This window comes from Streptococcus tangpeifui (assembly GCF_011038795.1).
Taxonomy (GTDB): Bacteria; Bacillota; Bacilli; order Lactobacillales; family Streptococcaceae; genus Streptococcus; species Streptococcus tangpeifui.
This window is the reverse complement of sequence record NZ_JAAKDU010000005.1, coordinates 57,672-113,942: the sequence shown is the minus strand read 5'-3', so window position 1 is coordinate 113,942 and position 56,271 is coordinate 57,672. Positions and strand designations below refer to the sequence as shown.

Genomic DNA, 56,271 nt, shown 5'->3' with positions numbered 1-56,271 from the left:
TTCATCATTCAATAAAAACACCGGCTCTTGCAATTTTAAAACTGACATTCCAAAATCCTTGACACCTTCCTCCGGCCGGGCATGTGGGAGAGCCACTCCCTGCCCTAAATTAATAAAAGGACCAAACTCTTTTACCTTATTGATCATTGCCTCAATGTAAACTTCGTCAATTTTACCTTGATCAAGCAGCGGCTGGGCAGACAAGCTTATTGCATCTTCCCAAGATATTTTTCTATCAGAAAAGCGTACACAATCCTGAGTTAAGAATCGCGATATCATACGAGCCTCCTTCCTTATTTCCTTGTTACCATCATTATAAGCAAGAAATGTAAGCGTTTCAATGTTTTTTGGGTACAACTTCTGTCACGGCCGCTAACAAAAAGTGCACTAAAAAAGCCGCTAAGTTGCCTAGCGACTTTATAACTTTTATTTGGCATAATCAATGGCACGCAGTTCACGGATAACTGTTACCTTGATATTGCCGGGGTAATCCAAATTATCTTCAATTTTTTTACGAACTTTGTGAGCCAAAATAGTTACCTGATCATCAGAAATTTTCTGAGGCTGAACCATAATACGAATCTCACGTCCTGCCTGCAGAGCAAAACTATTTTGAACCCCCTCGAATCCGGACGCAATATCTTCTAGATCGCGCAAACGCTTAATATAGTTCTCAATAGATTCATTCCGAGCTCCTGGACGCGCTGAACTGAGCGCGTCAGCTGCAGCAACCAGAACAGCAATGACGCTCTCTGGCTCTACATCACCATGGTGGCTGGCAATCGTATTAACCACCACAGGGTGCTCCCTGTATTTACGCGCAAATTCTGTTCCAATTTCGACGTGACTGCCTTCAATATCCCGATCAAGCGCCTTCCCCATATCATGGAGAAAACCTGCCCTACGAGCCAATGCAACATTTTCACCGACTTCACCAGCTAAAATACCAGCCAGCTTACCAACCTCGACCGAATGGCGCAGAACATTTTGTCCATAAGATGTTCGGTACTGTAAGCGTCCCATAATTTTAATCAAGTCAGGATGCAAATTAGGAGCACCAATCTCATAAGCAGCCGCTTCACCAGCCTCACGGATACGATTGTCAATCTCCTGCCGGTTCTTTTCAACCAATTCCTCTATACGAGCTGGATGAATGCGTCCATCCTGAATCAAGGCCTCCAGAGTCATACGAGCAATCTCGCGGCGGATAGGATCAAAACCAGAAAGAACAACAACTTCTGGGGTATCATCAATAATAATATCAATACCAGTTAGACTTTCCAGAGTCCGAATATTACGACCTTCGCGTCCAATAATCCGCCCTTTCATACTGTCATCTGGCAGATGAACTGTCGTAATGGTCTGCTCAGTGACATAATCACCAGCCAAGCGTTGCATGGCCTGAGCTAATAAGTTTTTAGCCCTTTTATCCACTGTCCGCTTGACCTCATCATCAGCATCTTTAATCCGACTGGCAATATCCTGACTCAGATCATTTTCAGTCTCCGTCAAAATGACATCACGCGCCTCAGCAATGGTCATATTGGCAACTCGTTGCAACTCAGCCTGCTTTTCTTCTTCTAATTGTGCGATCTTAGCTTCTCGCTCATCAATGTGTTTAGATTTATCAGAAAGACTTTGTTCTTTACTATCAAGTGTTTTTTCCTTGCTTGATAAATTTTCATCTTTACGATCAAGACTTGAAGCACGCTCAGTCAAACGAGTCTCCATTTGCTTCAACTCTTGTTTTTCAGACTTAAATTCTTTATCAACTTCTTCACGATATTTTCTGGCGTCTTCCTTAGCCTCAAGAAGTAGCTCCTTGCGTTCAGCCTTCATATCCAATTCTGCTGTTTTTTTAATATGAACAGCGTCATCTTGAGCTTTTTCACGGATCGTAACAGCTTCTTGCTCGGCATTTAAAAGCGCTAGTTCTGCAGCTTCACGGTCAGCTTTTGTCTTAGCAACCATGGCTCCATAACCAATACCTAAACCAATGAGGATAGCAACAATCGCTAAAATAATATCTAGCATGTTTCACCTCAAATCTAATACCTTTTTTACCAAAAGGCTAACTTTAAGTCTAGCATATTTTAAAGAATATCTCAATTATATTTCTTACATAACAAACTCCCAACACCAGTATTTTACAAACCTCGATGCCCATTTCCCGTTTATTTCCAACATTTATGGTATGATAAGTCTAGTAATGCTCAAAGGAAATCAGACTAGGCGATGAGTCGCAGACCAGAGGCCGGGGCAGACAAGCCCTTTGGGGATAGGATAAATCTAGCTTATGACACTGAGATGCGGCAAGGCACAGTCAACGATATATCGCTTTGATTTTCAAAGAGCATAAAAACTTTTAAAAGCGAGGTAAACTCATGCCAAAAGATGTTGTTGTAGAAAGTTTTGAACTGGATCATACTATAGTAAAAGCACCTTATGTTCGCTTAATCTCTGAAGAACAAGGGCCTACTGGAGACACGATCACCAACTTTGATCTTCGTTTAGTTCAGCCTAACGAAAATGCTATTGATACGGCAGGTTTGCATACTATTGAACACCTACTAGCCAAACTGATTCGCCAGCGCGTCGATGGTCTCATTGACTGCTCTCCTTTTGGTTGTCGTACAGGTTTTCACATGATTTTCTGGGGCAAGCAAAATCCGACAGAAATCGCTAAAGCCGTTAAATCCAGTCTGGAAGAAATCGCCACTAGCATTACCTGGGATGATGTCCCGGGAACAACTATTGAATCCTGTGGAAATTATAAAGATCACAGCCTGCATTCAGCTAAAGAATGGGCCAAGCTTATCCTTTCCCAAGGAATTTCCGATAATGCTTTTGAGCGCCACACCGTTTAAACAGTTGTAAAGTCTTGTTCTGAATACTTTCTAGTCCTAGCGAATAGCTTAAACCCAGCAGATTTTTTAGCTTTAATCGTATAAAAACAAGAGTCTGAGACAAAAAGAGTTCAGGTCAAAGAAAAAACAGAGATTCACTTTTGATGTGAGTCTCTGTTTTTGTTGTGAGCCATTTTCTTATTGTATTTGAGGAGGTTATTGACCATGAGAACCAATCCCATGTCAATTGTTACTTGGCATTTCCCTCTTGGGTTACAGCGTTTGTCCCCCAAACAAGCCTTTATCTGCCCACTACATCAACTTTGCCTTGTGCGGAGATGGGATGAAATGCTCCAGTGAACTTTGGCAGTCTGGAGATAGACTGCCAAACGCTCGCCACCTTAAAGAACAACAGAGGTTAAAGCCTAAATAAAAATGGAGAGCAAGGAAAATCAAAATCGTATTTATATCACGATTTACCGATTGAGTCCCACTCTCTTTTAAAAACTTAAAAATCAAGATTATCTGAATTGCCGGAAGCATTTCCAACAAAGTAACCCGTTTGAGCATTTATAGAAAAGAGATAGGTGCCGTCTGACTTATACATATTATAGTAACCATGACCATTGACAATATTAACCGGCTCCAAAATATAGTCATTACCTGAGAAATAACCACGTGACTGTGACGTTGAGACAACTTTTTCCAAGATACCATCACCAAAAATCCAAGCGGCATTATTGACATCCTTAACTGCATCTGCATTATAAGGAACTCGGCTCCGATCTCGTTGAAGAATGGAAGGGTCATAGCTGGTAATGCCAGACTGACGGATATTCCCACCAGAAGGAATAGAAGCATTATTGGATGAGCCAGTATTGGTATTTTGACCACCATTATCAGCAGGAGCAGAACCAGACTGACTAGATGAACTGGAAGCAGGAGTTTGACTAGCTTTTTGCTGCTCCTTCCCCTTTTTAATAGCTTCTTGAATCAATTTATCAAGTGTGCTATTACCAGTTTTAAGAGTATCATCAGTCAGGCTATCAAAATCCGCATCCTTCTTGGCCTTAGCATCGGCAGCCAACTTTCCATCAACAATCATATCTTTGTCAAAAAGTTTATTGACAGTTTTGATCGCTGTAATCTGCTTATTCAGACTGCTATAATCTGACTTGGCATCTTTATAATAAGTCGTACCATCAAGTTTTTTCAGAGTCTTATTGAGATTAACCAGCTGGCTGAACTGACTATTTTTCAACTGGGTCTGTTTATCATCAATAAAGAAGGACTTATAGGACTTTTGAAAAGCTTTGTAATCTGTTTTGCCAGCATCTTTACCTTTAGTACTAGCTCCAGAAGATACCGTTGTCGTTGACTGCTTATTCCAATAATTCAAGCCAAAACCAGTCCCGACAATGACCACTAAAATGGCCACTAGGCCAGCTACAATTCCTGCTTTTTTCTTTTTAGAGGGTTCTTCTTCTGGTAAGAAATCCTCATCCTCATCTGACTTTTCTTCTGGTTCAACCAGATAGTCTTCATCATTGATAGACTGGTCATCCTCAGCAGTCTTATCTGCTGATTTCACCCCTTCTTTGGCAGGGGCAAAGACACGGGTTTCATCTAGGAATTCTGGGTCCTTCTGGTCGGCAGCTATTGTTTCAGAAGCCTGATTTTGCGCTTGACTTTCCGGCTCTTCCTTAGATAATAAACCTTGATTGGCCAGTTCCTCTCTCTGCTTTTGAATAAAACTATCCAAAGATGACGTATCAATATTTTCAAAGTCAGACGTCTGTGCCTCATACTTTTCAGCAACCACTTGATCACGGTGCTGCTTAATATATTTATCGAGAACACCATCATCATCAGTGACGCCGGCTTCAATTTCTTTGTGTTTTTGAAGAGCTTCTTGAACTGTCATATCCTTGGCTTCTTCAAAATCCAGCTTCCCATTCTCATTTTCCTTAGCCATAAAAGTCCTCTCTACATTTCTGATCGCTTAACCCGCTGACCAAAATATTGATACAAATCAACCCGCAAGGTTCCGTTATAGAGCTTGCGTTTCTTATCAGCGGCTGTCCCATACTTTTGTTCAAAATTTTCATCACTGGTCAAAATAAACTTGCTCCAAGTCCTAAGTGAAGCAAAGGTCTGACCCATTTCATTATACAGAATGTCAACCGCTTTGTCATCAAGCAATCGCTCCCCATAAGGAGGATTAGAAATAATAACGCCGTTGATTTTATCTGTTTTCAAGTCTTGCAAGCGCATTTGTTTCAATTTGATAACATCTGCAAGTCCTGCTTCTAAGGCATTATTTTTAGCAACTTCAATCATGCGGGCATCAATATCTGTCCCCATAATATCCAACTCTATATCATAGTTGGCTTTGCCGTCTGCTTCATCACGGACAGCCTCAACTAGCTCTTTATCAACCCAGGGCCAAGCTTCAAAGGCAAAATCCCGATTAAAGCCTGGTGCAATGTTCATACCGATCATGGCCGCTTCAATACAGAAGGTCCCCGAACCGCAAGTCGGATCGATAAAAGGTTTATCAGGATACCAGTTGGACAGCATAATGATAGCAGCTGCCATATTTTCTTTGATAGGAGCTCCGCCCTTATCAGTTCGGTAGCCCCGTTTAAAAAGACTTTCTCCTGTTGTATCAATCATGACCATGGCCTGATCCTTATGAATCGATACCTCTATCCTAAATTCAGCCCCAATTTCTTGCAGGGGAACCCCTTCAGGACGATGGAAATAGCTCTGCAATTTTTTAACAATGGCTTTTTTAGTAATAGCCTGAACACTAGGCTCATTATGGAGCTTGGAACGGACACATTTGGCCTTAGCTACTGGAAACTTAGCTCCCAAAGGCAGGTAGTTTTCCCAATCCAAGGCAAAGACCCCTTGAAAAAGTTCTTCAAAGGTCCGAGCCGGAAATTCCCCCACGACAATCTTAATGCGGTCTGCTGCCCGCAGCCAGAGGTTCGTTTCCGCGATTGTACGGATATCTCCTTGAAAACGCACCCGGCCATTTTCAACCTGGCGCTCAATTCCCAAATCTTTAATTTCACGGCCAACTACTGCTTCGAGTCCTGCTGCCGCTGTTGCTATTAAATTAAATGTTTGCTTCATATTTGTCCTATTTTTATACAATAAAAGCTAGCCTGAGCTAGCTCCTAAACCTATTATGCAATTTTCTATAAGCCATGTTTTGTTCCAGAGACACTAGGTGCTGTCTCCTTCGATAATCATCTGTCTACCGCTTACGCAGTCAAGATGGTCCGTTCGGATTCCAGCCATCTCGTGCCCCGACCAAAATTTGGGTTGCTAGCTTGAGGGGTTTACCGCGTTCCACTCCTTAAGTTTCCTCAAGGACTCCGTCACTGTGGCACTTTCAGGACTGGGAACATATCCAAGAACTTAGCTCCGTCGTCCGCCGTCATGTCAAATAGACATGCCTAGGCTTATTGTTTCACCTAGCACAAACACTACTGGCATCACAGCCAGTGCTAGCATGGACTTTCCTCATATCAACTAAAAAGTGACATGCGATTATCCAAAAATTGCACACTGTCTTCTAGTCCATCAATTGTTTCCCGAAAACTTCCTTTTCAAGGCGGCTAACGCGCTTCAAAAGATCAATATTACTAGCTTGTGCCGAGGCCACACTAGCCGTGCGAAGACCATCACTGCCGTACGATGGGGTCACACTAGCAGGCTGAGCCGCAGCTTTTTTAGCATCAGCTTTTAACTTTTCATTTTCCTTGCGCAAAGCTGCAATTTGAGCCGCATAAGTCTCATAGTCCTTGATGACATCATCTAAAAATTCATCAACTTCATTCTTGTCATAGCCGCGCATACTGGTTTTAAAATCTTGTTCATAAATGTCCTTAGGACTAAAAATAATACTTGCCATTCTTTTCTCCATACCTATCTGTCATTTTTGTCAGAGCTAACAGCCCTAGCAAATAGTAATTATACAGACAAAACTATCAAAAATCAAGTCTTTACCACTCATCCTCTTCCAAAATTTCATTTAAATTTTCGAAAGTTAAGAAGTCTACAAAATAATGATTATTTGAGGTCATTTGCTTGATAAAATATTTCAAGTTCGTTTCAGCTTCAGAATCATAAAAAACATAGGCGCCATCAGTATTATCAATCAAAAATTGATTGTAAATTCTAAATTGGCTAGGATTTTGATAGCTCTCATAGGAATATTTCACAAAATCAGCCTGCTTAAAACGAGCCAGCTTTTCTTGATTGCTTTCCTTCCAATTTTGACCATGCGTTTGAAAAGGAAAAATCACTGCCGTTTGAAACTGATATTCTGACTTTAGCTCTTCAGCAACTTCAAAAGTCCAGAATTCAAAACCCAGATTTCCTGTAAAAATGAGCCAGTCCAAGCCTTGATCACAATAGTGTAAAATGGCCCGTTTGATAGCTTTTTTGATAATCCCAATTTTAGGGTCATCATCTTTAAAAATTCCCAGTTCAAAATTACGGTAACCCGTTACAAGAATTGAGGTCATAGACTGTATTCCTTCAAATTTTTATGGTATAATGGGAAGGCTTATGGAAATAAGTCTGTTTCAGTTAGGAGAATTATGGTTAACTATCCACATAACCTTGTTCGTAAGCCATTTCCAAAAGTAAGGCAGCAAAAGAAAAAAACTGATTTTGCCAATCGGGGAATGTCTTTCGAAGCAGCTATCAACCAGACCAATGAATACTATTTGGCCCATCAGATGGCTGTCATTCACAAGAAACCGACCCCTGTTCAGATTGTCAAGGTTGATTATCCCAGACGGAGTCGGGCAAAAATAGTAGAAGCCTACTTTCGTCAAGCCTCCACAACAGATTATTCTGGTGTTTATAAGGGGCATTATATTGACTTTGAGGCTAAGGAGACCCGCCAAAAAACAGCCATGCCCATGAAAAATTTTCATGCCCATCAGGTTGAACACATGGAACAGGTGCTCAAGCAGGATGGCATTTGCTTTGTCCTACTGCATTTTTCTAGCTTGAAAGAAACTTATCTCCTACCAGCGAGGGCTCTGATAGATTTTTATCAGATTGACAATGGCAGCAAGTCCATGCCCCTTCATTATATCAGAAAAAAGGGTATCATAATCAAGGAAAGTGCCTTTCCTCAGGTACCTTATTTAGACATTATCGACTACCATTTTTTGAACGGAAGTAAAGACTTATGAAAAATTTTAATTTTAAATTTCCAGATTTGAAGGGCATTGGGAATAATTTATCCGACCGAATCAAATCAATTGGAAAAAGTGAAGGCGAACATGGACGCAAATTAACACCTAAGCAGAAGTCTTGGAAATTCTTTAAGTACTTTCTAGGCATTATCGCCTCCCTAGCAATCGTTGGGATCATTGCAGGCGGCTTGCTTTTCGCTTATTATGCCAGCAGTGCGCCTAGTCTGTCCGAAAGACAGCTGGTTGCTACTAACTCAAGTATTCTCTACGACAAAAATGGCAGTGAAATCGCTGACTTAGGAGCAGAAAAGCGGATCAGTGCTAAAACCGATTCAATTCCTGTTAATCTGGTTAATGCTATTACAGCTATTGAGGACCATCGCTTCTATAAACACCGTGGGATTGATATCTATCGGATTATCGGTGCGGCCTGGCACAATATGACCCGTACCAGCACCCAAGGGGGATCTACGCTTGACCAGCAATTAATCAAACTGGCCTACTTCTCCACTAATAATTCCGATAAGACTCTTAAACGGAAGGCTCAAGAGGCCTGGCTGTCAATCCAGATGGAAAAGAAGTACAGCAAAGAAGAAATCATGACCTTCTACGTCAATAAAGTTTATATGGGGAATGGTTATTACGGAATGCAAACCGCAGCCAAAGGCTACTATGGCAAGAGTCTCACTGACTTATCCATTCCTCAGCTGGCTCTCCTTGCAGGGCTGCCAAATGCTCCAACTCTCTATGACCCTTACACCAATCCTGAACAGTCCAAGAAACGGCGGGATACTGTCCTTTCTGAAATGTATAAGGTGGGCAGCATCGATAAGAAGACTTACGATTCTGCTATCGCCACTGATGTTGGAGATGGGTTGATTCCACAGACCGAAAAATCAAGCTATGATGCCTACCTCGATAATTATATCAAGGAAGTTGTCAATCAAGTTTCGGCCAAGACCCATGCAGATGTCTACAGCGCAGGACTTAAAGTTTATACGAATGTTGACCCGACTGCTCAACAACGTCTTTACGATATTGTCAACTCCGATGATTATGTGGCTTACCCTGATGACCAAATGCAGATAGCGACAACCGTCATTGATGTGACTAATGGTAATGTTGTGGCTCAAATCGGTGCTCGGCACCAAGATGCAGCTGTTTCGATGGGGTCTAACCAAGCTGTCCTAACCGACCGTGACTGGGGTTCAACCATGAAACCAATCACGGATTATGCGCCAGCCATCGAAAATGGTGTGTACAACTCAACTGGTGCAAGTGTTTCCGATAGTCCTTACAATTTCCCTGGAACATCGACACCAGTTTACGACTGGGATAGAAAATATATGGGAACCATGTCTATCCAAACCGCTATCCAGCAATCTCGTAATATTCCGGCAGTTAAGTCTCTCTATTCAGTCGGTCTAGATAAAGCCCAAGCCTTCTTGAGCGGATTGGGGATTAATTATCCTGAATTGCAATACTCCAATGCTATCTCAAGTAATACTAGCAGCGCTGACCAAAAATATGGAGCCAGCTCTGAAAAAATGGCTGCTGCTTATGCTGCTTTTGCCAACGGTGGTACTTACTATGAACCTCTCTATATCAATAAAATTGAGTTTAGTAATGGTAAGGACCAAACCTTCTCATCGAACGGATCACAGGCTATGTCACCTGAAACAGCCTACATGATGGTCGATATGATGAAGACTGTTCTACAAGCTGGTACAGGTACCAAAGCTGCTGTGCCTGGTGCTATTAATGCCGGTAAAACCGGTACTTCCAACTACTCCGATGATGAGTTGGCACAAGTCGAAGCTAATACCGGCCTCTACAATGCTTCTGTGGGAACCATGGCTCCTGACGAATCCTTCGTTGGGATCACCCCAATGTACTCCATGGCTGTTTGGACTGGTTATAAGAGTCGCTTCACGCCTGTCTATGGTACAGGTCTTGATGTCGCAGCAGAAGTTTATCAAGCTATGAGTTCCTTCCTCTTCCAAACTTATGGCAGTGGTTCTACAGATTGGACGATGCCTGATGGGGTCTATCGTAGCGGTGGTTATGTTGCCAAGAGTGGTTACAGTAATAACTATAGTTACAGCACGTCATCATCATCCTATAGCTACAGCAGCAGTTCTGATACTCAGACGCAAAGTTCCAGCAGCAGTTCTGATGATAATAGTAGCTCATCAAGCAGTCAAACCAATCAAAATAATGACGACAGCGAAGATAACGATAGTGAATAGCTAAAAGGGTCTTGAGTTTACGCTCAAGGCTCTTTTAAACATCTGAAAAATCCTAGAAGCATTTTCTTCTAGGATTTATGTATATTTCTAAAAAGCTAAAATTTATCTGCTAGCCAAAGCTCCCATTGGATCCCAAGGTGCCAAAACTGTTGGTTCTGCTTGATAGGCTGCCAGTTCTTCTTGAGTTAGAAACTCTTTACGGACAACAATTTGGTAAGTATATTCGTCCATCCAGCTATCAGTTGCAACGAAATAACCATCCTTACCGACCTTTTCTCCCCAAGAATTTTCGACCTTCCATTTAAGGGGACGACCCTCGGTATCCAAATCAACACCAGTTAGAACCATGGCGTGAGTCATCAGGCTTTCGCTGTAATCCAAACGGCCAGCTTTATCTTGCTTAAAGTCAATATCAAGGGCTGTCGCAAAATCATACAGATTAGTGGCCATAACGCCAGATTGACGGTTGCTGGATTGACCCACATCTGAACCAAACCAAACCGTTTCACCAGCCTTCATTTGAGCAATAGCCAGTTCCTTAAAACGTTTCATATCTAGATTGAGGTAGCGAACTTGGCGACTGCCGACTACATTTCCTAAAAGCTCAACTGTATAAGACTTACCATAGGGCTTATCCGCTGTCGGAGCATTGATGATAGATACATAATCATCCAGCTTGAGACCTACATACTTTTGGTAAAATTCCTGCGGTGTGATATCACTATCCTTATGGTAATTGTCATCCTTATCGCGATAGGCAAAATCAAACCGACGCGGTGGCAGACCAAGATTAACAGCTAAGAAATTAAAGATTTCTTGCAAGAGCTCCTCCTTCTTAGCTTGGACAGAGCTGTCATCAGCACCAGCAGCAATTAATTCCCGCAAGATTTGAGCATCTTGACGGAGCAACTTATTAAGATATTGATTAAGTTCCCGACTATTGCTAGATGAAATAGATTCTGGATAAACTGATTTGGGTACAATTCCGTACTTTTCAAAGAGAGCCACGACCATGTCCCATTGCCCCCCATCTTGTTGTGGAACATCAAGCAAGAATTTAACCTTGCGGCTACCTAACTCTTGGTCAGCTGTCGCAATAATTTGCTCTAAGAACCAGTTAGATTTTTCATACTTATCCCAGAAGAAGGTATGAGCTTGAGAGAGCTCAAAATTCTCCAACTTAAAGTCTGCAATTAATTTATGACGGAAGGTATTGAGAGCCGCAAACATCCAGCAACGACCGGATTGTTTTTGATTGGCAACCTCATCCTTGGTTAAATCAATGGAGTAGGCAAAATCATTATTTTGACTAGCCTTGCGATTTTCTAAAGACTTAAGCAGTCCAGCATGAGTCACAGCATTTTCAACAGCTCTCAGCTTAGGGTTGGCCTGGTAGTCTGCATATAGTTTGTCAGTAAAACGTGTTTCAATTTTCGACATAGTGCACTTCCTTCTAATTTTTTTCATTTCCCATCTATTATAATACATGCCAAAGAATATGCAAACTCTTGCAAAGAATCAAAGGCAAAAAGTCTCATTAACCATCAATATCATCCCAGTCTTTTCTGCTAGCTCAGGTTATTTCAAAATTAAGCTTAAACATGATATAATGGCAAAGTAAAAATTTTAAGGAGAATTTAGAACAATGATGAATATGCAAAATATGATGAAGCAAGCGCAGAAACTACAAAAGCAGATGGAACAAAAACAAGGCGAGTTGGCTGCTCAAGAATTTATCGGCAAGTCCGCTCAGGATTTAGTTGTTGCAACTTTTACAGGCGATAAAAAATTAGTCTCTATTGACTTTCAGGAAGCTGTCGTTGATCCGGAGGATCTTGAAACCTTATCTGACATGACTGCTCAAGCTGTTAATGATGCCCTTGCTCAAATTGATGAAGCAACTAAAAAATCGATGGGAGCTTTTGCCGGTAAATTGCCGTTTTAATAAATGGAGGCTAGTAGCCTTATCTGCCACCAGCCTAGCTGGTGGTTTTCTTGTTTTTCTCTCTGAGAAAAACTGGCTGGAGCCATAATAAAAAATCGTTTGGAGTTTCCAAGCGATTTTTTTACTATATACGATTTTATTGAGTAATATAGGCCTCCATATTAAAAATCTTAGTGAGGATATAAAAAGCAAGCCCATTGAATAAGGCTAAAATTCCTACAATTATCAACATTAGTTCAAGGCCAATTAGCATCACACCTGTACTTTGTGAAATCATTAGAGTCACCAAGGGAAGTATCAATAACATGGAAACAGACTGGGCCGATTTACTCGTTTTGAGATATTGAGATGCCCCTAAGACCAAGAAGCTCGACAGCATAACAAGTAATGGAGAAACTAACAATCCACTGATCAACCAAGTTATATTGGGAAAGAGCAAGTGGTGAAATAGGGAATAGCCCATGACATCTACGATGACACCATAAACTACCATAGCCAGCCAAGTGACCAAAACAGCTGGAATCATAGAGGCTAACATTTTCCCAACCAGTAAACTTTGAGGACTAATCGGTGTACTAAGCAAACCTTCTAAGGTCTTATGCTCCTTTTCTCCGATAAAGCTAAAACTAGCTATTAAATTTGAGAAAATAATTGGTAACATCATAAAGAGGGGAAGCATAAAAAATATCAAAAGAGCATAAAGCGGAGCTAAGTCATTGTCAATACCCTTAGGAAGGATTGTAGCTGGCAGGTTATCCACAAAGCTATCCATCCCATTGATAGAATCAAACAGCAACTCATTGTTACCGAGCTTTATGAGTAAAACTGGTAAAATTAGACTAAAGAGCAAGGGAATAAAAATGAAAAGCCCTAGAATACTCTTGTCTGAGAAAAAATCCTGCAAATCCTTGCGGATAATCACTGCAATCTGCTTCTTATTCATCTTTTGAGTCTCCTATTACTTCTAAGTAAAGACTGGTTAAGCTAAGAGCCTCACGCTCTATATGGTAGATATCACAGTCCAGAGCCACTAAATTCGCCACTAACTGAGGAATGGTTTGACGCTGGATACCAGTTATCCTTAAGCTAGTATCTCCCAGATCAATCCTTCCATAATTTTGAGCAGTCTTTACAGCTAATGTTAAGGGAGCTACTTCCAAACATAGGGGCTGAGCATCATAACGACTGCTTAGCAACCTCTCCAAATCACCAGCTAATAAAATCTTTCCTTCTGACATAATAGCCACATCGTCCACAATTAGTTCTAAACCGTGTAGTTGATGCGTACACATCAGTACCGTCGTTCCACGACTGGCAACGAGTTCCTTTAAATAGCTGAGGAAACTCTCAACCATCTGTGGGTCTAAGCCTGTAGTTGGCTCATCTAAAATCAAGAGCTTTGGTTGATGTAAAATTGCTCTAGCTAGGGCCGCCTTTTGACGATTTCCTTTACTGAGTTTACCAACTGCTTCATTGAGATAAGCTACTAAATCTAAACGTTCCACCACTTCACTGATCGCTTGTTCTATATCAGAAGCATCAAGGCCATAAAGCTGACCCCAGATTCCTAGGTTTTCTTTGACAGATAGCTGCTCGTAGAGGTTGCCATCATTTTGAACCCCAATTTGCTTTAATAAATCAGCACGATTCCTTGTTGTCAGCGTTTCGCCAAACAGTTCAACCGTTCCACTATCTGCTTTTAGCAACCCTAAGATTGTCCGTATCAAGGTTGTCTTACCCGTCCCATTAGGACCTAAGAGGGCAAGAATGCGACCAGCCTCTATTTTCAGGTCAACACCCTTGAGTACCGACTTATGCTTGAAATTTTTGGTTACTTGTTGACAGCTTAAAATAGGTTCTACCATTAGTCTACCTCCTTAGCCAATTCTAAGCAAAATGATTTTTGCTGGCAATGAGGGCAAGTGAATTTTCGGGTTCTAGGTGTATGGGATGCTAGGATAAAAGCCTTTAGAGAAACATTAAAGATCTGATGGCAATTAGGACATAAATAAACAACACGTCGATGATACTGGTACATCATCCTTATTACAACAAGAAAAATGACCGGTAAAGCAAGTAAAATAGTCCATTCATAATCGGTAGCATCAATGAAACTCGCATAGATAAAGACAATTACTATCACCAGCACCAGACTGCCCCATAATTGCCATTGCAATTGACGCCACAGTTTTTGATTTTTCATGGTTAGCGAAATGCCTGAGAGAGCTTTAATTGACTGGTGATTTTGTTTTTTAAGTCTGTCAAGCAGGTTGACAGCAGTGTCAAGTTTGCCCTGCTTATCAGCAATTTCAGTTTTTAGGTCTGCAATCCGCTCTTTTAGCAGGAGTTGCAAAACCGACATTTCTCTGTCTTCTGATAAAACCGTCTTGATGTCTTCAATCGAAAAATCCATATCACGCAGAAAACAAATGAGTTTAAGCTGCTCAGCATCAGATGCTGTATAGATTCGTCGGCCACCCTCAGTCAACTGCGACGGGGTTAAAATCTCCCTCTGGTCGTAGTATTGCACCGTTCGTACTGACACACCAACGAGCTTGGCTAGCTCACCAGTTGAATACGTCTTAGTCACTTATTACCTCCCTACCAAGAACAAGGAAAACCATTGTTCACCCCCTGTTCTCCTATATCCTAGCAAATGACGCTGCGTTACATGCAAGCCAAAACATCACTTTTTTGACAATTTTTGCTATTAATCAAATAAATCCCCCAAAGCTGCAAACGGATTGTCACCATGCGCTTCTTCCTGCTGATTAAGGTAATCTTTGTTACTGTCCAGTTCTAAAAAGGCTTCGTAAACACGCGCCGTCATTCGAGCATCCTCTAAGCTATCATGCCCACGCCCCTTGATTCCTAAAAAGTCAGCTACACTTGTTAATTTAAGGTTGACGATACCGTTTAAATCAGTCGAACGGCGCTCATAAGCTTCATCAAAGATGTCTAGCTTATATTGTGTAGCTAAACCAAGACCATTTTCAGCTAAAATCGGGAGATCAGACTTGTGAGCATTGTAGCCAATAAGTGGTGTGTCCCCAATAAAGGACTTGAAAGCATCCAGTACCTGATCAATCTTTGGGGCTTGTGAAATTTTATCCGCTGTAATTCCTGTCAAGCCATTAATAAAACTCTGCAAGGGGACAGACGAATAGACATAGCTATCGAACTGTGCCGCTTCTTCATGCTTGTCAAACTTAACAGCTGAAATTTGGATAATATGACTGACTCCCTCAACTGTATTAAATTCTAGATCAAAAGCAATATAAGTATCTAATTTTTCCATGGTATATCCTTTCCAATCAAAAAGGGAGTGGGAGCAACCCAAAAATTGAAAATTTTGGGCTGCATTCCCACCCCCGCACACCTCAAAAGGTCCGGGAGATCTTTTGAGGTCGGAAATAAAATTAAGAAGGTTCATCACGTTCGTTTAGGTTTTCCGCTTTGGCCTTGGCCAGCAATGGAGTCTGGGACAAAAGTCTAGACTTGTTAACATTGTTCTAGATTGACCAGATTGACGCAGTGGTTAATTGGCAGTCCTCAGTCCCATTGTCAGGCAACCCCCTAAACAGTCCACTGGACTGTTTAACTATCACGCAAGTGAGAGCAGCCAGCCTAATCAACTGTGCAGGGTAAGACTGCTTGGCATAGTCAACAAGTCTTGCTCCCAGCCAATGCGCTAAGAGTTTATTCCAAAACAGGGAGACTGGACGAGTTCTTACCCAGCCTCCTCTGTATTTTCAATTACTTACCGCCGAACATCCGTGCAAAAAAGCCTTTCTTCTGTGCACGAGCCTGCTGAATTTGAATCTCTTCAACCTGAGTACGAGCTTCATCTAATTCTAATTTAAGATTTTCACTGTCCTGCATAGCCGTCAAAGTCAGCTGTTGCTGCTGATCCAACTGTTTATCTTTTTCTGCAATCTGCACATCCTTGATATTGAGCTGCTCATTCATGGAAGAAAGCTGAACATCTTTAGCCTTAAGTTGGTTATAGAGACGCTCAATCTCCGCATTCTTCTCATCCACCAGAATTTCCATCAGTTCCCGCTGCTTAGTTTCCTCACTGACCGGCTCGTCCTCAAAAATCGTTTTCTTATAAATTTCTTCCAGCTTTATAAGGCCATCACGATTGACAACCGTCACACCCTTTTCATTTTTTCCAACAAATTCTTCTGGTAATGATTTTACTCGATTATTGACCGCTTGGCGACTGACACCAAGAATTTCAGCTAATTCACTGACTGTTTTTTCAATAGCCATAAAGTCCTCTTTTTTATCCGAAATTTCTTCTAAAATAGTATCATAATAGGCTTTGACTGTCAATTTCAACAAAGATTCAAAAGAACGTCTCTGCCCTAAGGTTGTCATTAACGAAGCTAGGCATCCGTAAATCCAACCAACTTATCCATTAATAGCCCTAGATAATCCGGTTAAAGAAAGCCTAGTCAAATCTGAGTCAATTTTTACATTGATTCCTAGCCTACCTCTCCTACCCTTATGCTATAATAAAGTCATGACAAAAGCTGAATTTGATACTATCATCATCGGTGGTGGTCCTGCAGGCATGATGGCGGCTATTGCTTCTTGCTCTTACGGATTCTCTACTCTCCTCATTGAAAAAAATAAACGCTTAGGAAAAAAATTAGCGGGGACTGGCGGCGGTCGTTGCAATGTCACCAACAGCGGCAGCCTGGATGATCTCATGGCTGGCATCCCCGGCAATGGCCGTTTTCTCTATAGTGTCCTATCCCAGTTTGATAACCATGATATCATCAATTTTTTCGAAGATAATGGGGTTCCTCTAAAGGAAGAAGATCATGGCCGCATGTTTCCAACAACTGATAAATCCCGTACCATCATCCAAGCCTTAGAAAATAAAATTAGGGAACTGAGCGGTCAGATTTTAACCCAAACAGAAGTGGTGTCAGTTAAAAAACAAGGTAGGATTTTTGTCCTAAAATCTGCTGAACGGACCTTTACTTGCCAAAAGTTGATTGTCACAACAGGAGGCAAGTCTTATCCCTCAACTGGTTCAACTGGGTTTGGTTATGACATTGCCCGTCACTTCAAGATAACAGTCACTCCTTTAGAAGCTGCGGAGAGTCCTCTGCTAACCGACTTTCCTCATAAAGCCCTGCAAGGCATTTCTCTGGATGATGTGACTTTAACTTACGGCAAGCATAAAATCACCCATGACCTGCTCTTTACCCATTTTGGCCTATCTGGGCCTGCCGCTCAAAGACTGTCCAGCTTCGTTTCAGGTGGCGAAGTTACTTATCTTGACCTCTTGCCCAAGCTAACAGCTGATGACCTGGCAGCCTTTCTCGAACAAGAGCGAGAAAAAACCATTAGAAATGCCTTAAAGACCTTACTGCCAGAACGTTTGGCTGACTTTCTCACCCAACATTTCCCTGAAAGAGTCAAACAGCTGACCCCTCAAGAAAAAACTGAGCTTATCAGAAAAGTCAAGTCTCTGCCTATTAAAATTACTGGTAAGATGTCTCTAGCTAAATCCTTTGTGACTAAAGGTGGAGTCGACCTCAAGGAAATCAACCCCAAAACTCTTGAAAGCAAAACAGTTTTGGGCTTGCACTTTGCTGGTGAAGTCTTGGATATCAATGCCCATACCGGTGGCTTTAATATCACTGCTGCCCTTTGCACCGGCTGGGTAGCTGGTAGCCCTCACTATTAGAGGACAATAATACCGTCCTCCCAAGCCAATATAAAGTTAAGTTTTCTAATAGTTTTTCTTAAGTATGTTTTTAGTGACTTTGGTTATAATTATCTCACAATTCTTCTTATTCAAACCCTTTGCAGCCCTAGCGGCTGCTTTTTTCTTATCTATTTTTGGTACAAGCCTTATCTCAAGCATTCTGCTTATTTAAGATTTAAAAAGAGTGACTCAACCAGCCACTCTTTTTCTATAAAATTTCTTTTAATTGATCGATATCTTCCTGAGTCGTGGACCAGCTTGTTGCTAGACGAATCACGGTATGATTATCATCATATTTCTCCCAAGAACTGTAGGCCAACTTTTCCCCTAATGCTTCTAGCTGACCATTTTCAACAATAACAAATTGTTGATTAGTCGGCGATTCATAAAAGAAAGAATAGCCCTTATCTTTTAAAATTCCCTTGAGCTGTTCAGCCAAACGAAGAGCTCCTTTACCAATTTCTTCATAGAGATTATCCGTAAAGAATTGATCAAACTGGATCCCCAAGATCCGCCCCTTAGCCAAGAGAGCACCGTGTTGTTTGACCATGGTATTAAAGCGCTTGGGCATATTCCCATGTGTAAAGACGACTGCCTCACCTATTAGAGCCCCCATCTTGGTTCCACCGATATAGAAGACATCTGTCAACTCAGCAATCGTCGGCAAATCAAGATCTGTCTCCTTCGCTGCTAAACCATACCCCAGTCTAGCCCCATCTAAAAATAAAGGAATGGCATAAGAACGGCAGACTTGAGCAAGCTCCGCCAACTCTGTCTTGCTATAGAGGGCACCGTATTCGGTCGGATGAGAAATATAGACCATGCCAGGATAAACCATATGTTCATGATTATCATCAGCATAAAAATCCTCCAGACATGCTTTAACATCCCCAGCAGTTAGCTTTCCATTTTCGTGCGGCAAGGTTGATACCTTGTGACCGGTATATTCAATCGCCCCAGCTTCATGAGCAGCAATGTGCCCTGTTTCTGCTGCTAAGACACCTTCATAAGACGCCAGCATGGTATCAATGACCACCTGATTGGTCTGAGTTCCGCCTGTCAAAAAGAAAACCTGGGCGTTGGGAGCCTGACAGGCCTCTTTGATTTTCTGACTTGCCCCCTCAGTATAGGAATCAAGGCCGTATCCTGCTAGATTTTCAGTATTGGTCTTGGTCAAGGCCTCCAAAAGCTTGGGATGGACTCCTTCATTATAGTCGTTTTCAAAATGTAACATAAATTTCCTTTCCATACCATACAGCTCGACACTAAGAATCAACTGAGAGTGGGACTCAATCAGTAAATCGTGATAAAATCACGACTTTGATTTTCCTCGCTCTCCATTTTAAGGCTCAGGCCTCTGCCACTTTCTTGTTTTTAAGTGGCAGGCTTCAGACTGCCAAAGTCCACTGGAGCATTTTGACACTTGCTTTGCAAGCTTTATTTCCCGATTAAAAAGCTCTGCCAGAGCTTTTTAACCCACCTCCGCACAGTTGGATATTGGTTTCTCAAACAGCCTCCCAGACTGTTTAAGGGGGCGCTTAAAAACTAAGAAGCTCCAGTTACAGAAAAATCCAATCAGCAGTGGTTCATTGGTACTAAAGTATCTCATGAACTGTGCAGGGTTAAGACTTCTTGGTCTAACCAATAGTCTTACTCCCAACTACTGTGTCAATCTAGAACAAGGCTAACGAATCTGGACTTTTTCCCAGACTCATTTAAGAGCTTAACTATCAGAAAAATCGTAGAGTTGTGGGTAGTTATGACATTCTGGATTCTTAGGATGGCAGATTTCACGTCCAAAAAGAATCATGGCCTGATGAGCTGGCAGCCACTCCTCTCTCGGAAGAACTTCCATCACCCGTTTTTCTACTTCCAGAGGACTGGCAGACTTTTTCACAATATCATGGTGTTTACAAATCCGCTCCACATGAGTATCAACTGCAAAAGCTGGAATACCAAAACCAACGCTCATAACCACATTAGCCGTCTTACGACCGACACCTGCCAAGCTCTCCAACTCTTTTCTCGTTTGCGGAACCTGACCAGCGAAGTCTTCGACTAATTGCTGGGCACATTTTTTCAAATACTTGGCTTTGTTACGATAGAGTCCTAAGCGAGAAATACATTGGGCTAAATCAGCTTCGCTGGCTTCTGCCATAGTCTCAGGAGTTGGATAAGCCTCAAAGAGGGCCGGTGTCACCGTGTTAACTGCAGCATCCGTTGTTTGGGCGGACAGCATGACTGCTACTAACAATTCAAAATGATTGGCAAAATTTAAACTGGGTTTGGCATCAGGGTAAAGAGCAATAATCGCCTCAATTACCTTTCTGGCACGTTTATTTGATAAAACCATAAGAGCCTCACTTTCTTGTCCCTATTTTACCACAGCTTGAGACTTCTAAAAAACCAAACGCAAGAAAGCCAGACTGACAATACCTGTTAAAACAGTATAGAGAAGATTTTTTGTCCGAATGGCGACTAGTAAAGTAGGGAAACTGGCTAGTACTTCCAAACCATTGATCCTAGGTAGATCTCCCACCTTACTGGTAAAAAGGCTGGACAAGGTCAAAGCAAAGAGAATGGTCACCGGTAGGTATTTCAAAAAATGAACGACCACATCAGGTAACCCCCGATATTTGACTAAAACAAATGGAAGCACTCGAGGAATCCAAGTCACAACAAAACCCAGAACGATAGCCAGTAAAATAAAACTAGTATTTGCCATCTAAAATCACCCCCAGGCTACAGCCGATGAAGGTTGCCAGCAAAACTACCAAAGACGAAGTCAAGACGGTCGCCAAGAGCAGGTAACTAGCCGCCACAGCTAATAAAATCAAGCAGAGCTTTTTGGCTCCTTGCGAAATCATGGACTCCAGCTGGAAGACCAAGAGTCCCAGAAACATTGCAATCAAGGCAAAATCCAGCCCCATGGCTTGCGGACTAGGTATAAGATTGCCCACTAGAGTTCCAATAACTGTCGCCGAAAACCAGACTAGGTAGCCAACTACATTATTACCATGCATCCAGGCCGCTGTAATAGCTTTATTGTGAACCTGTTCTCCCAAGAGAACGCCATAGCTTTCATCGGTAATTAGAGTAGCCATGAGAATATTCTGAAAGAAGGGAGTCTTGGTAAAGATAGTTGTAGCATGCAGGCTCATCAGCATATTTCGCAGATTGACCAGAAAGACAGTCAGGGTAATCGTCAACAAATCGGCTCCTGAAACAATCATGGCTACCATAGCAAACTGAGCTGAACCTCCATAAATGAGAAGGCTCATCAAACCGACTTCTAAGGTTGACAGACCTGCCGAAGCTGCCACTACCCCAAAAGCAATCCCTATCGATATATAACCTAAAGCTGTCGGCAGAGCATCTTTAGCCCCAGCTTTAAATCCCTTTTCTTGCATATCAAGACTTCTTTCAATTTTTAGAATATTCTATCATTATAGCAGAGAAAAAAGCCCAAGACAAGAAGTCTGGGAAATCTGAATTCTCAATTAAATCTCCGGCTTACAGTAAAGATAACTTGGGATAGAAAGCTAGTCAGCTAGGCTTTCAAAAGCCAAACTCGGCTTGGCATTGAGATCCAGATTGGCAAAATGTCCCTTCTTAAACTCAATGGCTGCTGCCAAAGCAACCATCCCAGCATTGTCACCACAGAGGCGGAGCGGCGGAATTCGTACCTCAACTTGATCAGCTACTTCCTCAGCCAAGCGCTCCCTGAGACCATGATTGGCCGCTACACCGCCAGCTACGACCAAGGTCTTGACTGGATAAAGCTCGAGGGCCCTCTTAGTCTTAGCCAGCAAAATATCCAAAACCGCTGCTTGAAAGGAAGCAGACAAGTCAGTGATTTTTAAGGCTTGACCTTTTTGTTGAGCATTGTGATACAGGTTAATAAAGGCTGATTTGAGACCCGAAAAAGAAAAATCTAGGTTATCTTCCTTGATCATAGCCCTAGGGAAATCGTAGATATCCTGTCCTTTGTGAGCTAAATTATCAATTTCCTTACCCGCAGGATAGGTCAGCCCCATGACCCGACCGACCTTATCATAGGCCTCGCCAACCGCATCATCTCTGGTTTCCCCAACAATTTTGTAATCACCTGGTTCTTTGACATAGACTAACTCAGTATGGCCGCCTGAGACCAAGAGCGCCAAGAGCGGATAGGTCAAGGCACCCGCTTCCCTAGCTGCCATCAGGTGACCTGCCATGTGGTTAATAGGAATAAGCGGGAGACCATTGGCCCAGGCAAAGGCCTTGGCTGCAGCCATCCCAACCAAAAGAGCCCCAACTAGTCCAGGACCATAGGTCACAGCCACAGCATCCAGTTGCTGAACCCCAATCCCAGACTCATTCAGAGCATCCTGAATACAGAGTGTCACCACCTCAACATGATGACGACTGGCCACTTCTGGCACCACACCACCGAAGCGTTTATGGCTCTCAACCTGACTGGCAATAATATTGCTCAAAAGTTCCGAATTGTTTTTTAAAACAGCGACACTAGTCTCATCACAAGAAGACTCAATCGCCAATATATATCTATCTTTCGTCATTATTCAACCTCATAATAGCCAATTTGCCAGACTCAATCTTCCTTATTTCTTAGCAGCCCGTTGCATGATCAGAGCATCTTCGATTGGATTATGATAATAGGCCTTGCGCTTAGCCAAGCAGCTAAAGTTAAACTTTTCATAGAGCCTTTTGGCGGACTGATTTGAGGCCCTAACTTCCAAAAAGATGTCTTCTGATCGGCCTTCTAACTTCTGCAATAACCGACTGGCCAATCCTTGACCTTGGTAGGCTTTCTTAACAGCCAGATTAGTAATTTCTAATTGACCAACCAGATTCTGAATGGATAAAAAACCAACAATTTCATGCCCTTCATAAGCATAAAAATAATCGGTATTGTCCTGAGCTAAATCCGCTTGTACCTGAGCCAAGGTCCAAGGGGACTGGCCATAGACATCCGCTAGAATATCATAAATAGACTGAGCTAATTCTTTCTCTTTCATTTTAGACGCGCTTGATATAATTATCAGAATTATTTTCTTGATGGGTTTTAAGCCAATTTTCTTCCGCCTCAACTCGTTTGAGATAATTTGGTACAAAGGCATGGACATCTACCGCTGACTGACTTCGACCCAAATGCCCTAGCAAGCTAGCCGATGGCAAGGTTTCAACAATCTGGGCTTGAGGCAGAACTTCTTCAATTTCTGGCCGAAACTTCTCTGCTTCACCAACAAAGGTTACTTGAGGATAAGACTGGGCAAAGTCCAAGACGTCTGCCAAACTAGCATGCCGCTCTGGGGAGACGATTTGTCCGGCCTCATAAAAACCGACGTAGACATTCTGTCGTCTAGCATCAATTAAAGGGATAACTAGACCGTCCACTTCCAGATCACATAAAGCCTGTAAACTAGACATTCCAACCAAATCAATCCCTAAGCTATAGGCCAAGGTTTTAGCAGTCGCTACCGCTACTCTTAGCCCAGTATAGGATCCAGGCCCTTGAGCCACGACAATCCGCTCCAAATCACTGGGTTGCCAGCCTACTTGAGCTACCAAAAAATCAATAGTCGGCATCAAGCTGATACTGTGGTTCTTTTTAACCGTCAAGGTCAAGTCCGCCACGATTTTATCATCTTCCAAAAGCGCCACTGACAAGGGCTGATTGGATGTGTCAAAAGCTAATAATTTCATGATTTCCCTCTCGTCAAATTCCTTCTTATTTTATCATAAAATATAGTCCTTGACACCTCAGTCTCCCCGACAAGATTGATTCCTTTTTACTAATCCCCTTTTTTATGATATAATTTCGATAGCTATAAATGTTCAGGTCAAACTACTACTCAGTATAATTTAATAGAAAATAATCAAACTGGCACGACAAGGCTTTTTTTGATTTGAATCTTTTAGAAATACCTGACAACTCAGAAAGGAAAACCATGATTTATAAAGTTTTTTATCAAGAAACTAAGGACCGTAGCCCAAGACGCGAAACCACTCAAGCCCTTTATCTGGATATTAACGCCAAAGATGAACTTGAAGGTCGAATCAAGGCTCGAAAAGTAATTGAAGAAAAAACAAACTACAATATTGAATTTATTGAATTATTATCTGATAAACACCTAGACTATGAAAAAGAATCAGGTACCTTTAGTCTAACGGAGTTCTAATATGTCAACTATCAATTTAAAACCCGAAGAAGTCGGAGTTTATGCTATAGGCGGACTGGGGGAAATTGGTAAAAATACCTATGGTATCGAATACCAAGATGAAATTATCATCGTCGATGCCGGTATCAAGTTCCCAGAAGATGACCTTCTTGGTATCGACTATGTTATTCCCGACTATTCTTATATCGTTGAAAATGTTGATCGGATTAAAGCCTTGGTCATAACCCATGGACATGAGGATCACATTGGAGGAATCCCTTTCCTGCTCAAGCAGGCCAATATTCCTATCTATGCTGGCCCTTTGGCTTTAGCCCTCATTCGCGGAAAGTTAGAGGAACATGGTCTCCTGCGCGATGCTAAACTGTATGAAATCAATGATAACACTAAATTAACTTTTAAAAATCTCAGTGTCACCTTCTTCCGAACAACTCACTCAATTCCAGAACCTCTAGGAATTGTCATCCACACGCCCCAAGGCAAAATTGTCTGTACCGGTGACTTTAAGTTTGATTTTACGCCTGTTGGTCAACCAGCTGACCTTCACCGTATGGCTGCCATCGGTGACGATGGCGTTCTCTGCCTTCTATCAGACTCTACCAATGCGGAGATTCCAACTTTTACTAATTCGGAAAAAGTTGTCGGTCAATCCATTATGAAAATTATTGGGGATATCCACGGTCGAATTATCTTTGCTTCCTTCGCTTCCAATATTTTCCGTCTGCAGCAGGCTGCAGAAGCCGCCGTTAAGAACGGCCGTAAGATTGTTGTTTTTGGTCGCTCTATGGAGAAGGCTATCGTCAATGGGATTGAACTGGGCTATATCAAAGTGCCTGATGGAACCTTCATTGAACCAAATGAACTCAAAGATTACCATGCCAGCGAAATTATGATTATGTGTACCGGCAGTCAAGGGGAATCTATGGCTGCCTTAGCTCGGATTGCCAATGGTACCCATCGGCAAGTCACTTTACAACCTGGGGACACGGTCATTTTCTCGTCTAGCCCAATTCCAGGCAATACAACCAGCGTCAACAAGCTGATTAACACTATTCAGGAAGCTGGTGTGGATGTTATCCATGGTAAGATTAATAATATTCACACTTCTGGACACGGCGGCCAACAAGAGCAAAAACTCATGCTCCGTCTGATTAAACCAAAATTCTTTATGCCCGTCCATGGCGAGTATCGGATGCAAAAGGTCCATGCTGGATTAGCCGAAGATACGGGTATCTCAAGAGAGAATATTTTTATCATGGAAAATGGGGATGTCCTTGCCCTGACTAAAGATTCTGCTCGTCGTGCCGGACATTTCAATGCTCAAGACATCTATGTTGATGGTAATGGTATCGGTGATATTGGTACTGCAGTTCTTCGGGATCGACGGGATCTCTCAGAAGATGGGGTCGTTTTAGCAGTCGCTACCGTTGATTTTAAGACCAAGATGATTTTGGCAGGACCGGATATTCTTAGCCGAGGTTTCGTCTATATGCGAGAATCAGGGGATTTGATTCGTCAAGGCCAACGTATCCTCTTCAATGCTATTCGGATCGCCCTTAAGAATAAAGAGGCCAGTATCCAAAGCGTTAATGGAGCTATCGTCAATGCCCTGAGGCCCTTCCTCTACGAGCAAACAGAACGTGAACCTATCATTATTCCAATGATTCTAACACCAGACAAAAATAACGATAAATAGAAAAAACTCGCTTGTAAGTTCCAAGCGAGTTTTTCTCCGTTCCAAGTATAAATCTAACCATTGTAATCATGACTCTCACCAGTGGTAAATTATTGTCTCGTACCTAGCGGGGTCAGACGGAGACAGAATTAAATGGCCTAAAGAAAAAGCCTCCCAAAATGAGAAGGCTTAGGCTTCGTTTATTCTTTGCCTATTATGATTATGAGTTAGGGTAGATATAGCTAACTTGACCTGGAGTTACGCTATTATTAGGATCGAACCAACCACGATAGTTATTAATTTCTAGGTTATCCTTATAGTTGGATTCCAAAACTTGGATTTGACCTTGGTCGTTGACATCTGTAACATAGGCAACATGACCGTAGCCGCCATCAGACCAACAAATAATAGAACCAACCTGCGGAGTAGAACCGACTGTGTAACCATCACTAGCTGCGCTGGCAGCCCAATCGCCACCATTACCCCACCAGTCACCGGCCCAACCAGTTACCTGTTTTACTCCCCAAGTACATTGACCTGTAGGATAAGTATTTACTGCCGTATCCAAGGCTGGAGCCGCAGCCTGCCCCTGATCGACAGGTGCTTCAGCAACTGGTACAGCTTCTTGAGCTGGTGCAGCTGCCTGAGTAGAACCATCAACTTCAATAGTTTGACCAGGCAAAATTGTGCTTGAAATGGTCATTCCATTATTGGCTGCCAATTGATAAGGATCCATCCCTTGATTGCTGGCGATAGAAAAGAAGCTATCACCATTTTGAACGGTGTAGGTTTCGGCTTGAGCGACTTGACCTGCCAAACCCACTAAAACTGTTGCAGCAACAAATAAACTTGCAGTTGATAATTTTTTATTCATCTTATTTCCCCTTATGTTCATAATAAAAATCCTAATCAATAAATTTACTTAGGATTCTTTTACTGTGTTTCCAGTTTAACAAGAAAAAATAACAAGTCCATTAATTCAAAATTAAAATCCTTGATTATTCTGGTGACAAATTCTACTTAAATTGTTAATTTTTTAACCAGATTGACACAAAAAGAAAATTTTAAGCTTATCATTCGCCAAATAAAAGAAACCTGACAAGCCATCAAGTTCCTTACTTTATTTTTATCTAATAGCCTTAGCGTCAGGCAAAACTTAATATAAATCTAAGTAGTTATCAACTTCCCATTGAGAAACAAAAGCTGCATAGCTAGCCCATTCCATTCGTTTTGCTTCAACAAAATTAGGATAGATATGATTACCAAGAGCTGCTTTAACCACTTCATCCTCCTGTAGAGCCTTGACTGCATTATGGAGAGTTGAAGGTAAATCACGAATACCAGCAGCCTTACGTTCGTCTGCTGTCATGACATAGATATTGGATTCAACAGGGGCTGGAGCTTCAATCTTGTTTTCAATACCATCAAGACCAGCTTCTAGCAGCACCGCCAAAGCTAGGTAAGGATTGGCCGTAGGGTCAACTGAACGTAGTTCCAAACGCGTTCCCTTACCACGAGAGGCAGGTACACGGATCAATGGAGAACGGTTTTGACCAGCCCAAGCAATATATACAGGTGCTTCATAACCAGGTACCAAACGCTTATAAGAGTTAACGGTTGGGTTGACAATAGCTGTATAGTTATAGGCATGCTCCATCAAACCACCCAAAAAATAGTAAGCATTTTGCGACAGCTGCATACCACGGGGATCGTCAGGATCAAAGAAAGCATTATTACCTTCGGCATCAAAGAGGGACATATTACAGTGCATCCCTGAACCATTAATGCCGAATTTAGGTTTGGCCATAAAAGTCGCATAGAGACCATGCTTACGAGCAATCGTTTTAACAACCAATTTAAAGATTTGAATATGGTCACAAGCCTTAAGAACATCGCTATACTTGAAGTCAATCTCATGCTGACCAACAGCTACTTCATGGTGACTAGCTTCAACTTCAAATCCCATCTTAGTTAAAACATTGACAATTTCCCGACGGGTATTGTCAGCTAAATCGGTTGGCGCAAGGTCAAAATAACCACCCTTGTCGTTCACTTCTAGTGTTGGATTACCAAGTTCGTCCATTTTAAAGAGGAAGAACTCTGGTTCTGGACCTAGATTAAATGATTTAAATCCCATTTCTTCCATGTGACGTAGGGCACGCTTCAAATTGCCACGCGGATCCCCTGCAAAAGGCTCACCTTGAGCCGTATAAATATCACAAATTAATCCAGCAACAGCACCATTTTCTCCTCCCCAAGGGAAAACAGTCCAAGTGTCAAGATCTGGGTAGAGATACATATCAGACTCATTAATCCGTACAAATCCCTCAATAGACGATCCGTCAAACATAGCCTTGTTTGATAAAACCTTATCAAGCTGTTCCTCAGTAGCAGGAATTTCAACATTCTTCATAGTTCCTGCTATATCCGAAAACATTAAACGTAAAAAGGTAACATTTTTCTCTTTGACTTCGCGACGAATATCGTCTACTGTGATTGCCATAACGGCCTCCTCTTCTAAGTTGTAAGGGGCAAAAAAGTAACTCAATTTCCAACCTGCCCATGTTTTATGAGTGAGAATAGTGAGTGGGATCACCAGAAACTACATCCGGAAACCACCAAAATTGGACTTAGGTGAGGTAAATCTCGCTTGATTGCGCAACTCATCCTGCAAAATCCGCCGAACATCAGCATCTGTTAATGGCTTTTGTTTACTATTAGCAGACTCTTGACGTTTAGCGTATTCTTTTTTAATAGCGGCAATATTCAAACCTTCATCCAGAAAATCTTTAATTTCTAGTAAAACATCCATATCATTCAAGGAATAGAGACGGCGGTTACTAGAACTGCGATCGGGAGTTAAAAGACCTTGATCTTCATAATAGCGAATCTGTCTGGCTGTTAAATCGGTCAGCTTCATAACTGAACCAATTGGAAAGACGGCTAGAGAACGTCTGAACTCTTTTTCTCGCATAAAAACTCCTTTCACGAACCATTATAGGCTGAAAAAGAGCCTCTGTCAAGTCAAATGTTATATTTTCTGACATTGAAATTAGAGTGAATAAAAAGCCTCATAAATCAATGATTTATAAGACCTAAATTTAAGACTTGTTAAAAAATTTTTCACGAACTCGGTCAATATCCGCATTGACTAAAGTTGCGATAAATACACCTACAAAAGTTTCAAAAATCCGAGCAATTGTGTAGGTAAAGGTATCTCCTTCTGGAATAGACAGAGTAATAATTAAGAAAGCCGCTACAGCCCCAATAATCCCAGTTTTATTATTCATAGCCACATTAGTCATAATGGTCAGCATGGTAAAAATAGGAACAAAGACTAACATCACCCACAAAGGACGATGAAAAAGTTCACTAATACCGAAAAAGAGCAAAGAATAGACACCACCAATGGTATTGCCAACAATTCGGGAGGTTCCGAAGTGAATACTCTTATCGAAATTTTCCCTGAGACTAAAAACAGCCGTTAAACTGCCAATCTGCAAACCCTTAAACCCCAAAAGAGCAAAAAGAGCTAAGACTAAGAAAACAGCTAGGCCAGTTTTAAAAGTCCGCATGCCTAACTTAAATTCTTGAGGATTAAAACGAAATCGTCCCACAATTGAAAACCCGCCTTCCAAAAATTCACTTCCCTATTCTACCATAGATTTAGATGAGTAACAAAATTTTCTGACAATTTCGAAGGATAAAATCGCCTCTGCTGTAGAGGAATACCAGCGCACTCACTTTGATCATACTAAAACAAAAAAAGAATTGGGAGGATATTTTCGCCCAATTGAAGAGACAATGTTAGCTACCATCAAATGGTACCGTAATCATGACTATTTGGATTAGCACAAAAATGAGAGTGGGACAGAAGTCAATTTATATAAAAAATTGACTTCGTCGTCCTACCTCCGCACAGTTGATTAGGGTGGTGGCCGCTAACAATTGCGGAGTAGTTAAACAGCCCAGCGGACTGTTTAAGGGGATGCCTGAAAATGGGACTGCACCCCAAGATAAGGACCTCCAATCAGCAGTGGTTCATTAGGTGCTAAAGCACCTAATGAACTGTGCAGGGGTAAGACTTCTTGGCATAGCCAACAAGTCTTACTCCCAACCACTGCGTCAAACTGTTATTACTGCAAAATTAGAAGGCTGGAATACTTTTTCCCAACCTCATTTTTTATATCGACTCTGCTTTTCTTCTACAAAATCAGAATTTTATAGAGACTAACAAGCTCAACCTTATTTTTTATCAATGCTGCGAGTCTAGGAAGAACTCTATACCTTGCTAGATTTTCTAACTCGCACCATTCGTAGAAACTCTACGCGATGTACAGAAAAAAGAGACATCCGTCTCTTTTTCTAACCTTTTTACTGCGCAGTAGCTGATTGGTAGTTTGCTTCGTTAAACTCGCAACCGACCTAATCAGCCTTGCGGGGGTGCGTCAAGGAAATCAAAGATTTCTGACTTACCGCCTATTTCTAAGCGATGCGAGTCCATGAAGAACTTTTCCTTCTAGTAATTCCATTGATGCACCGCCACTGCATCACAAATATCTCCATTATCACAAAAGGGTGAACAAGTCACCCTTTTATTATCATTACGATTTTGCAGAGACTGACGGGCTCAATCTTATTTTTCTGTCAACGCAGCCAAACCTGGTAACACTTTACCTTCTAACAGCTCCATGCTTGCGCCTCCGCCCGTACTAATCCATGAGAATTTATCTGCACGGCCAAGGTTGATAGCTGCTGCTGCTGAGTCACCACCACCGATGATTGATTTAACACCTGGTTGTTTAACGATAGCATCCATCACACCGATAGTACCAGCTTGGAAGTCAGGATTTTCAAAGACACCCATAGGACCATTCCAGACAACTGTTTTTGCACCAGTTAATTCTTCGTCAAATTTAGCGATAGATTTCGGACCGATATCAAGGCCAAGGAAACCGGCGTCTACTGCTTCACCTTCAGTATCTTTAACTTCAGTGTAGTCAGCAAAAGCATTAGCTTCTTTAGAGTCAACTGGCAAGACCAATTTACCGTCTGCTTTTTCAAGAAGCGATTTAGCTACATCAAGCTTATCTTCTTCGACTAGAGAATCACCAATTTCGATACCTTGCGCTTTGTAGAATGTATAAGTCATCCCACCACCAATAAGAACCTTATCAGCTTTTTTCAGCAAGTTTTCGATAACACCAATCTTATCTGAAACTTTTGATCCACCAAGAATAGCTACGAATGGACGTTCTGGTGTTTCAACAGCTTCTTGGATATAAGCAATTTCGTTTTCAAGAAGGAAACCAGCCACTGCCTTTTCAACGTTTGCAGAGATACCGACGTTTGAAGCATGTGCACGGTGAGCTGTACCGAAGGCATCATTTACAAAGATACCATCACCAAGGCTAGCCCAGTATTTACCAAGTTCTGGATCGTTTTTAGATTCTTTTTTACCGTCAACATCTTCAAAGCGAGTGTTTTCAACCAAGAGAACCTGTCCATCTTGCAAAGCATTAATGGCTTCTTCCAATTTTGGACCACGTGTTACACCTGGGAAAACGACATCTTGACCTAACTTAGCTGCCAAATCTTTAGCAACTGGTTCGAGAGATTTACCTTCTTTGTCAGCTTCTTCTTTAACCCGTCCAAGATGAGAAAAGAGGACGGCACGACCACCTTGTTCGATGATGTATTTAATAGTTGGAAGAGCCGCAGAAATACGGTTGTCATTTGTGATAACGCCATCTTTTACAGGTACATTAAAGTCAACACGAACGAGGACTTTTTTCCCTTTCAAATCAACGTCTTTTACAGTCAATTTAGCCATGGATAGGACTCCTTAAAATTTATTTTTTACCCCATCATTATAACATAATTTCAAAGCTATATCTAAATTCTTCCACAAAAAGTGATAGCTTTCACTAATTAAGAAGGCTTCTCTGCCAACTCTTAGTAATTAATACTCTTTGAAAATCAAAACGATACATTGTTAACTTCAGCTTGCTATGCTCAAGTCATCTACACGTCATCCTGCTATTTTGATTTTCTTTGAGTATAAAATATAAAGCACATTAAAAAGCTCCTCATTATCAAAGCGGAGTTATCTACCACAGATATTATAAGTCATAAAAAAAGTACCAAAAAAGGCTAGCCTAAACTAGCCTCTACGATCACTAAATCATAACTTATTTAGCAATTTTTGCGAAGTATTCAAGCGTACGAACAAGTTGTGAAGTGTAAGACATTTCGTTGTCGTACCATGATACTGTTTTAACCAATTGAGTGCCATCAGCACCTTCAGTTACTTCTGTTTGAGTTGCATCAAACAATGAACCGAATGACATACCAACAATATCAGAAGATACGATTGGATCAGTGTTGTAACCGTATGATTCAGTAGCTGCTGCCTTCATAGCTGCATTTACTTCTTCAGCAGTAACTTTCTTGTCAAGTACTGAAACCAGCTCAGTCAATGAACCTGTTGGAACTGGAACACGTTGAGCATGACCTTGAAGTTTACCATTCAACTCTGGCAATACGAGACCGATAGCTTTAGCAGCACCAGTTGAGTTAGGAACGATGTTAGCTGCAGCAGCACGTGCACGACGGAAGTCACCTTTACGGTGTGGACCATCAAGAATCATTTGGTCACCAGTATAACCGTGAATAGTTGTCATAGTACCAGCTTTGATACCAAAGTTCTTATTCAACGCATCTGCCATTGGTGCGAGACAGTTTGTTGTACATGAACCAGCTGAGATAACTGTTTCAGAACCATCAAGAACGTCATGGTTAGTGTTGAAGACAACAGTTTTAACATCGTTACCACCAGGAGCAGTGATAACAACTTTCTTAGCACCACCTTCATGCAAGTGCTTTTCAGCAGCTGCTTTTGTAGCGAAGAAACCAGTCGCTTCAAGGACAATTTCTACACCATCGTTAGCCCAGTCAATTTTTTCTGGATCACGTTCTGCAGAAACTTTAACGAATTGACCGTTTACTTCGAAACCACCATCTTTAACTTCAACAGTACCGTTGAAACGACCTTGAGTTGTATCGTATTTCAACAAGTGTGCAAGCATTGCTGGGTCTGTAAGGTCGTTGATGCGAGCAACTTCAACACCTTCAACATTTTGGATACGACGGAATGCAAGACGCCCGATACGACCGAAACCGTTAATACCAACTTTAACTACCATCTGTGATTTCCTCCTTATGAAAATCATATAAATTTGATTAAGGGCAAGCCCTTTAAACGATTTGTGAAAAGGTTAACTTGTGAACATTCACAAAGCCCCTTCAACATGATTATTATATAATCTTTTTCTGTAAATTGCAACCACTTACCATTTTCAGAAAGTTACAAATTCAGTTTGAAAATCAAACAAAAACTAGCAAGTTTGACCTGCTAGTTTTGAATTTTAGTTTTTCTATCCTTCAAAGAACTCTTAACTCAGATTAAGCTTCGCCTGAGTTCTTCTTGATAATTTCTTCTTGTACAGATTTTGGTACGTCTTCGTAGTGATCAAATACCATCATGAAGGTACCACGACCTTGTGAAGCTGAACGAAGGACCGTCGCATAACCGAACATTTCAGCCAATGGTACATAAGCACGAACAATTTGGCTGTTACCATGTGCTTCCATACCATCAACACGTCCACGGCGAGCAGTAACGTGACCCATTACATCACCAAGATTTTCTTCTGGAACCGTGATAGTTACCAGCATCATTGGTTCAAGAATAGTTGGTTGTGCAGACTTAGCAGCCTCTTTCAGTGCCAAAGAAGCGGCAATCTTGAAGGCCGTTTCAGAGGAGTCGACATCATGGTATGATCCATCATAAAGTTTAGCCTTGATGTCAACCAATGGATAACCAGCTAAAACACCATTAGCCATAGCTTCTTCCAGACCTTTTTCTACAGCTGGAATAAATTCACGTGGGACAACACCACCGACGATAGCATTTTCAAATTCAAAGCCTTTACCTTCTTCGTTTGGTGTAAATTCAATCCAAACATCACCAAATTGACCTTTACCACCAGATTGGCGTTTGAAGAAACCGCGGGCTTGTGTAGAAGCACGGAAAGTTTCACGGTAAGATACTTGTGGGGCACCGACATTTGCTTCGACCTTATGTTCACGTTTCAAACGGTCAACAAGGACATCCAAGTGCAATTCACCCATACCAGAAATAACTGTTTCACCAGTTTCTGGGTTAGTTTCAACACGGAAAGTTGGATCTTCTTCCGCAAGTTTTTGTAAACCGATAGCCATCTTATCTTGGTCAGCCTTAGTCTTAGGCTCAACCATGAGCTGGATAACGGGTTCTGGAACATCAATTGATTCAAGAATAACTTTATGTTTCTCATCAGTCAGTGAATCACCGGTTGTAGTATCTTTCAAACCGATAGCAGCTGCGATGTCACCTGAATAAACCGTTTCGATTTCCTTACGACTGTTAGCATGCATTTGCAGGATACGTCCGATACGTTCACGTTTACCCTTAGTAGTATTCATAACGTATGAACCAGAGTTGAGAACACCTGAGTAGACACGGATAAAGGTCAGACGACCGACGAATGGGTCAGTCATAATCTTAAAGGCAAGTGCTGCAAATGGTTCGTCATCAGATGCTGGACGTTCTTCTTCTTCATCTGTATCTGGATTAACACCCTTGATTGCTGGGATATCAAGTGGGCTTGGCAGATAGTCAATGACTGCATCAAGCATCATTTGAACCCCCTTATTCTTGAAGGCAGAACCTGCAAGGACTGGGAAAAACTCAACATTGATGGTTGCCTTACGGATAGCAGCTTTCAATTCTGCTTCAGTAATTTCTTCACCTTCAAGGTATTTCATCATGAGATCTTCATCAGTCTCAGCAACCGCTTCAATCAACTTTTCACGATATTCATTCGCTTGATCAACATATTCTGCTGGGATATCTTCGACAAGAATATCGGTACCAAGGTCATTTGTATAGATCTCAGCCTTCATCGTTACCAAATCAATAATACCTGTGAAGTCATCTTCAGCTCCGATTGGCAATTGAATTGGGTGAGCATTAGCTTGCAGACGTTCATGGAGAGTAGATACTGAATAAAGGAAATCAGCACCAATCTTGTCCATCTTGTTAGCAAAGACGATACGTGGAACACCATATTCAGTTGCTTGGCGCCAAACAGTTTCAGTTTGAGGTTCAACACCTGATTGGGCATCAAGAACCGTTACAGCACCATCAAGAACCCGGAGAGAACGTTGTACTTCGATCGTAAAGTCAACGTGCCCTGGGGTGTCGATGATATTAACACGGTGACCATTCCATTGTGCGGTTGTTGCCGCAGATGTGATGGTGATACCACGTTCTTGTTCTTGTTCCATCCAGTCCATTTGTGAAGCTCCTTCGTGAGTTTCACCGATTTTGTGGATGCGACCAGTGTAGTAAAGAATACGCTCTGTAGTAGTTGTTTTACCGGCATCGACGTGAGCCATGATACCAATATTACGAGTTTTTTCCAATGAAAATTCGCGAGCCATGAATGATTCTCCTATAAATCTATATTTTTGGAAAAAACGGATAGGCAGGGACCTACCCGTTTCCAATGTTTATTAGTTTAATTGCGTTCGGACTAAACTAACAGTTCAATAGCCGAATTGAGCTCGAACGGTCTGCCGCCAACGAAAAAAGATAAATCTCATTGAACGCAAATGCGTTCTGCTTCGATTTCCTATTTTCCGTCTGCAGACTCGTTCTCCGCATCTTAAATAATTGAACTCAGGCTAAACGCTTGGTGAAAAAGCGAGGTGGCTGTTTTGACTTTAGTCAATTACAGCCAAGACTACCTTTAGGTACAAACTCTCCTAGAGACAAAAGTCTCTTTGTCAAGTTTCCTATTTTCACTGTGCGTTTTATACGCCTTCGTATCTTGTTTTTACCAGCGGAAATGTGCAAAAGCACGGTTGGCTTCTGCCATACGATGTGTATCTTCACGTTTCTTGACGGAAGCACCTGTATTATTAGCAGCATCCATAATTTCTTTTGCCAAACGATCTTGCATCGTGTGTTCACCACGTGCACGTGAAGCATTTACCAACCAACGAAGCCCAAGAGTTGTACGACGTTCTGGACGGACTTCGACTGGGACTTGATAGTTAGACCCACCGACACGGCGAGCACGTACTTCAAGTACAGGCATGACATTTTCCATTGCTGTTTCAAAGACTTCAAGAGCATCATTGCTAGTGGCTTCTTTGATTTGGTTGAAAGCACCGTAAACGATGCTAGCAGCGGTACCACGCTTACCATCAAGCATGACACGGTTGATAAGACGCGTTACAAGCTTTGAATTGTACAATGGATCTGGCAACACTTCGCGCTTAGGCGCTTGATTTTTACGACTCATTAGTTCTTATCTCCCTTCTATTATCCTTTAGGACGTTTAGCACCGTATTTAGAACGACCTTGTTTACGGTCAGCAACACCTGCAGTATCAAGTGCACCACGGACAATATGATAACGAACCCCTGGAAGGTCCTTAACACGTCCACCACGGATAAGCACAACACTGTGTTCTTGCAAGTTGTGGCCGATACCTGGGATATAAGCTGTAACTTCGATCAAGTTACTCAAACGAACCCGAGCGAATTTACGAAGGGCAGAGTTTGGTTTCTTAGGTGTCATAGTACCAACACGCGTAGCAACACCACGCTTTTGTGGTGAAGAAATGTTTGTTGGAACTTTTTTGTGAGAGTTGTAACCAATGTTAAGTGCTGGTGAGTTAGATTTCTCAACTTTAGATTTACGTGGTTTACGTACCAGTTGGTTGATTGTAGGCATCTACATTTTCTCCTGTAAAATTTTATTTTTGGTTGATAGAGCGCTTGGTGACAGGCACCTATCTGGGTGTACTTTGCAACATTTGTCAGCACGTCTCTGTACACTTTGGAGAGACCAAAAGTAAAAAGTACCGTTTATCATAATACTACAACATCAGTATTTTGTCAATATCTTGTCTAAACTTAGCATTTTTTACAAAATAAAAAGGCTGGAATGGAATCCCTTACCTTTTCTTAGAAAATTTATAGGCAGTTATTAACAAATTTAGTTAACTCGAACACCCTTTAAAATGGATCAATTTTGACCCTAATCTTAATAGTAGACACGTCTTTCATTACTTTTCTTAATTCTTAACGTTTAAAGATATTCCCTAATTCTACCTTCACCAAATTATTTTTAATATCTATTTCTGAGACGGTCAAGAGAGACTTGTAGTCAAATAAGTGGGCCCGCTCTTTTTGAGCATTCTCTGCAAAGACAGCAACTCCAACTAACTCACTTTCAAATTCCTTGAGCAGACTGATCATTCCGCTGATAGTTCCTCCTCCTTTGAGGAAGTCATCAACAATTAATACATGACTGTTAGGTTGAAGACTGCGCTTTGACAGAAACATTTTTTCAATCCGGTCACTGGAACCGCTGGCATAGTTTACCGAAACAGTTGATCCTTCTGTAATTTTCAAATCACGCCGGACAATCACAAAAGGAACATTGAGAACATTGGCAACCGCATTAGCCAGAGGAACTCCTTTGGTAGCCACTGTCATCACTGCATCAATCTTCTGACCAGCAAAGGCACTGGCAATGATTCGTCCGACGCTCTGCAAAATACTGGGGGTGCTGAGCAAATCAGACAGATAGATGTAACCGCCTGGCAAAATTCGGTCACTCTCAGATAAACGCCGACAGAGATCTGCAACAATCGTTTTAGCTTCTTCCTGTGAAATGCTAGGTGTAAAAACCACACCGCCACTAGCACCTGTCACAGTTTCAATATGACCGATATGGCTGTTTTCAAAGGCTCGCTTAATAATAGCAATATCTTCCGAGATAGATGACTTAGCAGCTTCATACTTCTCAGCAAAAGTGTTTAAGCTAGTTAAACTATAAGGATTATTAATCAGGTAGTTAGAGATAACCACCATCCGTTCACTTCTTCTTAATTTCATTCATTTTCCCATTCCTTATTATTTTAATCATATTGTATCATAAAAACAGTAAAAAACGAACATTTATCCAATAAATATCCGTTTTAATCTTTAATTTACAATTTTGGTTTATAGAAGGAACGATTTTCCAAAGCAAAAATTCGACTAGTCATTTCTCCGTCTTCGACTTGTGTCAGCGCTGTCGTCATCATCATCATTTCAGCATCAATATTATCAATTAAGTGGATAATCTCAGCTTCCATAATTCGTGGGCGAACAGGACTGCCGTACTCCAGCTGACCGTGGTGACTGAGCACCACATGGCGAAGAACTGTGACATCTTCACGGTCATCTTCAATCCCCAACTCAATAATAGCCTTGGTAATTTCTTCATTAACCAGTGCGATGTGGCCGATGAGATTGCCACGAATGGTATACTCGGTCCCATCGACGCCAGAGAGCTCAATGCACTTAGCAAGGTCATGGAGCATAATCCCTGCAAAAAGCAGACTCTTATTGAGATTAGGATAAATGTCTCCGATACTGTCTGCCAAGCGAACCATAGTCGCTGTGTGATAGGCCAAGCCGTTTTCAAAAGCATGGTGATTGGTCTTAGCAGCTGGATAGGTAAAGAAGGCTTTATCAAACTTGCGATAGAGCGTGCGGACAATTCGTTGCCAAGTAGCATTTTCAATCTTGAACATCATCCCCTCTAGGTAATCGCGAATCTCTGCAATATCAACAGGAGATTTTTCACGGAAATCAGCTGGATCATTCGGTTCACCTTCCTTGACATTACGCAAGGTAATCTGATTGACTTGAGGGGCGCCATTATAGACCTCCCGCCGCCCTTGCATGTGAACAACCTTACCAGGAGTGAACTCTTCTACATTGTGAGGTTGGGCATCCCAAAGATTCCCAGAAATTTCGCCAGAATCATCCTGAAAAGTCATAGCCAGATAATCCTTGCCAGCCCTAGTCTTTCTTAATTCAGCCTTTTTTATCAGGTAGAAACCTTCAAAAAGCTCATCTTTCTTCATTTGATTAATTTTCATGAGAATCCTCACCTTCTTCTACTTGAGGGATATTCAGTAACGATTGGGTACTTGAATCTTGATAAGCGTCAACCGTGTCCAGAGCTTTAACAATAGCATTGGTCCTAGTTGTTAGAAGACTATCAACAGTCTTACTTGCTGTATTGAGCTGCTTCTGTGCCTTGACCAACATGCCGCTAAATTTTCCAAATTCAGTTTTGACATTGCCTAAAATTTTAGAAATATCATCAGCATTTTTCTGGATATTGAGAGTCTTAAAGCCAACGGAGAGGGAATTGAGGAGAGCAGATAGAGTAGAGGGGCCTGCCACAACAATATTTTCCTCCCGTCTCAAGGCATCAAAGAAGGCTGAATTTCTAACCACTTCTGAGTAGAGGCCTTCTGTTGGTAGAAACATGATCCCAAAATTGGTGGTTTCTGGTGGGTTGAGGTATTTCTTTTGAATGTCCTTGGCAAAACGCTTGAGACTAGCCAGAAGCGACTTACGATAGGTCTCAATCTGCTGACTGTCACCGGATTCATAGACTTCCTCCAGACGGTAATAATCCTCCAAAGGAAACTTGGAATCTATGGGCAGATAGACATACTCACCATCATGGTTCCCAGGGAGTTTGATAGCATATTCTACCCGCTCGCTGGATCCCTTTACCGTCGCAAATTCTCGCTCATATTGGTTGTCTGTCATGATATCTTCAATAATTTGGCCCAACTGCAATTCACCCATAATCCCTCGAGTTTTGGTGTTGGACAGAACCTTATTGAGAGTGCCAACATCTTGGGCTACGGTCTTCATTTGACCCAAGCCTTGGTTAACAGATTCCAACTGTTTAGAAACCGTTGCAAAGGAGGCCTGCAGACGGGTTTGCAGAGTCTGTTCTAGTTTTTCTTCAACGGTCTGACGCATTTGGTCTAGACGTTTTTCATTGGAAACCTGCATTTCTTTAACAGCCGTACTCAAACTTTGTGTCATCTGTTGCAGCCTCTGATCCGATCGATCCTGATTATCACTGAGGTTTTTATGAAGGACATCTCGAATTTCCGATAACTGTTGGTAGATTTCTGTCTTTTGCCGCCCCAACTCCTGATTGAGAGCCAGAAGCTGATCCTTCTTGGCCAAATCCAACTGATAGGAAACCTGCTCAGACAGATTGTCTGCATTATCATCCAGCTTCTTGGCCAGTTTGCTGTGGAGAACGGATAATTTACTCAGCAGATAAAGGGAGAGACCTAAACTGGCTAGGCCTATGAGAATTAAAATGAAGGTCATAGCTTATCCTTACTTTGAATCACAATGAGGTAACCCTGATCTAGGCTGACCTCTATTGCTTGATTCGTAAATTCATTGCTGGAATAAATCTGTTTTTTAAAATAATTTTCCGGTGTCAGCTCATACTTAGCCCCTTTGATCATCAAGTTTGCTTCTTGAGAAGCCATAAAAGAGACGTAGGTCATAGCAGAATCAGGTGGAATCTGATGTTTACCAGCCGGCAGATAGCTGACAGCATTCTGCTCATCCAATAAGCTGATAGCCTGCATAAAAGGAGCAATTTCAGGGTCGCTGGGCAGGAAAAGATTACTGAGAGTGTGGTCCAAACGGCCGCCAAATGCTCCGTAAATAGTCAAGACGGCTTTGGGATACTGACTCAATACGGTCTTGACTGCTAGTTCAGTATCCGTATCATTCTTCTCACTCGGAGCTTGAATCATTTTCCCTGCCTGCTGCCTAATCAAGGCTAGCTCCTCGACAGTAACAGAATCAAAATCCCCAATGGCTAAATCCAAGGGAAGTCCCTGTTCCAAAAGCCAGAGGCAAGCACGGTCAATGCCGACATAAAGGTCGAAAGTCTCAGGAAGCTGAACCTTACAACCACCTGCTAAAAGGGCGACTGTTTTAGGCATTAAGGGCATCTCGCAGGGTTTGAACTTGATTAGCTAAATCTTCGGCCTTAAAGAGGTAGGAGCCCGCAACAAAAACATTGGCACCAGCGTTCTTACAAGCCTTGATAGTTTTATCATCAATACCACCATCAACTTCAATATCAAAGTCATAACCTGTTTCTTCCCGCCAAGCCGCTACTGTTTTAACCTTATCTAGCATTTCAGGGATAAAAGCCTGCCCACCAAAACCTGGATTAACAGTCATAATCAGTACCTGATCAATCAAGCTGAGAACCGGCTCCAAAGCTGAAACTGGAGTACCTGGGTTGATGACCGCACCAGCCTTGAGGCCTGCTTTTTTTATCTTTTGCAGAGCTCCGTGAATATGCTTGGTCGCTTCAGCATGAATAGTCATAATATCAGCACCAGCTTGTGCAAAGGCATCCACATATCGTTCAGGCTCGACCACCATCAGGTGACAGTCAAAGACCAGCTTGCTGTGTTTGCGTAAACTAGCTACCACATCAGCCCCAAAACTGATGTTAGGGACAAACTGACCATCCATAATATCAATATGAACATAATCCGCACTGGTTTGATCAATCCGATGAAGTTCTTGAGCAAAATTAGCATAATCCGAAGCTAGAATAGAGGGAGCAATTTTATTGACCATAGAAGATTAATCCTACTTTCTTTTGATGACCTTTTTATAGGTTTCTCGACGATTCTCAATTTCACTGAGAAAGATGAGGTAATTATCATAACGACTAGACCAAAGCTGTCCAGTCCCTAGGGCGGCTTTAACCGCACAATCTGGCTCATGAGTATGGGTACAGGAGCGAAATTTACAGCTCTGACTAATTTTTTGAAGCTCAGGAAAAGCTTGATTGAGCTGGACACTATCGGAAAGTTCATAGTCAATGGAAGAAAATCCTGGTGTATCCGCAATTTTTCCCCCACAAGCATTATAGAAACTGACCGCCCGTGTCGTATGACGGCCCCGCCCCAAACTATCGGAAATAGCATTGGTTTCAAGCGCTAACTCAGGGACTATTTTATTAAGGAGGGTGGATTTACCTACACCTGTTTGCCCCATAAAGACAGTTACTTGATCGTTTAATTTAGGGATGAGCTCATCCAGTGACCAGTAAAAATCGTAACCAATAGCCCGATAGCACTGGCGGATAGCTTTCATTTGTCCATCATCCTCGATAAGGTCCATCTTAGAAATATAAACGATAGGCCTAATTCGCTTATATTCCAAGAGTACTAGAAAGCGATCCAAAAGATTGCTGTTGAAATCCGGCTCCTTGGCCGACATGATAACCACAGCCTGATCGATATTGACAATAGGTGGCCGGACCAAACTATTTTTCCGTTCATGAATCTTTAAAATATAGCCTTCAGAATTCTCCTCCGCTGAAAAATCGACCCAATCGCCAACATAAGGGGTCTGCCCCTTTTTACGGAAATTTCCTCGGGCTCGAGTCTGATAAAGCTGGTTGGCTGACTCAACATAGTAAAAACCTGCTAAAGCCTTGATAATTCTACCTTGCAAATGAGCTCCTTTATGAATTTTATGGGCTTATTATACCATAAAAGACCCTCTCTTGGGGGCAGAAACAAAGCCTTGCAATTTTCAGAAAATACGCTATAATAGTTGTGTATGCGGAGGTGGTGGAACGGCAGACACGCATGCTTCAGGCGCATGTGCCCGTACGGGCGTGAGGGTTCAAATCCCTTCCTCCGCATTTGATTGAGAAAGATTAATCACAGGTTGGTTTTCTTCCTGTGATGTTTCTTTTCAATCAATACGTTTACAAAGTCAGATAAAAATGGATTTAGGTAACTCACAATTGATAGTGAAACAATTCATTTTCAAAAGACTCTTTTGGAAAGGTGGCCCAGCTTGGTACGGCACCGGACTCGAAATCCGGCAAGTGGACACTTGTTCACGCGCGGGTTCAAATCCCGTCCTTTCCTTTATCAATAGTTAACTCTCGTCTTCCTAATAGGGTAGACGAGAGTTTTTTAATCCTAAAGAACTGCTATTACTGAGAACAGCTACTCCTAACCGATTATGATCTAAATGTTAAAAATAATTCACTTTTCTCTTGACAGCCTTTCTCTGCAGTGATATATTTATAACATAAAGAGTTATAAATATATCACATCTATACCATATAGAAAGAAGGGATGACTTATGAAAATAATGTTTACCAACGGATTGCATTCGTTATTGTGCTCCTTCAACTGTTTGTCATCTGGCTGATCTCAGCTGACTCCCATCCTATCTGGATCAAACATGTCACCTTTGGCATTACAGTGGCTCTGATTTTCATTATCTTTATCATTGTAGGTACTGTCAAATTTCCTGATAAAGGTGCCAAGTCTGATCCTAAAAAAGCTCCTCAGCAAAAGCAAAAACTCCGCTGGGGCTACTTGATACCAAGCTTATCTGTTATCCCAATTATGATTGTCAATGTCGCATCAAATCTTGTTAGTTTCAAGGCTGCTGTCATAGGAATAACATTGGGTTTGATAGCCATCATTTTCGCTATTACTGCTCAGCTGATGAATCGTCACAAAGAAAGTTAGAAAGGTTACTGACTCATGAAAAATAAAAAATGGCTCTATATTTCCTGGCTTCCCCTGATGTTACTCTTGTGGTTTCTCACTCCGCAGGGACATCCTGCTTGGATAAAACCTACTGTTTTCATTATCGTTCTGTTGGTCCAAGCTATCATTTTTTGGCTCTTTCGTAAGGAAGCTTTTCAAGACAAAGAAGATCGTTATTTTGGACTGACTGAAAAGCTCTATAGCATGACAATCTTTGCCGCGTTCGGGATTTATACCAAAGGTCTTTGGGCTCTTACTCCAAATAGCAATCCTATCTGGTTAAAGCATGTCTTTTTGGGCTTGGGCTTACTGATTTTAGTTGCTTTCTTCCTCTACTTTGCTTTCAAAAAAGTGGACGAAAAACCTGATGAACGCTTTTATGCTGACTTGGCTAGAGCTGCTTGCTTGACCCTGACGTTAATTTTAGCCTCTTTGATGATTTTGAGCGTCATCGCCTTCTTTTTCCCATTTACTCTGACAGCTGGGATGGTTTTGATTTTCGGCGCAGTGATGATTTTAGCCTTTGACATTGCTTTCTTCGTCTTTGAGAAAAGAGGTGCTTAAGATGGCTAACATTGTCACTAATCTCAAAGAACTGCGTAAAGCCAAAAAAGTGAGCCAACAGGAGCTGGCGCAATTAGTTGGTGTCCGCAGAGAAACCATTGTTCACCTAGAAAACAGCCGTTACAATCCGTCACTTGAAATGGCACTGAAAATCGCAGAGATTTTCCAGCTGCCTGTGGAAGATATTTTTCAACTGAAGAAGGAAGAAAAGTAGGTGATACAGTGTCACAAGTTTATCGTAGTAAAGGGGGAAAAAGAGCTTCATACTCACTCTATGACCAGCAAGTAGAAGCACTTAATCTTCCTTATCAAGATATTTTTCTTGAAACTAGCTTTGGTAAAACGCATCTTATTGAATTAGGAAATTCTGATAGAAAACCTCTCTTGATTTTTCATGGAGGGAATACCAGTTCACCCTACAATCTACATCAATTTAAATTTTTACTAAAAGATTTTCGCACCTATGCCATTGATAGCATTGGACAGCCTAGAAAGAGTGCAGAAACTGTCCTATCTCCTAAAAATCTTGATTATGGGAAATGGGCTAAGCAGGTGATTGAACAACTTCATTTTCAAAAATGCTAGTCTTAGGCAGCTCTTATGGAGCAGGAATTATCACAAAACTCATAGCTACTGCTCCTGAAAGGATTGAAAAATCCGTTTTGCTTGTGCCAGCCGGCATTAAGAATAATTTATCTCTGAACATTATGCCTTTAGCTTTGTCAATGCTGCAATACCGCCTGACAAAGAACAAGTCCTATCTCTTAAAAAACGCTCTGCAACTAGCCGCTTCCGCTGACAGTAGAGATTTAGAACAGCATATTTTGCCAACCTCGGCAGATAGCTTTGATCATGTACATGTCAGGGCTGGGATGCCTTCAAATATTTTAGAACAATCAGCCAAAAAATGTAAAGCGCCTCTTCTCATTATAGCTGCAGAAAAAGACTGCCTTTTTCCTGCGAAAAAGGTGCTTCCTCGAGCACAAGCCATTTTTAGCAATTGTCAAACCTACTTGCTTGAAAATCGCGGTCACCTTTGTTATTTGACAAAGCAAGAAGAACAACAAATCATTACCTTTTTTAAAGGGAGGACTCATCATGAACGCACAAACTTGCCCTTACTGTGGGGGAACTCAATTTGTGACAGCTAAGCAAAATAAAGGTTATGCTGGCATCTCACGTTCAGGCAGTGCTACTAGTCTAGGTCAATCGATCTGCTTAGAAATCTGCAAAAACTGTGGAACAATTGTTCGATTTTTTGTCGAACATCCTGAAAAATTAAGTTAAAAATCTCGCTGATTTAGCGAGATTTTTTTGATAGGATAAGCAAGTAACAACTTAATAAGAAAGTCAAGGCTGTCATGCTGCCTGTTCCATACTTTTCAAGCGGACTGTTACTGACAAAGAAATTAAAGCAAGTGGCTAAACCTAGAAAGACCGTGACAAGCTGGATAATCCTAGTAAGTGTTTTTTCCTGCCAAGATGATTTTAGAATCCCGCCATAAAGCAAATAACTATAACCAAAGAAGGTCCAAAGCAAGAATAAAGCCAGATTAACTGGTCTCAGCCACAGCGGGAAAACCGTATAAACTCCGCCAAAAACAAATTGCCCTAACGGAGCTCCTATCAGCAGCAGGAAATGTAAGAACGCTTGCGAAAACCAAAGCAGAGCACTGACCAAGGATAGCTGTTTGATTTTCATCTCTTTCCTCCTAATCTTATCCAAGCAGTCTGCTACTAACGTTAATACAACCACCTTATCAGAAAGCGGGGACCCATCAGAAATTGTCTTAAAATCTCTGGCTGGCAAGTGATTCCAACGAGCAGTTAAAACGGAATCCTCTTGAACAGGCCGCTGCTTCGCTGCAATTTATTTAGTGCTATAATAGCAAAGGAAGATTAAGTTGTCTAGAAAGAGGTAGATCATGGAGATTAAAGATATTGAATATGTTAAAACAATTATTGATTACGGCAGTATCACCAAGGCCGCAAAGGCCTTATACATTACCCAACCGTCTCTAAGTATTTATATCAAAAATATGCAACAAAGATTGGGTTTTGACGTTTTTTACCAGCGTGGAAAGAAACTTGAGCTAACCTACCTTGGAGAAGAATTTTTAAAGTATGGTTTACAAATCCTTCGCATTCAAGAAAATTTTAACGATACTGTACAGAATGCTTTAAATAATAAATTTGGCCGTTTGCGTTTAGCTATCCCCCTTTTGCGAAGTTCCTATTTGGTGCCAGAGTTGTTACCTAAATTTCATAAAGAATTTCCTAATGTCGATATTCAATTAAATGAATCCTCATCCGCTTCATTTCCTTACCTCATTGAAAATGGAAATGTGGATTTGGCTCTAATGAATCGGACCCAAGAAAGTCACCTTCTAGAAATCAAAAAAATAAAATCAGAAGAAATCTTAATTGCTCTGCCTGCCAAGCACCATCTAGTAGGACAAAGCCATCTAAAAAAAGAGGGAGACTATCCCTCTCTAAGCCTAGATCTCTTGGCTGATGAATTATTCATTTTACACCAGCCAGACCAATTTTCAAGGCATATTTCCGACAATATCTTCCTAGAAAATCACTTCCAGCCAAAGCAGGTTTTACAAACCCGAAATATCGAGACTGCCGCCAACCTTGTTGCCAACAATCTGGGCGTTTGTTTCATTAACGCTTCACATACCAAGCATTTAAATGACAACGCCAAAATAAAATTTTTTTCGCTGGAACAGAAAGTCTATGTTGATTTAGTGGTTGCCTACCGCAAAAACAGACAGCTTCCTAGTTTTGCTAAAGCCTTTATCGAAATTTGCAAACACAGTATTTAAATCGGGATGGCTCCTGTCAAAACAGCAATGCTCGTCTGTAAAACGAAACTGGCAAAGCCCCATTTCAAATATTCCTTTTGATAATCCACAAAGCTTACTTCCGTCCGATCAACTAAGACATATAAGAAAGCAACGAGGGGACTAGCGAATCGAATAGCTTGTCCCATTAAAGAGGCTACTCCAATTTGAACAGGTGTTGCCCCATAAGAATAAGCAATTGGGGCGATAACAGGTAATAAGCCAAAATAGAAAGCATCGTTTGGCAAGAAGAACAAACCAGGCAAAGAAATCAGAGCAAAAATCAGAGGGATATAACCTCCCAAGCTATGGGGAATCATTGATACCAACTGATGCGCAATAGCAGCGCTCATGCCGCTACCATTTAAAACACCCATGATGACCCCAGCACCGAACACCAAGGAGACTGGGCCGAGAGCTTCGGCACCATTTGCCAGTAAACGGGAATTTTGAAGAGATAGATCACGATAATTGACAATCAGAGCAATAGCTGTCCCAGCTAAGAAGAGGATTCCTCCGTTGACGATATCCAACACCAGCAAAACCATGATGGCCACCGTCATAATAAGATTGAAATAAATCAATTTAGGCCGCTTGTATTCAACGTTTGTCAGAGTGACATCATCAATAATACTTTGTGTTTCAGACTGAGTGAGGATTCCTTGCCCTTTGACATAGCCGAGTCGTTTTCTCTCCTTCTTACCATACGTATAAGCCTGAAAAATAGCTAAGAGCGCTGCAGCAACCATCCCCGGAAGGACTGGTAAAAGGAATTCCTTAGGCCCAATATTTAGGACCGGCATTGCACGCGCCATGGGACCGCTCCAAGGCACCAAGTTCATAACAGAATTACCAAAACCGATGATGGCCGCCAAATAAATCTGCTTCATTTTCATCTTCTTAAACAGCACCAACATCGAAGCTGTAACAATCAGAACGGTCGTTGTACCGTCACCATCTAAGGAAACCGACAGCGTAATGACTGCTGCGGCAACCATAATCTTCATCGGATCACCCTTAGCCCATTTGATCATCATAACGGCTAAGGGATCAAATAAACCAACATCCAGCATAACAGAGAAATAAAGGATGGCAAAAAGTAAGAGGGTAATAGTCGGTGCAACCCCTGTTGTGATTTTTCCTCCACTACCGACAGCATAATAAAGTCCTTGATAGACCCATTCAAAAGTTTTCAAAAATGGGACGCCGGTTATCAAAGCCGCTGCTATTCCAAAAATTAACGGAACCAAAATTAGTCCTGCAAAGGGGCTGATTTTTTTGCCTAGCAATAAGGCCATGAAGGTAATGATCATTAAATATCCGAGTATAGCTAGCATAGGACTATTCCCCCTTAATAAAGGCCGTTCCTGTCATAATCTTTCTGGCTGTCCGATAACTCGAAACAGACCTAATAACAGTTTTTCCTTCAACAATCTCACTCTTGACAGAAACCGAAATCTTGCCGCTACTATGGGCAATCTCCAGCTTATCACCAATCTCTCTATCCTGAACCAACTCATAAGGTATCGTTCCCTTTAGATGAGTAGCTGCTCCAGTGCATAGGGCACCTGTCAAAGCAATGGATTTATGAGCCTTTTGCATACTCATCATACGGACAGCAATATCAAAATTGGATTCTTTTATTTCTTTTCCTTCTTTAGTCAGGTAAGTTTTTGGTTTAGAAATAATTGTCAACTTAGGGACACCTGGAGTCAGAACTGCACTATCTTTAGGGTCTTTAATAATTCCCATCAGTACGGCTGCCTTACCGCGAATTTCTTCCAAAAGCTGCAGGAGACTATCCTTGCTATCAATCATTTCAGGGGTCTCGATTCCCTCTAAGCCAATATCTTCTGCCCGAATATAGACGAGGGGATTGGCGACATCAACTAAGGAAACGTCAATGTCTTTCCCATCACTTAAGGTTATGACATCTTTTGCTTGTCCCGTTGGGAATAATTGCCCACTGAACGCCCCAGCAGGCTCAAGAAATTCCAGCTCAATTTTTAAGCCTTTACCCGGAACACCAGATATCTCAAAATCGCCTTCATAGGTCAATCGCCCATCTGGCGTTGGGATATACTCGTTGATTACTTTCTTGGTGTTTGTATTATAAACTCGGACCAAGGTTTGGGGTGAGCTGGTTTTAACCAAATTATTTTCAATGGCATAAATACCGACTGCAGACGAAATATTTCCACAGTTTCCAGAATAAGAGACAACGGCCTTATCCACAGCAACTTGTGCAAAGGTATAATTGACATCCCAGTCATTAACCGTCTCTTTAGAAATAATAGCCACCTTACTTGTCGTTGAAACAGCCCCACCCAGACCATCAATTTGTCTGGCATCAGGACTTCCCATCAATTTCAAGAGAATTTTCTCTCTGTCGCCGAGGTCACTTGGCAAAACTGCTTCATCAATAAAAACTGCTTTGCTAGTCCCACCACGGTAAATACTCACTGGTAAATCTACTAGCATTCTTAACCTCCTCATATAAGATACAACAGAGGCTTGTTAGCTAAGTGCTTCGCACTTGATAACAAACGCCAATCACTAGAGTGAATTGGCTACCTCTCCTACTAACTTCGTTTGATTAGTAAAATCGACTAACCAAACGTCGTGTCGCAAAGGGCGTCCGCGGATAAAGCAAAAATAGGAGGTTCGACGAAGACGCTTGCGTCTAGGAAGAAACTATCTTTTTTGCACAAGCCGCAGCCCGTGTTCGATTATTAAGATATGGCAGAGGCTTGTTACCTAAGTGCTTCACACTTAATAACAAACGCCAATCACTAGAGTGAATTGGCTGCCTCTCCCACTAACTTCGTTTGGTTAGTAAAATCGACCAACCAAACGTCGTGTCGCAAAGGGCGTCCGCGGATAAAGTCAAAATAGGGAGTCCGACGACGAATCATCAAAGATTCTAGGAGAACTCATCTTTTTGACACAATCCGCAAGCCCATGCTCCGTTATCCAAACCAAGACTTATCAAATTTTTGCCAATAAATTGGTTAACTCACTAATGTCAATGTCTTCAAGCCGAGCAATCGTATCTGCAATTTTTTGAGCTAGAGTCTGGTCAATAGATTCTGTCAGCAAATGATATTTTTCCAATAGGACCTCCCAAGTCGCTGGTCTGGAAGTAAAACCTTGGTAATCATCTTTATCAATCGTATAAACATGACCATCATTGGTTTCTACTTCCAATCTGATAGCCATCTCATTCGGAAAACGTTTGCTGAACTCAGGATTTTCCCTAACGGTTACTTTTTGCAAGAGATTTTGAATATCATCTTTTAGGATCCGATCTTGTTCATACTGGGCTGGCAAGACCTGACCATCCAAATAAGCTGCTGACAGCATGTATGGAAGCGAGTGGTCGGCTTCCTCCTTGAGACGAATTTGTTTCTTATCGCCTTCTTCGCCCCCTCCAATAATATTAAAAGCAACATCAAAGGTATCCAAACGAATTTCCTTAATAGCTTCTGGAGCAAGGTGTTCCTTATTTCTAAATTCAATCAAGCCCTCAATTGAAGACTGGGAGTGGATTTCAGCATTGTAGCGCTTGATAATTGTCTTTAAAACACGTTCCAAACCTTCTTTTTCCCAGTCGATTTCAAACTTACCCGCAATAGTTTCATAGAAGCCTTTATTGCCTTCAAAAACTTCTCGTGGACCTGTAATATTATACTTTGCCAAGAGAGCCGAAGACATTGCACCGCGGGCTGTATTCGGTGCCGCCAAACCTTTCCAGTTCGACAGTGCACCCGTCCGAGTGACCCGCAGAGAATTATAACTAGTTCCTGAGATGGCGATAGCATTTGCAATTTGCGTCTGTGTCAGTCCCAAGGCCTTAGCCGCACCAGCTGCAGCCCCATAAGCTTCCTGAACAGTATGGTCAAAACCATGTTTTCTGACAGGAGCCTCATCAGAAAGTCGGCACTGGATTTGGTAAGCAATCGCTAGACCAAGAAGAAAGTCTTTCCCCGTCCCATGATTGTGCTCTGTTGCTGCCAGAATAGCTGAAATATTATCAGACGGATGGCAGGTTTCTCCTTTAGCTAAATAAGAGTCGTTATAATCTAAATAACGAATAGCTGCACCATTAAACAAGGCTGCATAATCTGGTGTAGTTTTTCCCCCGCCAATCATGGTCACCGAACCATCAGCAGTTAAATCATGCGTCATTTGCTGGATATTCTTGATTGTCTGGCTATTCAAAGCACCAATGGCACAACCAATAGCATCAAGCACACGTCCCTTCAAAGCAGCTACTTCTTCTTGAGAAAGGTCAGCAAAATTTTTTGTAGCAGCCCATTTAGCCATTTGTTCAACAACAGTTAAATTTTCCATCTTTTATCTCCTTTAAATTTTTTCACCCCCATTATATTGCAAGCGGATTCATTACACAAATTAATGTTTTTTATGATTTTAATAGATGAAACCTATTATCGATAACCAATGACATAAGTTTATCATTCAAATGACACACCTTCTGACTAGGTGCTTAGAGTATTAAAAAAAAACCGCTAATCTAGCGGTTTTAAAACGATAATAGAGAGATGGATATGCCTATAATCCTGCTTGAAAAACTCTGGATGACCTTGTATAAATCTGGCTACAATAGATGAGATGGAGTTAAAATAATGATTACGCGATAAAAAGTCAGCTCAAAGAGGCCATATAGGCTCCCCTTATCATCCTCAACGAGATAAGTCCTGATCTTTCCATATTTCTACTCTTTTTAACCTATCAAAATCCTTGCTCTTTTAAAGCGTCAGCTAAACGGCCAAAATCAGCAATCGATAAAGCTTCACCCCGGACACTCGGCCTTAGCCCTGCCATTTCTAAAGCCTGCCTCAGTTTTTCTTTGACATTTTCTGACTTGCCAAAGCGGTTGGTTAAATTATTCCACAAGGTTTTACGACGGTGAACAAAGCTAGCTTTTGCGACATCGAAAAGAAAATCTTCATTTTGCACCTCAACCAAGGGCTGATCACGGCGTACCATTTTCAAAATAGCGCTATCCACATTCGGCGCGGGTACAAAGACCGTCCGAGGTACAATAAAGGCTACCTCAGCCGCCATATAATACTGTACTGCAATAGACAGAGACCCGTAAGCCTTGGTATTGGGCTCAGCTGCGATACGGTCGGCCACTTCTTTTTGCATCATGACCACAAACTCTGCAAAAGGAATCTTGCTTTCGATCAAATGCATGAGAATCGGCGTGGTGATGTAGTAAGGCAGGTTGGCTACAACTTTGATAGGCAGGTCTGGATTTTTAAACTGCTTGATTTGGGTCTGCAAATCAGCCTTGAGGATATCTTGATTGACTACCTGCACGTTGTCAAAATCACGCAGGGTATCTGCCAAAATCGGGATGAGACGGTCATCAATTTCAAAAGCCATGACCTCAGCAGCCTTCTCCGCCAAAAACTCGGTCAAAGCTCCGATACCGGGCCCAATTTCGATGACATTAACATTTTTGTCAACCTCTGCCGTATCGACAATCTTCTGTAAAATATTGGTATCGGTCAAAAAGTTCTGACCGAAGGATTTTTTAAAGGTAAAGCCGTGACGCTCCAAAATGGCTCGGGTCACGGAGTAGTCTGCTATTCTCATAGGGGCACTTTCTATTTTAATTCTTTCTACCTATTTTACCATAAATAAAATAGGGGTAACGGGCATAGAACAGCTGAGCTAATTAATCAATAAAAATCGAGAACTCTTCGACCTTTCTCCTAATATGGGGATGCCCAGATTCTAAAGCTTTCCCCACAGAAAGCAGCAAAATAGGCTCCCACTCAGCAGATATATTCAAGAAGTCTTTCACCGCCTCAAAATCCACACCCCTCATCGGTACACTGTCATAACCAAATGTACGGATAACATGCATAAGGTTCATTGCAAAGAGACCAACATCCAGTCGTAAGCCTTCAACATCCTTATCTTCGGGATGAAGGGCAAAGTACCGATCTATCCGCTCTGAGCGGACAGCTGCTTCAGCTTTTGTAATAGCACCTTTTTCCATATAAAATTCCTGCCACCAATCCAAATCGTAGGCCTCTTTATCTCCAAATAAGAGAAACACTGCGGAGGCTGTCTCAACCTGCGGCTGATTAGCTGATAATTTCCTCAATTCTTTTTGCTTCTCCTTATTTTTAACAACTACAACGCGCCAAGGCTGAAAATTATTACCAGACGGCGCGTAACTGGCATGTTTCAGTATATCGACGATCACACTTTTTTCCAAGATGGATTGGGAATCAAAATGCCTAACAGACCGACGTTCATCCAAAAAGCTTAAAATATTTTCCATAATCTTGTATCCTCCTTTGTATTTCTTAACGATTTCATTATAATAAAGCTAATGATGAAAAAACAGTAGTCACTTTTTTGTGACTACTGTCTTAGGAGATCTTTCTATGCAAACAAACACACACTGGAACTGTGGATTATCAAGATTAATGGACAGCATTTCAGGGAAATGGAAACTCAATATTATTTGGATTATCTCACAGCATGAGCCCATTCGTTTTAATCAGTTAAAACGTGAAGTAGAGGGGATCACCAAAACCATGCTGACACGCGCTTTAAACGATTTAATAGCCGATGGCCTAGTGCTCAAAACAGACCTACAAACCTTACCTTTTCACACTCAGTACCGTTTAACAGCAAAAGGACAAGAGCTGTTGGAGCTCTTACTCAGGCTCAACAATTGGAGTAAAGATAATATGTAGCTGCCCTCTATGTTAGAAAGCAACAAAATATTGACATTTAGTCTATAAATTTATAGACTGTTACCAGTATTATCTATTACAAGGAGGCCATTTATGAAAACAATCAACGCCACGTTCTTTATTAAAGAGGATAATCGTCAAGATTTCTTGCAGGCGATTCAACCACTGATTGAATCCTCAAGACAAGAAAAAGGAAACCGCAGCTACCAGCTCTATCAAGCTGTGGACAAGCCCAATCAATTTATCATGATTGAACAGTGGGAAAATCAAGAAGCTATCGATAGCCACAACCAAACACCGGTCTTCACCCAATTTTTCGACCAATTGTCTGACTGGTCAGCAGCTGAACCAATTGTGACTGTGTTTGACTAAATGATTCTAAAGGGAGTGGGAATACGAACCAAAACTTTCAATTTTTGGGTTCTTTCCCACTCCCTTTGTAATTCTTTTTCACAGCTGACTCAAACGCTTCGTGACACTAAGCTTACGCATGGTGGCTTTAATCGCCATTTTCTTTTCTAAAAAGTTCGTATTCAGCCGTTTCTTTTCAGCATCACGTGGTAGATAAAGATACAGACATTCACTTCCGACGGCAAACAATTCATCATCAAAATCTTGCTCTAGGAGCTGGGCGACTTTCTCCGAAGGCAGTGTATCATTAGTAAAAACCAGATGAACACGTGAGCTATCATATCCGTCATCAAAAGGATTCTCCTGAGCAGCCATTAGTTGCTCAGGACTTTTGATAATGACGGATAAATCTGCACCGATTTTTTCTAAAATGGTATCGTGAACGAGGTTTTTGACGTCTTTATCGGCTAAATCCGTCTCGCAAACAATATTCCCACTCTGAATATAGATCTCTACGGCCTGCAAGCCTACTGTCTCTAAAATCTCTCTAAGATAAGCCATCTTAGGAATGCGATTTTGCCCTGTCGGTGTAACCCCGCGTAAAAGGATGATTATTTTCTCCATCAGGTCTCCTTACTCTGAAAATGAGGCCATCAATCTGGCATAAGCGGCAACATCTCCCGTAGAGAAATAGTCAAACCAAGCTTCGATGGTTTTATTAGAATACAAACCCAACTTTTCCACAATAAGTTTTGCCCACAAGAGTGAGCCAGCAGAGCTTGCTGTGATAAGATTGCCATCACAAACAGCCACATCGTCTTTATAATTTCTCTGCCCAGTATAATGAGGACTCATTTCTGGGTAAAAAGGAGCATTGCTCGTATGGAAACGTGTATTTAAGGCACTACGGTCAGCCAGCCCCAAGGTAGCACCGCAGATAGCGGCAACCAAGATCCCCTCCTGTAACAACTTGGCCGCAAGGTTCAAAATAGCTGCTTGCTCCTCATCTAGCCAAGTCTCACCGCCAATGAGCACCAAAGCTGCTGTACTCGCAACATCTATATCATCTAGACTTAAATCGGGCACTAGAGTAATGCCGCTGGCTGTCCTAATCGGCGCTTTTGTCCTGCCTACCGTCTTAAAAGAAACTTTGGGCTTTTTCAGCATAGTCTGCAGGCTCAGAGCTTGCATTAGATAGCCATGTTCCCAATCGGCCATAGTATCTTGGACGTACATATAAACGGTTTTCATCATTCCTGCCTCACACACTCCTATTGAATAACTTTTTCCATGTATTTACCTCACGGAGTACCTAAGTATAGTTTTTTGCTTGTCTTCAGCTGTTCTGTTGCGATTGCTTAGGTAGATTTCTCTGTGAAAATCGGCTGTTCGTGTAAGGTTGAGATCATTGGCAAGTTGCTCCATCAATGCAAAAGACTTGGGTTCATCATCGTAGCTTCCCATATGTAAGATCTGAATAGCTTTGCCATCTTTTACTTCTTCAAAGCCTATCTCATCATACAAGTCATTAGGCTTTTTCTTTCTAACAGTCTCAAGCGCCTTGGTAAAATCCTTCTGCCTTATAAAATCAGGTTGTTTAATCATCAGTGTATAGGTCAGTTTGTTTTTATCAAATGCTGACTCATCACCATTTTCCCAAAGTCCCTCCAAAGGATAGACGGTAAAATCCGTCACTTCAGCATCGGACCTATCTTTCATATCTTTCTTATACTGCATCTTGATAGCATAGGCCAGCGCATATAGGGCGGATATCCTATCTGAAAAATCCGCTTCATTGGGATTACCTTTGCCTTTTATCAGGATAAACTGCTGTTTGGGTACTTCTACTACGACCGGTGTCTGCTTGACACCATAAAGAGCTTTTTCCTGTTTTCTCCATTCGTATTTCATGATCTAATCCTCCTGTATTTTGATAGTTCTATTGTACAGGAAGATACTTGACACCATTTGTCAGGTTCTATATTTTTTGGCCATTTTATGAGTCATTTCTCTCATTTGCTTTCGAACATCCTCTGGTTCTAAAACTTCTACCGCATCTCCAAATGAAAGAATATAACGATAAAGGTTGTCATCATTAGGCAGTTCTATCTCAGCATAGAGATTGCCCTCTTTATCTTCTGCAGCATTTTCTGCCATTTCATCGTAGACCCTAAATGCTGCTGTTTTATCAAATTTCATTTTGATTGCTACTGTATCTTCAGTCTTTACTTCCCTTGGCAAAACAATACTGTCGAATTGATCGTTAAAGCGATCCCGACACGTTTCAAAGCCTTTGATACGAGACAGTTTAAAATACCGGAAATCATTTCTGAGCAAACAAAAACCATAGACATACCAATCCCAGCTT

General features: G+C 41.6%; 59 protein-coding genes, 2 tRNA genes, 1 other RNA gene and 1 pseudogene (2 of these 63 running past the window's edge). 18 read left to right on the top strand and 45 right to left on the bottom strand.

Annotated features, from left to right (window positions below; all coding sequences use genetic code 11):
- Positions 1–279 carry the 5' portion of a PTS sugar transporter subunit IIA gene (locus tag G7Y32_RS06160; RefSeq protein WP_165212073.1) on the bottom strand. The gene continues 174 nt to the left of window position 1, outside the view, so 279 of the gene's 453 nt are visible here — the first part of the coding sequence; the start codon lies at positions 277–279; the stop codon falls past the left edge of the window.
- A 147-nt stretch (positions 280–426) separates the two neighbouring features.
- Positions 427–2,034 carry a ribonuclease Y gene (locus G7Y32_RS06155; protein ID WP_004226250.1) on the bottom strand — a complete coding sequence of 536 codons (1,608 nt, stop codon included), beginning with the start codon at positions 2,032–2,034 and terminating at the stop codon, positions 427–429.
- 350 nt (positions 2,035–2,384) lie between these two features.
- Between G7Y32_RS06155 and G7Y32_RS06150 the strand changes: the two genes are divergently transcribed.
- Positions 2,385–2,867 carry an S-ribosylhomocysteine lyase gene (locus G7Y32_RS06150; RefSeq protein WP_165212070.1) on the top strand — a complete coding sequence of 161 codons (483 nt, stop codon included), beginning with the start codon at positions 2,385–2,387 and terminating at the stop codon, positions 2,865–2,867.
- 487 nt (positions 2,868–3,354) lie between these two features.
- Here the strand turns inward: G7Y32_RS06150 and G7Y32_RS06145 are convergent, their stop codons facing one another.
- The 5 genes from G7Y32_RS06145 to G7Y32_RS06125 form a co-directional block, all read right to left on the bottom strand.
- Positions 3,355–4,821, bottom strand: coding sequence for a cell division site-positioning protein MapZ family protein (locus G7Y32_RS06145; RefSeq protein WP_165212067.1), 1,467 nt, complete (start codon positions 4,819–4,821; stop codon positions 3,355–3,357).
- Between the two features lie 11 nt (positions 4,822–4,832).
- Entirely contained in the window at positions 4,833–5,987 is a 1,155-nt protein-coding gene (locus G7Y32_RS06140; RefSeq protein ID WP_165212064.1) for a THUMP domain-containing class I SAM-dependent RNA methyltransferase, read from the bottom strand.
- A 63-nt stretch (positions 5,988–6,050) separates the two neighbouring features.
- Positions 6,051–6,419, bottom strand: an RNA gene (gene rnpB / locus G7Y32_RS06135) — RNase P RNA component class B.
- A gap of 13 nt (positions 6,420–6,432) precedes the next feature.
- Positions 6,433–6,771, bottom strand: coding sequence for a cell division regulator GpsB (gene gpsB / locus G7Y32_RS06130; RefSeq protein ID WP_165212061.1), 339 nt, complete (start codon positions 6,769–6,771; stop codon positions 6,433–6,435).
- 91 nt (positions 6,772–6,862) lie between these two features.
- A complete protein-coding gene (locus tag G7Y32_RS06125; protein ID WP_165212058.1) occupies positions 6,863–7,387 on the bottom strand; it encodes an SLOG family protein in 525 nt (174 codons plus the stop codon).
- 75 nt (positions 7,388–7,462) lie between these two features.
- Here G7Y32_RS06125 and recU point away from each other — a divergent pair, with 75 nt between their 5' ends.
- Together recU and pbp1a are read left to right on the top strand one after the other, a co-directional pair.
- Entirely contained in the window at positions 7,463–8,068 is a 606-nt protein-coding gene (recU, locus tag G7Y32_RS06120) for a Holliday junction resolvase RecU (protein ID WP_004225326.1), read from the top strand.
- Positions 8,065–10,320, top strand: coding sequence for a penicillin-binding protein PBP1A (pbp1a, locus tag G7Y32_RS06115; RefSeq protein WP_165212055.1), 2,256 nt, complete (start codon positions 8,065–8,067; stop codon positions 10,318–10,320). The genes recU and pbp1a overlap by 4 nt, the downstream gene beginning before the upstream one ends.
- 102 nt (positions 10,321–10,422) lie before the next feature.
- On the opposite strand, the gene pepC is transcribed toward pbp1a, so the two are convergent.
- The gene (gene pepC / locus G7Y32_RS06110) at positions 10,423–11,760 is read right to left on the bottom strand and encodes an aminopeptidase C (protein ID WP_165212052.1); all 1,338 of its coding nucleotides are present in this window, start codon (positions 11,758–11,760) and stop codon (positions 10,423–10,425) included.
- Between the two features lie 205 nt (positions 11,761–11,965).
- Here pepC and G7Y32_RS06105 point away from each other — a divergent pair, with 205 nt between their 5' ends.
- Entirely contained in the window at positions 11,966–12,265 is a 300-nt protein-coding gene (locus G7Y32_RS06105; RefSeq protein ID WP_165212049.1) for a YbaB/EbfC family nucleoid-associated protein, read from the top strand.
- A 136-nt stretch (positions 12,266–12,401) separates the two neighbouring features.
- On the opposite strand, the gene G7Y32_RS06100 is transcribed toward G7Y32_RS06105, so the two are convergent.
- From G7Y32_RS06100 to G7Y32_RS06080, 5 genes are all read right to left on the bottom strand, one after another.
- The gene (locus G7Y32_RS06100; protein WP_165212047.1) at positions 12,402–13,208 is read right to left on the bottom strand and encodes an ABC transporter permease subunit; all 807 of its coding nucleotides are present in this window, start codon (positions 13,206–13,208) and stop codon (positions 12,402–12,404) included.
- Entirely contained in the window at positions 13,201–14,130 is a 930-nt protein-coding gene (locus G7Y32_RS06095) for an ABC transporter ATP-binding protein (protein WP_165212044.1), read from the bottom strand. Before G7Y32_RS06095 ends, G7Y32_RS06100 begins: the two co-directional genes overlap by 8 nt.
- The gene (locus G7Y32_RS06090; protein WP_165212041.1) at positions 14,130–14,855 is read right to left on the bottom strand and encodes a MerR family transcriptional regulator; all 726 of its coding nucleotides are present in this window, start codon (positions 14,853–14,855) and stop codon (positions 14,130–14,132) included. The genes G7Y32_RS06095 and G7Y32_RS06090 overlap by 1 nt, the downstream gene beginning before the upstream one ends.
- Before the next feature lie 120 nt (positions 14,856–14,975).
- Entirely contained in the window at positions 14,976–15,563 is a 588-nt protein-coding gene (locus G7Y32_RS06085) for a 3'-5' exonuclease (protein ID WP_004226538.1), read from the bottom strand.
- A 458-nt stretch (positions 15,564–16,021) separates the two neighbouring features.
- Positions 16,022–16,540: a DUF536 domain-containing protein gene (locus G7Y32_RS06080; protein WP_165212121.1), complete on the bottom strand. Its 519-nt coding sequence runs from the start codon at positions 16,538–16,540 to the stop codon at positions 16,022–16,024.
- 253 nt (positions 16,541–16,793) lie between these two features.
- Here G7Y32_RS06080 and aao point away from each other — a divergent pair, with 253 nt between their 5' ends.
- Entirely contained in the window at positions 16,794–17,972 is a 1,179-nt protein-coding gene (aao, locus tag G7Y32_RS06075) for an aminoacetone oxidase (protein ID WP_165212038.1), read from the top strand.
- 229 nt (positions 17,973–18,201) lie between these two features.
- Here aao and G7Y32_RS06070 read toward each other — a convergent pair whose 3' ends face one another.
- The 7 genes from G7Y32_RS06070 to tsaB form a co-directional block, all read right to left on the bottom strand.
- Entirely contained in the window at positions 18,202–19,227 is a 1,026-nt protein-coding gene (locus tag G7Y32_RS06070; RefSeq protein ID WP_165212035.1) for a threonine aldolase family protein, read from the bottom strand.
- Positions 19,228–19,716: 489 nt separating this feature from the next.
- Entirely contained in the window at positions 19,717–20,346 is a 630-nt protein-coding gene (gene nth, locus G7Y32_RS06065; protein WP_165212032.1) for an endonuclease III, read from the bottom strand.
- 45 nt (positions 20,347–20,391) lie between these two features.
- Positions 20,392–20,718, bottom strand: a complete 327-nt coding sequence (locus G7Y32_RS06060; protein ID WP_165212029.1) for an AzlD domain-containing protein — start codon at positions 20,716–20,718, stop codon at positions 20,392–20,394.
- Positions 20,705–21,403 carry an AzlC family ABC transporter permease gene (locus G7Y32_RS06055; protein WP_165212026.1) on the bottom strand — a complete coding sequence of 233 codons (699 nt, stop codon included), beginning with the start codon at positions 21,401–21,403 and terminating at the stop codon, positions 20,705–20,707. Before G7Y32_RS06055 ends, G7Y32_RS06060 begins: the two co-directional genes overlap by 14 nt.
- A gap of 132 nt (positions 21,404–21,535) precedes the next feature.
- A complete protein-coding gene (gene tsaD / locus G7Y32_RS06050) occupies positions 21,536–22,555 on the bottom strand; it encodes a tRNA (adenosine(37)-N6)-threonylcarbamoyltransferase complex transferase subunit TsaD (RefSeq protein WP_165212023.1) in 1,020 nt (339 codons plus the stop codon).
- Between the two features lie 42 nt (positions 22,556–22,597).
- Positions 22,598–23,014, bottom strand: a complete 417-nt coding sequence (gene rimI, locus G7Y32_RS06045; RefSeq protein WP_004228123.1) for a ribosomal protein S18-alanine N-acetyltransferase — start codon at positions 23,012–23,014, stop codon at positions 22,598–22,600.
- A gap of 1 nt (position 23,015) precedes the next feature.
- Positions 23,016–23,702, bottom strand: a complete 687-nt coding sequence (gene tsaB / locus G7Y32_RS06040; RefSeq protein ID WP_165212020.1) for a tRNA (adenosine(37)-N6)-threonylcarbamoyltransferase complex dimerization subunit type 1 TsaB — start codon at positions 23,700–23,702, stop codon at positions 23,016–23,018.
- Positions 23,703–23,947: 245 nt separating this feature from the next.
- Here tsaB and G7Y32_RS06035 point away from each other — a divergent pair, with 245 nt between their 5' ends.
- Entirely contained in the window at positions 23,948–24,178 is a 231-nt protein-coding gene (locus tag G7Y32_RS06035) for a DNA-dependent RNA polymerase subunit epsilon (RefSeq protein WP_165212017.1), read from the top strand.
- A gap of 1 nt (position 24,179) precedes the next feature.
- Positions 24,180–25,871, top strand: coding sequence for a ribonuclease J1 (rnjA, locus tag G7Y32_RS06030; protein ID WP_165212014.1), 1,692 nt, complete (start codon positions 24,180–24,182; stop codon positions 25,869–25,871).
- Positions 25,872–26,070: 199 nt separating this feature from the next.
- On the opposite strand, the gene G7Y32_RS06025 is transcribed toward rnjA, so the two are convergent.
- The 4 genes from G7Y32_RS06025 to G7Y32_RS06010 form a co-directional block, all read right to left on the bottom strand.
- Positions 26,071–26,724 carry a COG3942 and LysM peptidoglycan-binding domain-containing protein gene (locus G7Y32_RS06025; RefSeq protein ID WP_165212011.1) on the bottom strand — a complete coding sequence of 218 codons (654 nt, stop codon included), beginning with the start codon at positions 26,722–26,724 and terminating at the stop codon, positions 26,071–26,073.
- 282 nt (positions 26,725–27,006) lie between these two features.
- Positions 27,007–28,353 carry a type I glutamate--ammonia ligase gene (gene glnA, locus G7Y32_RS06020; protein ID WP_165212008.1) on the bottom strand — a complete coding sequence of 449 codons (1,347 nt, stop codon included), beginning with the start codon at positions 28,351–28,353 and terminating at the stop codon, positions 27,007–27,009.
- A gap of 99 nt (positions 28,354–28,452) precedes the next feature.
- A complete protein-coding gene (locus tag G7Y32_RS06015) occupies positions 28,453–28,824 on the bottom strand; it encodes a MerR family transcriptional regulator (RefSeq protein ID WP_165212005.1) in 372 nt (123 codons plus the stop codon).
- Positions 28,825–28,951: 127 nt separating this feature from the next.
- The gene (locus tag G7Y32_RS06010; RefSeq protein WP_398601160.1) at positions 28,952–29,425 is read right to left on the bottom strand and encodes an FUSC family protein; all 474 of its coding nucleotides are present in this window, start codon (positions 29,423–29,425) and stop codon (positions 28,952–28,954) included.
- Between the two features lie 145 nt (positions 29,426–29,570).
- Between G7Y32_RS06010 and G7Y32_RS10390 the strand changes: the two are divergent.
- A pseudogene (locus G7Y32_RS10390) lies at positions 29,571–29,702 on the top strand (oxidoreductase); the annotation flags it as partial.
- Between the two features lie 784 nt (positions 29,703–30,486).
- Here G7Y32_RS10390 and G7Y32_RS06005 read toward each other — a convergent pair.
- The 11 genes from G7Y32_RS06005 to rsgA form a co-directional block, all read right to left on the bottom strand.
- Positions 30,487–31,683 carry a phosphoglycerate kinase gene (locus G7Y32_RS06005; protein ID WP_165211999.1) on the bottom strand — a complete coding sequence of 399 codons (1,197 nt, stop codon included), beginning with the start codon at positions 31,681–31,683 and terminating at the stop codon, positions 30,487–30,489.
- A gap of 358 nt (positions 31,684–32,041) precedes the next feature.
- Positions 32,042–33,055, bottom strand: a complete 1,014-nt coding sequence (gap, locus tag G7Y32_RS06000) for a type I glyceraldehyde-3-phosphate dehydrogenase (RefSeq protein ID WP_165211996.1) — start codon at positions 33,053–33,055, stop codon at positions 32,042–32,044.
- A 259-nt stretch (positions 33,056–33,314) separates the two neighbouring features.
- Entirely contained in the window at positions 33,315–35,396 is a 2,082-nt protein-coding gene (gene fusA, locus G7Y32_RS05995) for an elongation factor G (RefSeq protein WP_165211993.1), read from the bottom strand.
- Positions 35,397–35,791: 395 nt separating this feature from the next.
- A complete protein-coding gene (gene rpsG, locus G7Y32_RS05990) occupies positions 35,792–36,262 on the bottom strand; it encodes a 30S ribosomal protein S7 (RefSeq protein ID WP_165211990.1) in 471 nt (156 codons plus the stop codon).
- A gap of 20 nt (positions 36,263–36,282) precedes the next feature.
- On the bottom strand, positions 36,283–36,696 hold the full coding sequence (gene rpsL, locus G7Y32_RS05985; protein ID WP_165211987.1) for a 30S ribosomal protein S12: 414 nt from the start codon (positions 36,694–36,696) through the stop codon (positions 36,283–36,285).
- A gap of 350 nt (positions 36,697–37,046) precedes the next feature.
- Positions 37,047–37,865: a pur operon repressor gene (purR, locus tag G7Y32_RS05980; RefSeq protein WP_165211984.1), complete on the bottom strand. Its 819-nt coding sequence runs from the start codon at positions 37,863–37,865 to the stop codon at positions 37,047–37,049.
- Positions 37,866–37,960: 95 nt separating this feature from the next.
- Positions 37,961–38,899 carry a 3'-5' exoribonuclease YhaM family protein gene (locus tag G7Y32_RS05975; RefSeq protein ID WP_165211981.1) on the bottom strand — a complete coding sequence of 313 codons (939 nt, stop codon included), beginning with the start codon at positions 38,897–38,899 and terminating at the stop codon, positions 37,961–37,963.
- The gene (locus tag G7Y32_RS05970) at positions 38,889–40,166 is read right to left on the bottom strand and encodes a DNA recombination protein RmuC (protein WP_165211978.1); all 1,278 of its coding nucleotides are present in this window, start codon (positions 40,164–40,166) and stop codon (positions 38,889–38,891) included. Before G7Y32_RS05970 ends, G7Y32_RS05975 begins: the two co-directional genes overlap by 11 nt.
- Positions 40,163–40,798, bottom strand: coding sequence for a thiamine diphosphokinase (locus tag G7Y32_RS05965; protein WP_165211975.1), 636 nt, complete (start codon positions 40,796–40,798; stop codon positions 40,163–40,165). Before G7Y32_RS05965 ends, G7Y32_RS05970 begins: the two co-directional genes overlap by 4 nt.
- On the bottom strand, positions 40,791–41,450 hold the full coding sequence (rpe, locus tag G7Y32_RS05960) for a ribulose-phosphate 3-epimerase (RefSeq protein WP_165211972.1): 660 nt from the start codon (positions 41,448–41,450) through the stop codon (positions 40,791–40,793). The genes G7Y32_RS05965 and rpe overlap by 8 nt, the downstream gene beginning before the upstream one ends.
- Before the next feature lie 12 nt (positions 41,451–41,462).
- The gene (gene rsgA / locus G7Y32_RS05955; RefSeq protein ID WP_165211969.1) at positions 41,463–42,335 is read right to left on the bottom strand and encodes a ribosome small subunit-dependent GTPase A; all 873 of its coding nucleotides are present in this window, start codon (positions 42,333–42,335) and stop codon (positions 41,463–41,465) included.
- 110 nt (positions 42,336–42,445) lie between these two features.
- On the opposite strand from rsgA, the gene G7Y32_RS05950 reads away from it, so the two are divergent.
- From G7Y32_RS05950 to G7Y32_RS10315, 7 genes are all read left to right on the top strand, one after another.
- Positions 42,446–42,528, top strand: a tRNA-Leu gene (locus G7Y32_RS05950).
- A 142-nt stretch (positions 42,529–42,670) separates the two neighbouring features.
- Positions 42,671–42,760, top strand: a tRNA-Ser gene (locus tag G7Y32_RS05945).
- A gap of 213 nt (positions 42,761–42,973) precedes the next feature.
- On the top strand, positions 42,974–43,375 hold the full coding sequence (locus tag G7Y32_RS05940; protein WP_165211966.1) for a hypothetical protein: 402 nt from the start codon (positions 42,974–42,976) through the stop codon (positions 43,373–43,375).
- A gap of 15 nt (positions 43,376–43,390) precedes the next feature.
- Positions 43,391–43,960, top strand: coding sequence for a DUF3796 domain-containing protein (locus G7Y32_RS05935; protein WP_165211963.1), 570 nt, complete (start codon positions 43,391–43,393; stop codon positions 43,958–43,960).
- Position 43,961: 1 nt separating this feature from the next.
- A complete protein-coding gene (locus G7Y32_RS05930; RefSeq protein ID WP_165211960.1) occupies positions 43,962–44,174 on the top strand; it encodes a helix-turn-helix transcriptional regulator in 213 nt (70 codons plus the stop codon).
- An 8-nt stretch (positions 44,175–44,182) separates the two neighbouring features.
- Complete coding sequence (locus G7Y32_RS05925) at positions 44,183–44,545, top strand: hypothetical protein (protein ID WP_165211957.1); 363 nt, start codon at positions 44,183–44,185, stop codon at positions 44,543–44,545.
- Positions 44,539–45,111: an alpha/beta fold hydrolase gene (locus G7Y32_RS10315; protein WP_206221358.1), complete on the top strand. Its 573-nt coding sequence runs from the start codon at positions 44,539–44,541 to the stop codon at positions 45,109–45,111. Before G7Y32_RS05925 ends, G7Y32_RS10315 begins: the two co-directional genes overlap by 7 nt.
- 149 nt (positions 45,112–45,260) lie before the next feature.
- Here the strand turns inward: G7Y32_RS10315 and G7Y32_RS05910 are convergent, their stop codons facing one another.
- Positions 45,261–45,662, bottom strand: a complete 402-nt coding sequence (locus tag G7Y32_RS05910; protein WP_165211951.1) for a hypothetical protein — start codon at positions 45,660–45,662, stop codon at positions 45,261–45,263.
- Positions 45,663–45,885: 223 nt separating this feature from the next.
- Between G7Y32_RS05910 and G7Y32_RS05905 the strand changes: the two genes are divergently transcribed.
- Positions 45,886–46,791: a LysR family transcriptional regulator gene (locus tag G7Y32_RS05905; RefSeq protein WP_165211948.1), complete on the top strand. Its 906-nt coding sequence runs from the start codon at positions 45,886–45,888 to the stop codon at positions 46,789–46,791.
- On the opposite strand, the gene G7Y32_RS05900 is transcribed toward G7Y32_RS05905, so the two are convergent.
- The 5 genes from G7Y32_RS05900 to G7Y32_RS05880 form a co-directional block, all read right to left on the bottom strand.
- Entirely contained in the window at positions 46,788–48,146 is a 1,359-nt protein-coding gene (locus G7Y32_RS05900) for a CitMHS family transporter (protein WP_165211945.1), read from the bottom strand. The genes G7Y32_RS05905 and G7Y32_RS05900 overlap by 4 nt on opposite strands.
- Before the next feature lie 4 nt (positions 48,147–48,150).
- Positions 48,151–49,290, bottom strand: coding sequence for a 2-methylaconitate cis-trans isomerase PrpF family protein (locus tag G7Y32_RS05895; protein WP_165211942.1), 1,140 nt, complete (start codon positions 49,288–49,290; stop codon positions 48,151–48,153).
- 507 nt (positions 49,291–49,797) lie between these two features.
- Complete coding sequence (locus G7Y32_RS05890) at positions 49,798–51,162, bottom strand: MmgE/PrpD family protein (protein ID WP_165211939.1); 1,365 nt, start codon at positions 51,160–51,162, stop codon at positions 49,798–49,800.
- Positions 51,163–51,561: 399 nt separating this feature from the next.
- Positions 51,562–52,434 carry a 16S rRNA (adenine(1518)-N(6)/adenine(1519)-N(6))-dimethyltransferase RsmA gene (rsmA, locus tag G7Y32_RS05885; RefSeq protein WP_165211937.1) on the bottom strand — a complete coding sequence of 291 codons (873 nt, stop codon included), beginning with the start codon at positions 52,432–52,434 and terminating at the stop codon, positions 51,562–51,564.
- An 82-nt stretch (positions 52,435–52,516) separates the two neighbouring features.
- Positions 52,517–53,131, bottom strand: a complete 615-nt coding sequence (locus G7Y32_RS05880; protein WP_165211935.1) for a nitroreductase family protein — start codon at positions 53,129–53,131, stop codon at positions 52,517–52,519.
- A 106-nt stretch (positions 53,132–53,237) separates the two neighbouring features.
- Between G7Y32_RS05880 and G7Y32_RS05875 the strand changes: the two genes are divergently transcribed.
- Both G7Y32_RS05875 and G7Y32_RS05870 read left to right on the top strand, forming a co-directional pair.
- Positions 53,238–53,552 (top strand): winged helix-turn-helix transcriptional regulator, encoded by a 315-nt coding sequence (locus tag G7Y32_RS05875; protein WP_165211933.1) that lies wholly within the window; start codon positions 53,238–53,240, stop codon positions 53,550–53,552.
- Positions 53,553–53,645: 93 nt separating this feature from the next.
- A complete protein-coding gene (locus G7Y32_RS05870; RefSeq protein ID WP_165211931.1) occupies positions 53,646–53,924 on the top strand; it encodes a putative quinol monooxygenase in 279 nt (92 codons plus the stop codon).
- 78 nt (positions 53,925–54,002) lie between these two features.
- On the opposite strand, the gene G7Y32_RS05865 is transcribed toward G7Y32_RS05870, so the two are convergent.
- The 4 genes in view from G7Y32_RS05865 to G7Y32_RS05850 are tightly spaced (at most 60 nt apart) and all read right to left on the bottom strand, a layout consistent with a single transcriptional unit that may run on beyond the window.
- Positions 54,003–54,527, bottom strand: coding sequence for a DUF1697 domain-containing protein (locus tag G7Y32_RS05865; RefSeq protein ID WP_165211929.1), 525 nt, complete (start codon positions 54,525–54,527; stop codon positions 54,003–54,005).
- Between the two features lie 9 nt (positions 54,528–54,536).
- Entirely contained in the window at positions 54,537–55,154 is a 618-nt protein-coding gene (locus G7Y32_RS05860) for a DJ-1/PfpI family protein (protein WP_165212117.1), read from the bottom strand.
- A gap of 45 nt (positions 55,155–55,199) precedes the next feature.
- Positions 55,200–55,814 carry a GyrI-like domain-containing protein gene (locus tag G7Y32_RS05855; RefSeq protein WP_057489988.1) on the bottom strand — a complete coding sequence of 205 codons (615 nt, stop codon included), beginning with the start codon at positions 55,812–55,814 and terminating at the stop codon, positions 55,200–55,202.
- A 60-nt stretch (positions 55,815–55,874) separates the two neighbouring features.
- Positions 55,875–56,271, bottom strand: partial view of a helix-turn-helix transcriptional regulator gene (locus tag G7Y32_RS05850; protein ID WP_165211927.1) — the 3' portion only. 503 nt of this gene lie beyond the right edge of the window; the window shows 397 of its 900 coding nt (coding positions 504–900); its start codon lies off the right edge, out of view; its stop codon occupies positions 55,875–55,877.

Coding starts and splice junctions, on each gene's coding strand:
- G7Y32_RS06155 (WP_004226250.1), bottom strand. CDS start 2,034: ATGCTAGATATTATTTTAGCGATTGTTGCTATCCTCATTGGTTTAGGT.
- G7Y32_RS06150 (WP_165212070.1), top strand. CDS start 2,385: ATGCCAAAAGATGTTGTTGTAGAAAGTTTTGAACTGGATCATACTATA.
- G7Y32_RS06145 (WP_165212067.1), bottom strand. CDS start 4,821: ATGGCTAAGGAAAATGAGAATGGGAAGCTGGATTTTGAAGAAGCCAAG.
- G7Y32_RS06140 (WP_165212064.1), bottom strand. CDS start 5,987: ATGAAGCAAACATTTAATTTAATAGCAACAGCGGCAGCAGGACTCGAA.
- gpsB (WP_165212061.1), bottom strand. CDS start 6,771: ATGGCAAGTATTATTTTTAGTCCTAAGGACATTTATGAACAAGATTTT.
- G7Y32_RS06125 (WP_165212058.1), bottom strand. CDS start 7,387: ATGACCTCAATTCTTGTAACGGGTTACCGTAATTTTGAACTGGGAATT.
- recU (WP_004225326.1), top strand. CDS start 7,463: ATGGTTAACTATCCACATAACCTTGTTCGTAAGCCATTTCCAAAAGTA.
- pbp1a (WP_165212055.1), top strand. CDS start 8,065: ATGAAAAATTTTAATTTTAAATTTCCAGATTTGAAGGGCATTGGGAAT.
- pepC (WP_165212052.1), bottom strand. CDS start 11,760: ATGTCGAAAATTGAAACACGTTTTACTGACAAACTATATGCAGACTAC.
- G7Y32_RS06105 (WP_165212049.1), top strand. CDS start 11,966: ATGATGAATATGCAAAATATGATGAAGCAAGCGCAGAAACTACAAAAG.
- G7Y32_RS06100 (WP_165212047.1), bottom strand. CDS start 13,208: ATGAATAAGAAGCAGATTGCAGTGATTATCCGCAAGGATTTGCAGGAT.
- G7Y32_RS06095 (WP_165212044.1), bottom strand. CDS start 14,130: ATGGTAGAACCTATTTTAAGCTGTCAACAAGTAACCAAAAATTTCAAG.
- G7Y32_RS06085 (WP_004226538.1), bottom strand. CDS start 15,563: ATGGAAAAATTAGATACTTATATTGCTTTTGATCTAGAATTTAATACA.
- G7Y32_RS06080 (WP_165212121.1), bottom strand. CDS start 16,540: ATGGCTATTGAAAAAACAGTCAGTGAATTAGCTGAAATTCTTGGTGTC.
- aao (WP_165212038.1), top strand. CDS start 16,794: ATGACAAAAGCTGAATTTGATACTATCATCATCGGTGGTGGTCCTGCA.
- G7Y32_RS06070 (WP_165212035.1), bottom strand. CDS start 19,227: ATGTTACATTTTGAAAACGACTATAATGAAGGAGTCCATCCCAAGCTT.
- nth (WP_165212032.1), bottom strand. CDS start 20,346: ATGGTTTTATCAAATAAACGTGCCAGAAAGGTAATTGAGGCGATTATT.
- G7Y32_RS06060 (WP_165212029.1), bottom strand. CDS start 20,718: ATGGCAAATACTAGTTTTATTTTACTGGCTATCGTTCTGGGTTTTGTT.
- G7Y32_RS06055 (WP_165212026.1), bottom strand. CDS start 21,403: ATGCAAGAAAAGGGATTTAAAGCTGGGGCTAAAGATGCTCTGCCGACA.
- tsaD (WP_165212023.1), bottom strand. CDS start 22,555: ATGACGAAAGATAGATATATATTGGCGATTGAGTCTTCTTGTGATGAG.
- rimI (WP_004228123.1), bottom strand. CDS start 23,014: ATGAAAGAGAAAGAATTAGCTCAGTCTATTTATGATATTCTAGCGGAT.
- tsaB (WP_165212020.1), bottom strand. CDS start 23,702: ATGAAATTATTAGCTTTTGACACATCCAATCAGCCCTTGTCAGTGGCG.
- G7Y32_RS06035 (WP_165212017.1), top strand. CDS start 23,948: ATGATTTATAAAGTTTTTTATCAAGAAACTAAGGACCGTAGCCCAAGA.
- rnjA (WP_165212014.1), top strand. CDS start 24,180: ATGTCAACTATCAATTTAAAACCCGAAGAAGTCGGAGTTTATGCTATA.
- G7Y32_RS06025 (WP_165212011.1), bottom strand. CDS start 26,724: ATGAATAAAAAATTATCAACTGCAAGTTTATTTGTTGCTGCAACAGTT.
- glnA (WP_165212008.1), bottom strand. CDS start 28,353: ATGGCAATCACAGTAGACGATATTCGTCGCGAAGTCAAAGAGAAAAAT.
- G7Y32_RS06015 (WP_165212005.1), bottom strand. CDS start 28,824: ATGCGAGAAAAAGAGTTCAGACGTTCTCTAGCCGTCTTTCCAATTGGT.
- G7Y32_RS06010 (WP_398601160.1), bottom strand. CDS start 29,425: ATGCGGACTTTTAAAACTGGCCTAGCTGTTTTCTTAGTCTTAGCTCTT.
- G7Y32_RS06005 (WP_165211999.1), bottom strand. CDS start 31,683: ATGGCTAAATTGACTGTAAAAGACGTTGATTTGAAAGGGAAAAAAGTC.
- gap (WP_165211996.1), bottom strand. CDS start 33,055: ATGGTAGTTAAAGTTGGTATTAACGGTTTCGGTCGTATCGGGCGTCTT.
- fusA (WP_165211993.1), bottom strand. CDS start 35,396: ATGGCTCGCGAATTTTCATTGGAAAAAACTCGTAATATTGGTATCATG.
- rpsG (WP_165211990.1), bottom strand. CDS start 36,262: ATGAGTCGTAAAAATCAAGCGCCTAAGCGCGAAGTGTTGCCAGATCCA.
- rpsL (WP_165211987.1), bottom strand. CDS start 36,696: ATGCCTACAATCAACCAACTGGTACGTAAACCACGTAAATCTAAAGTT.
- purR (WP_165211984.1), bottom strand. CDS start 37,865: ATGAAATTAAGAAGAAGTGAACGGATGGTGGTTATCTCTAACTACCTG.
- G7Y32_RS05975 (WP_165211981.1), bottom strand. CDS start 38,899: ATGAAAATTAATCAAATGAAGAAAGATGAGCTTTTTGAAGGTTTCTAC.
- G7Y32_RS05970 (WP_165211978.1), bottom strand. CDS start 40,166: ATGACCTTCATTTTAATTCTCATAGGCCTAGCCAGTTTAGGTCTCTCC.
- G7Y32_RS05965 (WP_165211975.1), bottom strand. CDS start 40,798: ATGCCTAAAACAGTCGCCCTTTTAGCAGGTGGTTGTAAGGTTCAGCTT.
- rpe (WP_165211972.1), bottom strand. CDS start 41,450: ATGGTCAATAAAATTGCTCCCTCTATTCTAGCTTCGGATTATGCTAAT.
- G7Y32_RS05940 (WP_165211966.1), top strand. CDS start 42,974: ATGACTTATGAAAATAATGTTTACCAACGGATTGCATTCGTTATTGTG.
- G7Y32_RS05935 (WP_165211963.1), top strand. CDS start 43,391: ATGAAAAATAAAAAATGGCTCTATATTTCCTGGCTTCCCCTGATGTTA.
- G7Y32_RS05930 (WP_165211960.1), top strand. CDS start 43,962: ATGGCTAACATTGTCACTAATCTCAAAGAACTGCGTAAAGCCAAAAAA.
- G7Y32_RS10315 (WP_206221358.1), top strand. CDS start 44,539: ATGCTAGTCTTAGGCAGCTCTTATGGAGCAGGAATTATCACAAAACTC.
- G7Y32_RS05910 (WP_165211951.1), bottom strand. CDS start 45,662: ATGAAAATCAAACAGCTATCCTTGGTCAGTGCTCTGCTTTGGTTTTCG.
- G7Y32_RS05905 (WP_165211948.1), top strand. CDS start 45,886: ATGGAGATTAAAGATATTGAATATGTTAAAACAATTATTGATTACGGC.
- G7Y32_RS05900 (WP_165211945.1), bottom strand. CDS start 48,146: ATGCTAGCTATACTCGGATATTTAATGATCATTACCTTCATGGCCTTA.
- G7Y32_RS05895 (WP_165211942.1), bottom strand. CDS start 49,290: ATGCTAGTAGATTTACCAGTGAGTATTTACCGTGGTGGGACTAGCAAA.
- G7Y32_RS05890 (WP_165211939.1), bottom strand. CDS start 51,162: ATGGAAAATTTAACTGTTGTTGAACAAATGGCTAAATGGGCTGCTACA.
- rsmA (WP_165211937.1), bottom strand. CDS start 52,434: ATGAGAATAGCAGACTACTCCGTGACCCGAGCCATTTTGGAGCGTCAC.
- G7Y32_RS05880 (WP_165211935.1), bottom strand. CDS start 53,131: ATGGAAAATATTTTAAGCTTTTTGGATGAACGTCGGTCTGTTAGGCAT.
- G7Y32_RS05875 (WP_165211933.1), top strand. CDS start 53,238: ATGCAAACAAACACACACTGGAACTGTGGATTATCAAGATTAATGGAC.
- G7Y32_RS05870 (WP_165211931.1), top strand. CDS start 53,646: ATGAAAACAATCAACGCCACGTTCTTTATTAAAGAGGATAATCGTCAA.
- G7Y32_RS05865 (WP_165211929.1), bottom strand. CDS start 54,527: ATGGAGAAAATAATCATCCTTTTACGCGGGGTTACACCGACAGGGCAA.
- G7Y32_RS05860 (WP_165212117.1), bottom strand. CDS start 55,154: ATGAAAACCGTTTATATGTACGTCCAAGATACTATGGCCGATTGGGAA.
- G7Y32_RS05855 (WP_057489988.1), bottom strand. CDS start 55,814: ATGAAATACGAATGGAGAAAACAGGAAAAAGCTCTTTATGGTGTCAAG.